General features: G+C 66.5%; 44 protein-coding genes and 1 tRNA gene. 27 read left to right on the top strand and 18 right to left on the bottom strand.

Translation table 11 applies throughout. The annotated features are described in order from the left end of the window. The coding region (rplS, locus tag H0T81_RS07080) for a 50S ribosomal protein L19 (RefSeq protein ID WP_294011323.1) at positions 1-347 on the top strand (347 nt) is incomplete at its 5' end. Then, positions 347-1,381, top strand: coding sequence for an aspartate-semialdehyde dehydrogenase (locus tag H0T81_RS07075; protein WP_294011321.1), 1,035 nt, complete (start codon positions 347-349; stop codon positions 1,379-1,381). The genes rplS and H0T81_RS07075, both read left to right, overlap by 1 nt. Here the strand turns inward: H0T81_RS07075 and H0T81_RS07070 are convergent. Then, positions 1,378-2,382, bottom strand: a complete 1,005-nt coding sequence (locus tag H0T81_RS07070; RefSeq protein WP_294011319.1) for a hypothetical protein — start codon at positions 2,380-2,382, stop codon at positions 1,378-1,380. The genes H0T81_RS07075 and H0T81_RS07070 overlap by 4 nt on opposite strands. 62 nt (positions 2,383-2,444) lie before the next feature. Between H0T81_RS07070 and H0T81_RS07065 the strand changes: the two genes are divergently transcribed. From H0T81_RS07065 to H0T81_RS07045, 5 genes are all read left to right on the top strand, one after another. Next, positions 2,445-2,891, top strand: coding sequence for a GFA family protein (locus H0T81_RS07065; protein WP_294011317.1), 447 nt, complete (start codon positions 2,445-2,447; stop codon positions 2,889-2,891). A 56-nt stretch (positions 2,892-2,947) separates the two neighbouring features. Further along, on the top strand, positions 2,948-3,220 hold the full coding sequence (locus H0T81_RS07060) for a DUF4242 domain-containing protein (protein ID WP_294011315.1): 273 nt from the start codon (positions 2,948-2,950) through the stop codon (positions 3,218-3,220). Positions 3,221-3,270: 50 nt separating this feature from the next. Continuing rightward, positions 3,271-5,046 (top strand): TIR domain-containing protein, encoded by a 1,776-nt coding sequence (locus tag H0T81_RS07055; RefSeq protein ID WP_294011313.1) that lies wholly within the window; start codon positions 3,271-3,273, stop codon positions 5,044-5,046. Between the two features lie 7 nt (positions 5,047-5,053). Further along, positions 5,054-5,833 (top strand): alpha/beta fold hydrolase, encoded by a 780-nt coding sequence (locus tag H0T81_RS07050; RefSeq protein ID WP_294011311.1) that lies wholly within the window; start codon positions 5,054-5,056, stop codon positions 5,831-5,833. Positions 5,834-5,903: 70 nt separating this feature from the next. Continuing rightward, positions 5,904-7,769 carry a M2 family metallopeptidase gene (locus H0T81_RS07045; RefSeq protein ID WP_294011309.1) on the top strand — a complete coding sequence of 622 codons (1,866 nt, stop codon included), beginning with the start codon at positions 5,904-5,906 and terminating at the stop codon, positions 7,767-7,769. 69 nt (positions 7,770-7,838) lie between these two features. On the opposite strand, the gene H0T81_RS07040 is transcribed toward H0T81_RS07045, so the two are convergent. Together H0T81_RS07040 and H0T81_RS07035 are read right to left on the bottom strand one after the other, a co-directional pair. Next, entirely contained in the window at positions 7,839-8,321 is a 483-nt protein-coding gene (locus H0T81_RS07040) for a hypothetical protein (protein ID WP_294011308.1), read from the bottom strand. A gap of 116 nt (positions 8,322-8,437) precedes the next feature. Next, on the bottom strand, positions 8,438-8,917 hold the full coding sequence (locus H0T81_RS07035) for a peroxiredoxin (protein WP_294011306.1): 480 nt from the start codon (positions 8,915-8,917) through the stop codon (positions 8,438-8,440). A gap of 109 nt (positions 8,918-9,026) precedes the next feature. Between H0T81_RS07035 and H0T81_RS07030 the strand changes: the two genes are divergently transcribed. From H0T81_RS07030 to addB, 8 genes are all read left to right on the top strand, one after another. Then, positions 9,027-9,599 carry a YqgE/AlgH family protein gene (locus tag H0T81_RS07030; RefSeq protein ID WP_294011304.1) on the top strand — a complete coding sequence of 191 codons (573 nt, stop codon included), beginning with the start codon at positions 9,027-9,029 and terminating at the stop codon, positions 9,597-9,599. Positions 9,600-9,724: 125 nt separating this feature from the next. Then, positions 9,725-11,149 carry an adenosylhomocysteinase gene (ahcY, locus tag H0T81_RS07025; protein WP_294011302.1) on the top strand — a complete coding sequence of 475 codons (1,425 nt, stop codon included), beginning with the start codon at positions 9,725-9,727 and terminating at the stop codon, positions 11,147-11,149. Between the two features lie 154 nt (positions 11,150-11,303). Next, positions 11,304-14,576, top strand: coding sequence for a TonB-dependent receptor (locus H0T81_RS07020; RefSeq protein WP_294011300.1), 3,273 nt, complete (start codon positions 11,304-11,306; stop codon positions 14,574-14,576). Between the two features lie 141 nt (positions 14,577-14,717). Next, a complete protein-coding gene (locus H0T81_RS07015) occupies positions 14,718-17,075 on the top strand; it encodes a PAS domain-containing sensor histidine kinase (protein ID WP_294011298.1) in 2,358 nt (785 codons plus the stop codon). Beyond that, positions 17,072-17,506 carry a tRNA (adenosine(37)-N6)-threonylcarbamoyltransferase complex ATPase subunit type 1 TsaE gene (gene tsaE / locus H0T81_RS07010; RefSeq protein ID WP_294011296.1) on the top strand — a complete coding sequence of 145 codons (435 nt, stop codon included), beginning with the start codon at positions 17,072-17,074 and terminating at the stop codon, positions 17,504-17,506. Before H0T81_RS07015 ends, tsaE begins: the two co-directional genes overlap by 4 nt. Then, complete coding sequence (locus H0T81_RS07005) at positions 17,503-18,489, top strand: phosphotransferase (RefSeq protein WP_294011327.1); 987 nt, start codon at positions 17,503-17,505, stop codon at positions 18,487-18,489. Before tsaE ends, H0T81_RS07005 begins: the two co-directional genes overlap by 4 nt. Further along, positions 18,486-19,247: a nucleotidyltransferase family protein gene (locus tag H0T81_RS07000; RefSeq protein ID WP_294011294.1), complete on the top strand. Its 762-nt coding sequence runs from the start codon at positions 18,486-18,488 to the stop codon at positions 19,245-19,247. The genes H0T81_RS07005 and H0T81_RS07000 overlap by 4 nt, the downstream gene beginning before the upstream one ends. Further along, positions 19,240-22,167: a double-strand break repair protein AddB gene (gene addB, locus H0T81_RS06995; protein WP_294011292.1), complete on the top strand. Its 2,928-nt coding sequence runs from the start codon at positions 19,240-19,242 to the stop codon at positions 22,165-22,167. The genes H0T81_RS07000 and addB overlap by 8 nt, the downstream gene beginning before the upstream one ends. A gap of 2 nt (positions 22,168-22,169) precedes the next feature. Here addB and H0T81_RS06990 read toward each other — a convergent pair whose 3' ends face one another. After that, positions 22,170-22,331: a hypothetical protein gene (locus H0T81_RS06990; RefSeq protein ID WP_294011290.1), complete on the bottom strand. Its 162-nt coding sequence runs from the start codon at positions 22,329-22,331 to the stop codon at positions 22,170-22,172. Positions 22,332-22,378: 47 nt separating this feature from the next. On the opposite strand from H0T81_RS06990, the gene addA reads away from it, so the two are divergent. Next, entirely contained in the window at positions 22,379-25,804 is a 3,426-nt protein-coding gene (addA, locus tag H0T81_RS06985; protein WP_294011288.1) for a double-strand break repair helicase AddA, read from the top strand. Between the two features lie 54 nt (positions 25,805-25,858). Continuing rightward, on the top strand, positions 25,859-26,179 hold the full coding sequence (gene trxA, locus H0T81_RS06980) for a thioredoxin (RefSeq protein WP_294011286.1): 321 nt from the start codon (positions 25,859-25,861) through the stop codon (positions 26,177-26,179). On the opposite strand, the gene H0T81_RS06975 is transcribed toward trxA, so the two are convergent. Next, a complete protein-coding gene (locus H0T81_RS06975; RefSeq protein ID WP_294011284.1) occupies positions 26,176-26,619 on the bottom strand; it encodes a GFA family protein in 444 nt (147 codons plus the stop codon). The genes trxA and H0T81_RS06975 overlap by 4 nt on opposite strands. Positions 26,620-26,749: 130 nt before the next feature. On the opposite strand from H0T81_RS06975, the gene secA reads away from it, so the two are divergent. The 3 genes from secA to H0T81_RS06960 all read left to right on the top strand — a co-directional run bounded on the left by secA (position 26,750) and on the right by H0T81_RS06960 (position 34,029). Further along, positions 26,750-29,479: a preprotein translocase subunit SecA gene (gene secA / locus H0T81_RS06970; RefSeq protein WP_294011281.1), complete on the top strand. Its 2,730-nt coding sequence runs from the start codon at positions 26,750-26,752 to the stop codon at positions 29,477-29,479. Further along, positions 29,458-32,631, top strand: a complete 3,174-nt coding sequence (gene putA / locus H0T81_RS06965) for a bifunctional proline dehydrogenase/L-glutamate gamma-semialdehyde dehydrogenase PutA (RefSeq protein WP_294011279.1) — start codon at positions 29,458-29,460, stop codon at positions 32,629-32,631. Before secA ends, putA begins: the two co-directional genes overlap by 22 nt. Positions 32,632-33,033: 402 nt before the next feature. Further along, positions 33,034-34,029: an aspartyl/asparaginyl beta-hydroxylase domain-containing protein gene (locus H0T81_RS06960; RefSeq protein ID WP_294011277.1), complete on the top strand. Its 996-nt coding sequence runs from the start codon at positions 33,034-33,036 to the stop codon at positions 34,027-34,029. 76 nt (positions 34,030-34,105) lie between these two features. On the opposite strand, the gene H0T81_RS06955 is transcribed toward H0T81_RS06960, so the two are convergent. Then, a tRNA-Asn gene (locus H0T81_RS06955) sits at positions 34,106-34,180 on the bottom strand. Between the two features lie 93 nt (positions 34,181-34,273). Beyond that, on the bottom strand, positions 34,274-35,074 hold the full coding sequence (locus tag H0T81_RS06950; protein ID WP_294011325.1) for an NAD kinase: 801 nt from the start codon (positions 35,072-35,074) through the stop codon (positions 34,274-34,276). A 213-nt stretch (positions 35,075-35,287) separates the two neighbouring features. Between H0T81_RS06950 and H0T81_RS06945 the strand changes: the two genes are divergently transcribed. Continuing rightward, positions 35,288-36,055, top strand: a complete 768-nt coding sequence (locus H0T81_RS06945) for an EAL domain-containing protein (protein ID WP_294011275.1) — start codon at positions 35,288-35,290, stop codon at positions 36,053-36,055. On the opposite strand, the gene mfd is transcribed toward H0T81_RS06945, so the two are convergent. Further along, complete coding sequence (gene mfd / locus H0T81_RS06940) at positions 36,052-39,546, bottom strand: transcription-repair coupling factor (protein ID WP_294011273.1); 3,495 nt, start codon at positions 39,544-39,546, stop codon at positions 36,052-36,054. The genes H0T81_RS06945 and mfd overlap by 4 nt on opposite strands. After that, entirely contained in the window at positions 39,543-39,809 is a 267-nt protein-coding gene (locus tag H0T81_RS06935) for a succinate dehydrogenase assembly factor 2 (protein WP_294011271.1), read from the bottom strand. Before H0T81_RS06935 ends, mfd begins: the two co-directional genes overlap by 4 nt. A 145-nt stretch (positions 39,810-39,954) precedes the next feature. On the opposite strand from H0T81_RS06935, the gene H0T81_RS06930 reads away from it, so the two are divergent. Genes H0T81_RS06930 through recG form a run of 3 tightly spaced genes read left to right on the top strand, consistent with a single transcriptional unit; the run spans position 39,955 to position 42,967 of the window. Next, positions 39,955-40,494, top strand: coding sequence for a sigma-70 family RNA polymerase sigma factor (locus H0T81_RS06930; RefSeq protein ID WP_294011269.1), 540 nt, complete (start codon positions 39,955-39,957; stop codon positions 40,492-40,494). Next, a complete protein-coding gene (locus H0T81_RS06925; RefSeq protein WP_294011267.1) occupies positions 40,494-40,856 on the top strand; it encodes a DUF6768 family protein in 363 nt (120 codons plus the stop codon). Before H0T81_RS06930 ends, H0T81_RS06925 begins: the two co-directional genes overlap by 1 nt. 56 nt (positions 40,857-40,912) lie before the next feature. Beyond that, the gene (gene recG, locus H0T81_RS06920; RefSeq protein ID WP_294011265.1) at positions 40,913-42,967 is read left to right on the top strand and encodes an ATP-dependent DNA helicase RecG; all 2,055 of its coding nucleotides are present in this window, start codon (positions 40,913-40,915) and stop codon (positions 42,965-42,967) included. Positions 42,968-43,038: 71 nt separating this feature from the next. On the opposite strand, the gene tyrS is transcribed toward recG, so the two are convergent. Next, the gene (gene tyrS / locus H0T81_RS06915; RefSeq protein ID WP_294011263.1) at positions 43,039-44,256 is read right to left on the bottom strand and encodes a tyrosine--tRNA ligase; all 1,218 of its coding nucleotides are present in this window, start codon (positions 44,254-44,256) and stop codon (positions 43,039-43,041) included. Between the two features lie 46 nt (positions 44,257-44,302). On the opposite strand from tyrS, the gene H0T81_RS06910 reads away from it, so the two are divergent. From H0T81_RS06910 to H0T81_RS06900, 3 genes are all read left to right on the top strand, one after another. Then, positions 44,303-44,839, top strand: a complete 537-nt coding sequence (locus tag H0T81_RS06910; protein ID WP_294011261.1) for a DOMON-like domain-containing protein — start codon at positions 44,303-44,305, stop codon at positions 44,837-44,839. A 10-nt stretch (positions 44,840-44,849) separates the two neighbouring features. After that, the gene (locus H0T81_RS06905; RefSeq protein ID WP_294011259.1) at positions 44,850-46,046 is read left to right on the top strand and encodes a DUF1343 domain-containing protein; all 1,197 of its coding nucleotides are present in this window, start codon (positions 44,850-44,852) and stop codon (positions 46,044-46,046) included. A 76-nt stretch (positions 46,047-46,122) separates the two neighbouring features. Next, complete coding sequence (locus H0T81_RS06900) at positions 46,123-47,520, top strand: methyl-accepting chemotaxis protein (protein ID WP_294011258.1); 1,398 nt, start codon at positions 46,123-46,125, stop codon at positions 47,518-47,520. 466 nt (positions 47,521-47,986) lie between these two features. Here H0T81_RS06900 and H0T81_RS06895 read toward each other — a convergent pair whose 3' ends face one another. The 8 genes from H0T81_RS06895 to H0T81_RS06860 form a co-directional block, all read right to left on the bottom strand. Further along, positions 47,987-48,568 (bottom strand): hypothetical protein, encoded by a 582-nt coding sequence (locus tag H0T81_RS06895; protein ID WP_294011256.1) that lies wholly within the window; start codon positions 48,566-48,568, stop codon positions 47,987-47,989. A gap of 189 nt (positions 48,569-48,757) precedes the next feature. Next, positions 48,758-49,270: a hypothetical protein gene (locus tag H0T81_RS06890; protein ID WP_294011254.1), complete on the bottom strand. Its 513-nt coding sequence runs from the start codon at positions 49,268-49,270 to the stop codon at positions 48,758-48,760. Beyond that, complete coding sequence (locus H0T81_RS06885) at positions 49,267-50,598, bottom strand: S41 family peptidase (RefSeq protein WP_294011252.1); 1,332 nt, start codon at positions 50,596-50,598, stop codon at positions 49,267-49,269. The genes H0T81_RS06890 and H0T81_RS06885 overlap by 4 nt, the downstream gene beginning before the upstream one ends. After that, entirely contained in the window at positions 50,595-51,092 is a 498-nt protein-coding gene (locus H0T81_RS06880) for a MarR family transcriptional regulator (RefSeq protein ID WP_294011249.1), read from the bottom strand. The genes H0T81_RS06885 and H0T81_RS06880 overlap by 4 nt, the downstream gene beginning before the upstream one ends. 432 nt (positions 51,093-51,524) lie before the next feature. Continuing rightward, complete coding sequence (locus tag H0T81_RS06875) at positions 51,525-52,196, bottom strand: hypothetical protein (protein WP_294011247.1); 672 nt, start codon at positions 52,194-52,196, stop codon at positions 51,525-51,527. A gap of 77 nt (positions 52,197-52,273) precedes the next feature. After that, positions 52,274-52,522: a hypothetical protein gene (locus tag H0T81_RS06870; protein WP_294011245.1), complete on the bottom strand. Its 249-nt coding sequence runs from the start codon at positions 52,520-52,522 to the stop codon at positions 52,274-52,276. A 58-nt stretch (positions 52,523-52,580) separates the two neighbouring features. Further along, a complete protein-coding gene (locus tag H0T81_RS06865) occupies positions 52,581-52,787 on the bottom strand; it encodes a cold-shock protein (protein WP_294011243.1) in 207 nt (68 codons plus the stop codon). Next, positions 52,769-52,952, bottom strand: a 184-nt coding sequence (locus H0T81_RS06860) for a hypothetical protein (RefSeq protein ID WP_294011241.1), incomplete at its 5' end; no start/stop codon positions are given. The genes H0T81_RS06860 and H0T81_RS06865, both read right to left, overlap by 19 nt.

Below are 52,952 nucleotides of genomic sequence, written 5' to 3'. Positions count from 1 at the left end.
AAGTGGTCGAGGGCGACCGCTCGCGGGTGCAGAATTTCGAGGGTGTGTGCATCGCCCGCTCGAACAAGGGCGTCGGCTCCAGCTTCACCGTCCGCAAGATCAGCTTCGGCGAGGGCGTCGAGCGCGTCTTCCCGCTCTACTCGCCGGCGATCGATTCGATCGAGGTCGTGCGCCGCGGCGCGGTCCGCCGGGCCAAGCTCTATTATCTGCGCGGACGGACCGGCAAGTCGGCCCGCATCGCCGAGCGGCGCGACATGCGCCGTGACATCCCCGGCGGCAAGGGCGCCGAGACGGAGAAGGGCGCCGCGTCGGAGAAGGGCGCTACGTCGGAGAAGGCGAAGGGCTGATGGCGTCGGGCTATCGCGTCGCGGTTGTCGGTGCGACCGGCAATGTCGGCCGCGAGATCCTCAATATCCTCGCCGAGCGGCAGTTTCCGCTGGCCGAGATCGCCGCGGTCGCTTCGGCCCGCTCGACCGGCGACGTCGTCGACTTCGGCGAGTCCGGGGAGACTCTCAGGGTCAAGAACCTCGACCATTTCGACTTCGCCGGCTGGGACATGGCGCTGTTCGCGGCCGGCTCCGAGACCAGCAGGCTGCATGTGCCGCGGGCCGCGGCCGCCGGCTGCACGGTGATCGACAACAGCTCGCTGTTCCGGATGGACCCCGACGTCCCGCTGATCGTGCCCGAAGTGAACGCCGCGGCGATCGCCGGCTATTCGAAAAAGAACATCATCGCCAACCCGAATTGCTCGACCGCACAGCTGGTGGTGGCCTTAAAGCCGCTGCACGACGCGGCGACGATCAGGCGGGTCGTCGTCGCGACTTACCAATCGGTTTCGGGCGCCGGAAAGGCCGGCATGGACGAACTGTTCGAGCAGTCGCGCAACATCTTCGTCGGCGAAGCGAGCGAACCCTCGCACTTCACCAAGCAGATCGCCTTCAACGTCATCCCGCACATCGATGAGTTCCTCGACGACGGCTCGACCAAGGAAGAATGGAAGATGGTCGTCGAGACAAAGAAAATCCTCGATCCGGCAATCAAGGTCACCGCGACCTGCGTCCGGGTGCCGGTGTTCGTCGGCCATTCCGAGGCGGTCAACATCGAATTCGAGAACGAGATCTCCGCCGCCCAGGCGCGCTCGATCCTTCGCGAGGCGCCCGGAATCATGCTGGTCGATAAGCAGGAGGACGGCGGCTATGTGACTCCGGTCGAGTGCGTTGGTGACTATGCGACCTTCGTCAGCCGGGTGCGTGAGGATTCGACCGTCGAGAACGGGCTGTCGCTGTGGGTAGTCAGCGACAATTTGCGCAAGGGGGCGGCGCTGAACGCGGTCCAGATCGCCGAGCTCCTCGGCCGCAAGCATCTGCAGAAAGCCGCCTAGCTCCTCGCAAGCGTGCTCGCCAGCAGCGGCGAATCCTTCGCCACCTGCGCGAGCATCGCCACCGCCTCGTCGATCGCGCGCCCCTGCAGCCGGATCTCCTGTTCGATCAGCTCGCGGCGAAGCGACGGGCTGTATTCATATTCCAGGGCCTTGGAATAGCGCCCCATCAGCGGCCCGCGAGCGATCTCCCGGACCCGCTCGTCGGAAGCCTCGAACCCGAAGAATTGCGCGAGCCCGGCAAGCGCCCCTTCGATGTCGCCGAGCAGCGCATCGAAGTCGGCCCATCGCACGTGCCGGTCGGCCATCGCCTCGGCGGCGGCTTCGAGCGCGGTCATTTCGCACGCCCAGGCGGCTGCCGCGAGATGCGCGGGGCCGTGGCCGGACAGGCCGCGGACTCGCTCCGCCATCCGCCGCGACCGGCTGTCGGCAAGCGCCGCCAATTCCCGAACGCTGTTCTCGCCGGCGAGGATCGAGGCGATGTAATGGCGCGGCTTTGCGTACAGGAACAGAGCCCGCTCGCCGGACACGACCAGCTCGGCGGCGATCTCGCTGACGAAGCTGGTTGCCTTGACCAGCGCGATCTCGCCGGGAGCGAAGGTGCGCGACAGCAGCTTGCGAACCGCAGGCACGTACTGGTCTCGGCGGCCCGAAGCCGCGACGTCGCGCAGGATGCGGGGCTCGCGCACCGCGAGCACCCCGTGGAGCTCGCCCAGCAACCGCGCGAGCAGGGTCGAGCCGACATGGCCGATGTGGAAAATCCACCGCGCATCGCCGCGCGCGTCGGCGGGAATGGCCGCGGCGATTTCGGCGAACGGGCGAGTCACCGAATGAACCGGCGCCTGCAGCATCCGGTCGTCGAGGAAGCTTGCCGCCCGGTACCCGTCCGGAGTCATCTCGATCAGCCGGACGACGCCGGCATTCGGGTCGAGCGCCTGCGCCAGCCAGCGCGCGTCGCGGACGATTTCCCGGGCTGGAGGGGCGGCCGACGGAGCGCTGGACATGCCGCCCCTTAGCCGCGCAAAGGGCCGCGTGCATCCTCATTCCAGGCGGGAGAAAAGCGCACATGGCGGACGAGGTGATGGAAGGCGGCTGCGCGTGCGGCCGGGTCCGCTTCAGGGCCCGTATCGAAGATGACGAAGCCTATCTGTGCCATTGCCGAATGTGCCAGCGGGCGACCGGCTCGGTCTCGATCGCGTTCAAGAACCTCGCGCAAGCCGATGTCGAGTGGGCGAGCGGCCCGGACTGGTTCGAGAGCTCGCCGATCGCGCGGCGCCCTTATTGCCGCGATTGCGGCACTTCGCTGGGATTTCAGTTCCGCGAGGGCAAGAACATGGACCTGACGGTCGCTGCGTTCGACGACCCGTCGCGGTTCCGGCCGACCAGCCACTTCGGTTCCGAATCCCTCCACCGCGCCTGGCTGAACACCGAAGGGCTGCCCGAGCATCTGACCACCGACAACCCGGCCTTGGTGGATCGCTGGATCGCCGCCACGGGCAAGATGCCCGACTAGTCTGGACTCGCGTCGCGGCTCGGCGCACAAAGTCGATCTCGGCGGGAGGAACAGACATGCCGCATTATGTGATTGAACGCGAAATGCCGGGTGTTGGAAAACTCGGACCGACCGACCTCAAGTCCGCTTCGCAAACCTCCTGCTCGGTCATCCGCGACCTTGGCCAGGATATCCAGTGGGTCCACAGCTACGTTACCGACAACAAGATCTATTGCATTTATCGTGCGCCCGACGAGGACATCATCCGCGAGCATGCGCAGCGCGGTGGGTTTCCGGCCAACAAGATCTCGCTCGTCCGGAACATGATCGACCCGACGACCGCCGAATAGAGGCTCAAGACTCACCGCCAGAGTCCTGATATCGATGGGCCAGGGGGTGTATGGCGGACGTGTTCGTTTCCTATGCGCGGCCGGACGAGCCGCATGCTGCACGCGTTGCGGAAGCGCTCCGCCGCGAAGGCTATCAGGTGTGGCGCGACGATGAGCTGCCCGCGCACCGCGCCTACGGAGACGTCATCGAGGAACGGCTGAAGGCTGCAAAAGCGGTCGTCGTGTTATGGTCGGCGGAGGCGGCGAGGTCGCAATGGGTGCGCGCCGAGGCCGACATCGCTCGCTCTGCGGGCACGCTGGTCCAGGGTGTGCTCGATGCGACCGTCCCGCCGCTTCCGTTCAACCAGATCCAATGCGCCGACTTGCGAGATTGGGACGGGAACGGGGAATCCCCGGGTTGGACCAAGGTGGTCGCCAGCGTTCGAGCGCTCGCTCCGGCGGGAAAAAACGAGCCCAAGCAGCCCGCCCGGCGGTCCCGGCGGGAAGTGTCCGTCTGTGTCCTTCCGTTCGCCAACATGAGCGGCGACGCCGAACAGGAATATTTCAGCGACGGAATCAGCGAGGACATCACCACCGATTTGTCGCAGATCTCGGCGCTCGGAGTGACTGCCCGCAACACTGCCTCCACTTTCAAGGGACGTTCGGTCGATGTCTGCGACGTCGCCGAAAAGCTCGGGGTCACCCATGTGCTCGAAGGCAGCGTCCGCAAGGCCGGCAGCCGCGTGCGGATCACCGCCCAGCTGATCGACGGCGCGACCGGGGACCACGTCTGGGCCGACCGCTATGACCGCGACCTCAACGACATTTTCGCGATCCAGGACGAGATTTCCAAGGCGATCGTCGGCGCTCTCAAGCTCAAGCTGCTTCCCGAGGAAAAGAAGGCGATCGAGCAGCGCGGCACGACCAGCGCCGAAGCCTACAACCTCTATTTGATGGCCCGAAAGTACTGGATCACCGGCAATCACGGGGACGTCCGCCGGGAGCAACGGGTGATGCGCATCTGCGGTCGAGCCGTTGAGATCGACCCTTATTACGCCCGTGCCTGGGCTCTTCTGGCTCTCGCCCAGTCGAGCATGCGTTACAGTTTCGGCTGCGAGGTCGACGACGGGTTTGCCGCCGCCCATACGGCCTTGTCGATCGATCCGAGCATCGCCGAGGCCTATTGCGCGATGGCCCTGCGGCTCGAGCACAACCAGCGACTGGACGATGCCGAGGCGGAAATCGCCAAGGCTCTCCAGCTCGACCCGGATTGCTGGGAGGTCAACAAGGAAGCCGCGCGGCTGTGCATGCTTCGCCGCAACATCCCCGAAGCAACTCGCCATTACGAGAAAACTGTCGAGGTGATGGAGAATGACTACCACGCCTGGGCGATACTGGTCAGCTGCTACCAGGCCGCGGACAATCGTGAGGGCGTGCTCCGCGGGGCCCGGATGATGGTCGCGCAGGCCGAAAAAGCGGTTGCCGAGGACCCCAGCAACGGCTCGGCGATCGGGGTCGGCGCCGGTGGCCTGGCGTTGCTCGGAGAGACCGACCGCGCGAAAGAGTGGATCGAGCGGGCGATGCTGGTCGATCCCGACAACCTCAACATGCGCTACAATTTCGCCTGCATCCTCGCCGCTTACCTCGATGACAATGAGGGTGCGTTGAAGCTGCTCGCGCGGACCCTGGCGGAAACCTCGGGGCCGCGAGCGGTAAGGTCCGCCCAGACCGACCCCGACCTCGATCCCCTGCGCGAAGACCCGCGCTTCCAGAAGATGATGGCGGACGCGGAAAGGCGGCTCGGCATCGACAACAAGACGGCGCCTACCTCCGCTGTGTCGAGTTAGCCGGGCAATGCCGCCTCGTTCCCCGGCCGCGCCCACCGCGCCCGCCGTCCATCGCTGGACCGCGTCCGACGGCACCGAGCTCGCCTGGCACGAAGTCGGCGAGGGGCGGGCCGTGATCCTGCTCCACGGACTGTTCTCGGACGCGGCGATGAACTGGATCAACTTCGGCCATGCCGACCGCATCGCCGCCACCGGCCGGCGGGTGATCATGCCCGACCTTCGCGCCCACGGGCTCAGTGGCAAGCCGCATTCGCCCGACGCCTATCCGCACGCGATTCTGGTCCGCGATTTGAATGAGCTGATCGCTCACCTCGAGCTCGCCGACTTCGACCTCGGCGGTTTCTCGCTGGGCGCCCGGACGGTCGTCCAGGCGGTCGGCGAGGGCCTGCGCCCGGGCAAGGCGGTGCTCGCCGGGATGGGGCTTCGCGGATTGCAGAACTGGGGCAAGCGCCAGGCCTTCTTCCGCGACGCGATCGCCCATTTCGACACCAGCGCGCGGGGCGACCCGCACTGGCTGGCGATCCAGTTCATGAAAACCATGAAGGTCGACCGGGTCGCCGTCGGCCACGTCCTGTCGAGCTTCAGCGACATGGCGCCGCAATGGCTCGAGGCCTTCTCGATGCCGACGCTGGTCGTGTGCGGCAGCGAGGACGAGGACAACGGCTCGGCCAAGGAGCTCGCCGAGGCGCTTCCCGACGCCCGGTTCGCCGAAGTGCCCGGAACGCACATGAGCTCGGTCACCAAACCGGAACTCGGGGAAGAAATTGCCGCTTTCCTGAAGGGTTGACGATTTTCGCGCCAGGTTTCACTCGTTCCCCACGCGAACAGCCAAAGACTCGAGGACGAGGACGCCCGCCATGAAATTTGCCGCCTCCGTATCGCTTGCCGCAATCGCGCTTGCCGCTTGTGCCACCAACCCGCCGGTCGCGGCGCCGCTCGTTGTCGCCGACGCCGACGCCGCCCCCGGTCGAGCCGTCGCTGCGGCTCCGACCGCCGCCGCGGCCGACGCCTTCGTCGCCCGTGCCGAAAAGGAGCTCGACGAGCTCAGCCTCTATGTGAACAAGTCGGCCTGGGTGAACGCAACCTACATCACCGAAGACACCGACTGGCTCGCTTCGAAGGCCGGCGCGGAACTGACCGAGGCGCAGGTCCGTCTGGCGACCGAGGCCGCGCGGTTCGACGCCGTCCAGGGACTCTCGTTCGACACGAGGAGAAAGCTCGACATCCTCAAGCAGGGAATCGTCGCACCGGCCGAGAATGTGCCCGGAGCGGCGGACGAGCTGGCGACCCTGCTGACCGGCCTGCAAAGCCGATATGGCAAGGGCCGGGGGCTCTACAAAGGCAAGCCGACACCGGGCGTCGATCTTGAAGAGCTGATGGGCACCGAGCGCAATCCCGAGCTTCTCAAGGAGATGTGGGTCAGCTGGCACAACAATGTCGGCCGCCCGATGCGAACCGATTATTCCCGCTTCGTGGAGCTGTCGAACGCCGGCGCTCGCGGACTCGGCTACGCCAACACGGGAGCGATGTGGCGGTCCGGCTACGACATGGCGCCCGACGAGTTCGCGGCGCTGACCGACAAGCTGTGGAACGAGGTGAAGCCGCTGTACGACCAGCTGCATTGCTACACCCGAGCAAAGCTCAACCAGAAATACGGCAATTCGGTCCAGCCGGCGACCGGTCCGATCCGCGCCGACCTGCTCGGCAACATGTGGGCGCAGGAATGGGGAGGGATCTACGACATCGTCGCCCCGCGGGGTGCCGGCGACATCGGCTACGACCTCACGGACCTGCTGGTGGCCAAGAAGTACACGCCCGAGAAGATCGTCAAGACCGGTGAGAATTTCTTCTCGTCGCTGGGCTTCGCTCCGCTTCCCCAGACTTTCTGGGAGCGCTCGATGATCACCAAGCCGGGCGACCGCGAAGTGGTCTGCCACGCGTCCGCCTGGGACATCGACAACCGCGACGACATCCGCATCAAGATGTGCACCAAGGTCAACGCCGACGACTTCGTCACCGTCCACCACGAGCTCGGCCACAATTACTACCAGCGCGCCTACAAGGACCAGCCGATCCTCTACAAGGACAGCGCCAACGACGGCTTCCACGAAGCGATCGGCGACATGATCGCATTGTCGGTGACGCCCGAATATCTGACGCAGGTCGACCTGCTTGCCGAAAATCGCGTCCCGCCCGCTTCCAAGGACATCGGCCTGCTGCTCCGCCAGGCGATGGACAAGGTGGCGTTCCTGCCGTTCGGGCTGATGGTCGACCGCTGGCGCTGGGGGGTCTTTTCGGGGGAGACGACGCCCGCCACCTACAACCAGGCGTGGACGGACCTGCGCCTGCGCTACCAGGGCATCACTCCGCCGGTGACGCGCGCCGCCACGGATTTCGATCCGGGCGCCAAATTCCACATCCCCGGCAACACGCCGTACACGCGCTATTTCCTCGCCCGGATCCTGCAGTTCCAGTTCTTCGAGGCGGCGTGCCGCCAGGCCGGCTGGACCGGGCCGCTGCACCGCTGCTCCTTCTACAACAACAAGGAAGTCGGCCGCGGCCTCAACGCGATGCTCGAGATGGGCAAGTCACGGCCGTGGCCCGACGCGCTCGAGGCGTTCGCCGGCACACGCGAAATGTCGGGCCGGCCGCTGCTCGCTTACTTCGCCCCGCTGCAAGGCTGGCTCCAGGAGCAGAACCGCGGCAAGCAATGCGGCTGGTGAGCTAAGCACAGGCTAAACAAAAAGGGGCGCCGCGAGGCGCCCCTTCGTTTGCGAGCTAGTGCTCGGCGCTTACTCGCGGCCGCGTCCGCTGGGGCCGGTGTCGATCGAGCCGCCGCTCATCGTTCCGCTGCCGGTCGACGAACCGCTGGTCGCGCTGCGGCGCTTGCTGGCGGTCCGGCTGGGCGCCGATCCGATGCGGTTGGAGCTGCCGGTTGCCGGGGTGCCGAAATCGCCGGAAGCTCCGCCGCCGGTCGAGGCGCTGAAGCGATTCTCGCCCCCGGCCATCTCGAACTCCCGCTCGGAACTCATGTTCTCGGTCCACTCACCGATCTGATCGCTCAGCTGGCTCAGCTGGTCGCTGATCTGGCCGCGCTTCGACCACAGGAACACGCCGGCTCCGACGGCCGCCGCCGCAGCCGCGGCAGCCGCCACCGGACGTTCGCGGGCCGTGTCCATCCAGCCGTTGCTATATTGATTATGCCCTTCCGGATTGTTGTTCTTGGAACGACGGCTCCGGTTGCCGCCTCGATTATTGCTGCTGTTCCGGGGCATGAAATACTCTCCTCATGTTTGGGGTTGTCGCGCAATGATAAACGCCCGGAAGCGCAGCGCGTTTCCCCGATAGGGCGAAGAGAGGCGAGGACGCGACGGCTGCTCGGGAAAGCCCCTCAAACCTGTTCGAGAAGATGTTCGGCGCTCGATGCTTCATAGGCGCCCGGAGCCTCGACATTGAGCTGCTCGACGACCCCGTCGTTGACGATCATCGAGTAGCGCTGGCTGCGCTTGCCCATTCCGAACTTGCTGCCGTCCATGGCCAGCCCGACCGCGTCGGCAAAGGTGCCGTTGCCGTCCGCCAGCATGGTGATGTCGGCCGATCCCTCGCTCTGGTTCCACGCGGTCAGGACGAACGGGTCGTTGACCGCGACGCAGGCGATCTCGTCGACCCCTCTGGATTTGAGCTCGCCGGCCTTGTCGACGAAGGACGGCAGGTGGCGGACCGAGCAGGTCGGGGTGAACGCCCCCGGGACCGCGAACAGGGCGACCTTCTTGCCGCGGAAATATTCGCCGCTGGTGGTCGGCTGCGGTCCGTCCGGAGCCGCGATCGCCAGCGGCACGTCGGGAATTTTGTCGCCGACAGAAATGGTCATGGGAGATTCTCCTGGAGGGACGAGTGTTGGGACAAGGCGGCAGATAGGCCCGGCGACAGCCCGCCTCAAGGGTTGCCCGACGCCGGGTGCGAGGCCATGCTCGACGGCGATGGACAAGCCGCCCTTCCTGTCGGGCAAGCTGCTTCTGGCGATGCCGGGGATGGCCGACCCGCGCTTCGATCGGGCGGTGATCGCGCTCTGCGTCCACGACGAGAATGGAGCGGTCGGGATCGGCATCGGCCATACCCGCGCGGGGCTTCGCTTTCGCGGCCTTTTGAACCAGCTCGGGATCGATCCCGGCGAGGCTCCCGACAGTGCTGTCCACCACGGCGGTCCGGTCGAGCCGGGGCGCGGTTTCATTCTCCACTCGACCGACTGGGGCGGCCAGGACACGCTGCACGTGGTCGGCGAGCGGGGCGAGCTGTGCGCGATGACCGGAACCATCGACGTTCTGAAAGCGATCGCCGAGGGGCGGGGACCGTCGCGCTGGGTGGCGGCGCTGGGTTACGCCGGCTGGGAGGAATCCCAGCTCGAGGAAGAGATGACCCGTCACGGCTGGTTCGCGGCCGAGGGCGATCCGGCGATCCTGTTCGACACCCCGACCGAGGAGCGCTGGGCGGCGGCGTTCAAGTCCCAGGGCGTCGATCCGCGGCTGCTGTCGAGCGAAACCGGGGTCGCCTGAGGCTTCCGGCTTCAACATATAAAGAATTCTTTATATTTGCTTTGGAGACGCGGCGCGGCTAGGGCTCGCGGCGACCGAGGCGGCCGTTTGGCCAGTCTCTCAACCCTCTTGATCCGGAGCATCTCGTGGCGACCCAGGCTGAAACCCGTTTCAACGATTATGTCGTCAAGGATGTCGGCCTCGCCGATTTCGGCCGCAAGGAAATCGAGATCGCCGAAACCGAAATGCCGGGGCTGATGGCGTTGCGCGAGGAGTATGGGTCCTCCAGGCCCCTGAAGGGCGCGCGGGTCACCGGGTCGCTGCACATGACGATCCAGACCGCGGTTCTGATCGAGACGCTCACCGCCCTGGGCGCGGAAGTCCGCTGGGCGTCGTGCAACATCTTCTCGACCCAGGACCATGCGGCCGCGGCGATCGCCGCCAGCGGAGTCCCGGTGTTCGCGATCAAGGGTGAGACCCTCGAGGATTATTGGGAATATGCGGCGCGGATCTTCGACTGGGCGACGCCAGGCCAGCCCGACCGCACCGCCAATCTGATCCTCGACGACGGCGGCGATGCGACCATGTTCGCGCTGTGGGGCGCGCGCGCCGAGGCGGGCGAGGAGCTGTTCGAGCCGTCCAACGAGGAAGAGGAGATCTTCGTCGCGACCCTCAAGCGGTTCCTCAAGGAGCGCCCGGGCTACCTCACCAAGACGGTCGAGAACATCAAGGGCGTGTCCGAAGAAACCACCACTGGGGTTCACCGGCTTTACGACCTCGCCAGGCAGGGCAAGCTCCCGTTCCCGGCGATCAACGTCAACGACAGCGTCACCAAGTCGAAGTTCGACAATCTCTACGGCTGCCGCGAGAGCCTGGTCGACGCGATCCGCCGGGCGACCGACGTGATGCTCGCCGGCAAGATCGCCTGCGTCGCCGGCTTCGGCGACGTCGGCAAGGGCTCCGCGCAAAGCCTTCGAAACGGCGGAGCGCGGGTCATCGTCACCGAGGTCGACCCGATCTGCGCGCTGCAGGCGGCGATGGAAGGCTATGAAGTGGTGACCATGGAAGAGGCGGCGACGCGCGCCGACATCTTCGTCACCGCGACCGGCAACATGGACGTGATCACCCTCGATCACATGCGGGCGATGAAGAACATGGCGATCGTCTGCAACATCGGCCACTTCGACAGCGAGATCCAGATCGGCGCGCTGGCCAACATGAAATGGACCGAGATCAAGCCCCAGGTCGACGAGGTCGAATTCCCCGACGGCAAGAAGCTCATCGTCCTGTCTAAGGGGCGGCTGGTGAACCTCGGCAACGCGACCGGCCATCCGAGCTTCGTCATGTCGTCGAGCTTTTCCAACCAGGTGCTCGCCCAGATCGAGCTGTGGACCGGCGCCGACAAATATAAGAACGACGTCTATGTGCTTCCCAAGCACCTCGACGAGAAGGTCGCCGCGCTCCATCTCGACAAATTGGGGGTCAAGCTGACCAAGCTCAGCGACAAGCAGGCCGCCTACATCGGAGTCTCACCCGAAGGCCCGTTCAAGCCCGAGCATTATCGCTACTGAGCAGGCGCAAGGCCTCTCCGACGTTGAACGTTGCATTAATGTGACACTGAGCGGGAAGTTAAGTCTCTGCGCTGCCAAACCATTTCCTTTTGCGTCGGGGATGGACAAGGCTTCCGTCATGAGCCCGTTCCACGTTCGTTTCGGAGACTGATCGATGCGTCTTGCCAAGACCTTCACCCTATCCTCGTCCGCGATTGCCCTGTCGATTGCGGCGGCGAATCCGGCTTTTGCCCAGACCCAGGGGACTCCGACTCCGCCGAGCGACCCGCCGGCCTCGAGCGGCGCCGCGGGCGACGCGCCCGACCCGGCATGCTTGAACCTGCCTGAAGGCAGTGCGCGCGACCGCTGCATCTCGGGTGAGGTCGAACTCGAATCGGGTCAGGCTGTCGGCGATGACGAACAGGACATCGTCGTGACCGGATCGCGTATCCGCAATCCGAACGCGTCTTCGCCGGTGCCGATCACCTCGGTCAGCGCCGAGGAACTGACGGACCAGGGTGACGTCAACGTTGGCGATGCGCTGAACGATTTGCCGTCCCTGCGTTCGACCTTCAGTCAGGCGAACTCGACCCGGTTCATCGGCACCGCGGGCGTCAACCTCCTCGACCTGCGCGGGCTCGGCACCGAGCGGACGCTCGTGCTGGTCAACGGCCGCAGGCACGTCACGTACAACCCGGGCACGTTCCAGGTCGACGTCAACACGATCCCGACCGATCTGATCGAGCGCGTGGACATCGTCACCGGCGGCAGTTCGGCGGTGTATGGCTCGGACGCCGTTGCCGGTGTCGTCAACTTCGTCCTGAAGCGCGACTTCGACGGCATTCGCGTGCGTGGCCAGGGCGGCGTGTCGTCGCGCGGCGATCGTGGCATTCAGTTCATCACTCTGACCGCCGGCGAGAATTTCTTCGGCGATCGTGCGAACGTCGCGATCAACCTGGAATATGTGAACGCGGAGCCGCTCTATTTCCATCAGCGGCCAGGCCTGACCGGCTCGCAGGACGGCCGCTGCCAGTTCAACCTGGCCGAGCCCACTATCGGGGAGCCACCCGAGGGTGACAATGTGCCGGACAACCAGTTCTTCTGCGGTGTCCGCAACCTGACGATCTCAACCGGCGGTACCGCTGGTGCGCGTGGCGTCGGTGTGTTCGCTCCCACGAGTCCAAACTTCCCGTTCTCCTGTACGAACCCCAATGCCTCGGCGACGGTCCTTAGTCGCTGCCTTAACCCGGGGACTCCGCAGGGCCAGCCGCGCATCGTGGCCTTCAATCCAGACGGCACTGCGTGCCAGGTCATCCCGGCGCTCGACTTCCGCCCGTTCGGTGGAGGGAATTTCATCCAGCGCCCGAACGATCCGTGTCGGGGGGGGACGACCCTGCGCGAAACCGGACAGCTGGCGCCGGGCCTCGACCGGTACACGGCGAACTTGCTGGCCCATTATGAGGTCAGTGACGCGTTGCGTCCGTTCATCGAGGCGAAATTCGCTCGCGTTGACGCGCTCCAGGAAGGCCAGCCGAGCTTCTTCCAGGGCAGCTTCGCCGGGTTCTTCGGCAGCGGCCGCGGCATTACCTGCGACAACCCGTTCCTCACTCAGCAGAATATCCAGACCCTCCAGTCGATTGGCCGCTGCCTCGGCGGACCGACCTCGCAGGAAACCATTTTCCTGTCGCGGTTCAACGTTGATTTCGGAGGCCGCCAGCAGGAAATCCGGCGTGACACCTACCGGGTCGTGGGCGGGGTTACCGGCAACTTCAACACCGACTGGAATTACGAAGTCTCGTTGAACTACGGGCGTTCGAGCTCGGACACGAAGGCTCGGAACAATCTCGTCATCAACGACATCGGCCCAGACGGGGAACTCCTCGAGGGGCCGTTCCTGAGGGCCGTGGACGCGGTTCGCCTCCCGAACGGTAACATCGTCTGCCGGGTCAATGCCGATGCCGACCCGACGAACGACGATCCGAACTGCGTGCCGGTCAACCTGTTTGGTGCTGGAAGGCCCAGCCAGGCTGCGCTCGACTACTTCAACACGACCTCCTTGCTCGAAGGCAAGGCCTCGCAGTTCGATGCGCTTGCCTTCGTCAGCGGCGACACATCGCAGCTGTTCGAGTTCCAGGGTGGAGCTCCCCGTTTCGTGGTCGGCGGCGAATATCGCACCGAATCCGCCCATGAGGAGGCCGATCCGCTCTCGGCCGCCGGCGCGACCTTCTTCAACGCCTTCCCCGAGTTCGACCCGCCGAAGCTGAAGGTTCGTGAATTCTTCGGAGAAATTCAGCTACCGATCTTCCGCGACCTGCCGTTTGCCCGTGAGCTGACCCTCACCGGCGCGGCGCGTCATTCGGACTATAACACGGCCGCGGATACGACCTTCGCCTGGAATGCAAATGCGACCTGGTCTCCGCTTCGCGGCCTCCGGTTCCGCGGCAACTACTCGAAGTCGGTTCGCGTCCCGACGCTTGGCGACCTGTTCCAGCCGGCGACCCAGAACTTCGCGTTCGTGAGCGATCCGTGCGACGTGCTGTTCATTGGCACCGGTAGCTCCAACCGGGCGGCGAACTGCGCGGCGCTCGGAGTTCCAGTGGGCTTCGTCAACACGGTTGCCCGCACTCAGACGATTGAGATCGTGTCGGGCGGCAACGAGAACCTCCAGGAGGAGACCGGCAAGGGGTTCACGCTGGGCGGCGTTTTCACGCCTTCGTTCGTGCCGGGCCTCAGCCTCAGCGTCGATTATTACAAGATCAAGGTCGAGAACATCATTGCGACGCTGAGCGCACAAACGATCCTCAATCAGTGCGTCGACCTCCCGAGCACCAACAACCAGTTCTGTGCCCTGATCTTCCCGCGGCAGCCGGACGGCTTGTTCGCTCAGCCGGCCCTGCTGTCGTCGGGCGTCAACTTTGCGAGGCAGGACGCAAGCGGCATCGACTTCGATGTCGCCTACCGTCGCAATTTCTCGAACGGACATCGGCTCAACCTTCGCGGAATCGCGACCCGCGTTCTCAAGCGGAACAACTTCATCAGCCCGACCGACCCGGACTTCGCGGACCGGCAGCTGAGCGAGCTTGGTGACCCCAAGTGGGCAGCCAACGCAACGATTGCCTACGGGTTCGGCAATTTCGACATGCGCTACAACCTGAACTACATCGGCAAGCAGACGATCGGCGCATATGAGAACTACTTCTCGGTCCAGGGCCGGCCGCCTCAAAATGAGGACTTCACCGAGGAGGTGTATTACCCGGACGTGATGTACCACGCGCTCCGCCTCAGCATGAAGGTGCCGCAGGGCGGCCGCGACCGGATGACCTTCTACATCGGCGCCGACAACATCTTCGACACCAAGCCGCCACTCGGACTGCTGGGTATCGCGGGTGGAGATCCGTACGACTCAATCGGCCGCTACTTCTACGCGGGTGCCACGGTCGACTTCTAAGCGACGCTAACACTCTTCCAGGGCCGCTCCTTCGGGAGCGGCCTTTCTTTGTCTTGGCGGGGCGCGCAGCTACAACGGTTTTCGCTTTAACGCCGCCGACCTTGCATCCTATGACTTGATCATGACCGGGCGGCGGGGACGATGAGCGAGCTGACAGGCGCTAGCCTGATCGCAATCGCGCTCGCTGCAGTTTGGATCCTCGTCGCGGTGGCTGTTTCGGTGCTGGCCGCGCGGCGCCTCGCCAGCGCCGGCTCCGTGCTCGATTCCGCCCGCTCGATGGCGAGCTTGCTCGAGGTCGCGCCCGCCCGGCCGCTGCTGGTCCGCCCCGACGGCCGCATCGAGGCCGACCCGCGCCTGCTGCGCGAGCTCGGAATCGACCAGGCGCCGGCCAGGCTCGCCGATCTCGCCGGCGGTCATGTCGGCATCGAGAAGGAGGATCTCGACGCGCTGGTTGCCGACGTCGAGGCGGCCGCCATTGCCTGCGAGCGGGTCGAGCGCAAGGTGCGGGCGGCGGGATCGCGCCGGGTGTTCGATGTCCGCGGCGGGCCGGCGCCGCCGTCCGAGCCTCCCGGCACCCTGCTCTTGTGGCTGTTCGACACCAGCGCCAGCGAGGAGGAGCGCTCGAAGCTGTCGCTGCGGCTTCGCCAGACGGAAGGAGCGCTGGATTCGCTGACCCATCTGATCGAGTCGGCGCCGTTCCCGATGTGGTACCGCGGACCCGACCTCAAGCTCGGCCTGGTCAACAGCGCCTTTGTCGACGCCGTCGAGGCGAGCGACGCGGCCGAAGTCATTGCCAATGGCATCGAGCTGATCGACGAGCCGGGCGAAAACGGGGCGCGCGCAGCGGCCCTCAAGGCACTCGAGGTCGGCAAGATCCAGTCGCGCCACCAGGCGGCGATCTTGCGCGGCGAGCGGCGCATGCTGCGGATCGTCAACGTGCCGCTGCCGACGGGCGCTGTCGCCGGCTTCGCGATCGACATCCAGGAACTGGAGGACGCCCGCTTCGAGCTCGCTCGCCACGTCGAATCGCAGCGCGAGCTGGCCGACCGGATGACCGCCGGCGCGGCGCAGTTCGATGGCGACCGCTGCCTGAGCTTCTTCAACCAGCCGTTCGCGGTGATGGCGCAGCTCGACCCCGACTGGCTGGCCGAGCGCCCCGAATTCGACCGCGTGCTCGAACGCATGCGCGACAACCACCGATTGCCCGAAACGCGCGACTTCCCGGCCTGGAAGGAAGAGCGCCGGGGCTGGTTCAGCAGCCCCGAAGAAGTGATCGAGGAAGAATGGATGCTCGCCAATGGCGACCATTTGCGGGTCGTCGCCCAGCCGCTTCCGGACAGCGGGCTGCGCCTGTTCCTCGAGGACCGCACCGAGCAAGTGCGACTGGCGTCGGCCCGCGACACGCTGCTCCGGGTGCGAGCGGCTACGTTCGACAATTTGTTCGAGGCGATCAGCGTTTTCGCCAGCGACGGCCGGCTCTATCTTTGGAACCGCCGCTTCTGCCAGGTCTGGGACCTCGACGAGGAATGGCTGAGCGAGCACCCGCGAGTCGACGAGCTGGTGCCGGCGATGGCGCGCAAGCTGGTCAATCCGACCGCCGCGGCCCAGATCCGCGAGCAGGTCCGCCAGACGACCAGCAAACGGGAGTCGGCGGGCGGTCGGATCTCGATGACCGACGGGCGCCATTTCGAGTTTGCCGCGGTTCCGCTGCCGGACGGCAATGCGCTTTTCACGATGGTCGACGTGACCGACTCGACGCGGATCGAGGCGGCCTTGCGCGAACGCGCCACCGCGCTCGAGGCGGCGGACCGGGTCAAGACTGACTTCGTCGCCAACATGAGCTACGAGCTGCGCACTCCGCTGACTTCGATCGGCGGCTTTGCTGAAATGCTCTCGGAAGGCTACGCCGGGAAGCTGTCGCCGGCGGCCAAGGACTATGTGAGCGCGATCGTCGAGTCTTCGGGGCGGCTCGCCAAGCTGGTCGACGACGTGCTCGACCTGACCACCGGCGATACCCGCGGAATCAATCTCGAGCGCGAGCGGATCGACCTTGCCGGGCTGTGCCGGGCGGCGGTCGAAACCGCCCAGCCGAGGGCGGCCGAGAAAGCGCAGAAGCTGACCAGCGAGATTGACGCCTCGACCGGTTTCGTCATCGGCGATGCGCGGCGGCTGCGCGAATCGATCGAGCATGTGCTGCACAACGCGATCGCCTACACCGACCGCAGGGGCCGGATCGCGCTCAGGGCCGAAGGCGACGGCGAGCGCGCGGTGATCGAGATCAGCGACAATGGCTCGGGCATCGCAGAAGAAGACCTGCCGCGCGTGTTCAACCGCTTCGACCGGGTCGAGGAGGCGGGAGTCCGCGGCGAGGCGGCGCTGGGCCTCGGGCTTCCGCTCACTCGCCAGTTCATCGAGGCGCACGGCGGCACGGTCGAACTGGTGTCGAAGAAATCGAAGGGAACCACGGTCACTCTGACGGTGCCGCGCGGTGCGCCGTGATCCTGGCAAGCGAGGAGGAGACGGTGGCCCTCGGCGGGCAGCTCGCCGCCCGCGCCCGGCGCGGTGACATCGTCGCGCTTTCAGGGCCGCTCGGGGTCGGCAAGACCACGCTGGTCCGCGGCTTCCTGGCCGGGCTCGGCCATTCGGACGAGGTGCCGAGCCCGAGTTTTGCCATCGTCCAGCCTTACGAGGCGCTCGAGCCGCCGGCGTGGCACGTCGACCTTTACCGGCTCGAGGACCGCTCGGAACTGGAGGAGCTTGGCCTCGACTCCGCCGGCGATGCCATCCTGCTGGTCGAGTGGCCCGAGCGCGCCGGCGGGCACAGCTGGCCCAATGCGCTCCGACTGTCGCTCGACTTCGCCGAGGCCGGCGCACGGCGCTTGACAGCCCAAGTGCCCCCGGCATGGGAGGGGCGATGGCCCCCGCGATGATTCCGCCCGCCGATGCGCCGCGCTTCCTGGAAGCTTGCGGCTGGGGCGGGGCGCGGATCGAGCCGCTGGCCGGCGACGCCTCGTTCCGCCGCTATTTCCGAGTGATCGGCGAGGGCCGCTCGGCGGTTCTGATGGACGCGCCGCCGCCGCACGAGGACCCGCGGCCGTTCGCCGCGGTGGCCGAATGGCTGTGCTCGACCGGCCTGAGCGCTCCGGAGATCATCGCCCGCGACCTCGACAAGGGTCTGCTGCTGCTCGCCGACTTCGGCGATGCCCGGCTTCGCGATACGCTGGATCAAGACCCTGAGCGGGAGCGCGAGCTCTACGAGCTTGCAACCGACGTCCTCATTCATCTTCACCGCCACCCGCCGATGCCGGGGCTGCCCACGCACGGGCTCGACCAGTGGCTCGAGGAACTCAAGCTGTTCACCGACTGGTACTGCCCCGCGCTCGGGCTGGCGGTCGACGTCGAAGGTTACCGGTCCGCCTGGATCGAAGCGTTGCAGCCCGTCGCGTCCGATGGCCTCGGCCCGGTGACCATCCTTCGCGACTACCACGCCGAGAACATCATGCTGGTCGGCGGTCGCGAAGGGGTCGCGCACGTCGGCCTGCTCGATTTCCAGGACGCCCATTGCGGGCATCCGGCCTACGACCTCGCCTCGGTGCTCGAGGACGCTCGCCGCGACGTGCCGCCGCAGCTCGAGCGCGCGATGATGGACCGTTACGTGGCGGTGACGGGGCAGGGGAAAACCTTCGAGCGCGCTTACTGGTCGCTCGCCGCGCAGCGCAACACACGCATCATTGGCGTCTTCACGCGTCTGTGGAAGCGCGACGGCAGGCCGCATTACACCCAGTTCCAGCCGCGGATGTGGGGCCTTCTCGAACGCGACCTCGCAACCCCCCATCTGGCGCCGGTGCGCGCCTGGTTCGATTCGAACGTTGGCCCCGAGCACCGCGCCGCGCCGTGGAGCGAGGCGGCGTGAGCGCAAGCCGGCGAACGCTGCGGCTGCGGGCCGAGGTCGCGGCGGAGGTCCCGGATACCGCGATGGTCATGGCCGCGGGCCTCGGCAAGCGCATGCGGCCCTTGACCGCGACCAAGCCCAAGCCGCTGATCGAGGTCGCCGGAAAGGCGCTGCTCGACCATGTGCTCGACCGGCTTCGAGCAGCGGGAGTCAAGAAGGTCGTGGTCAACGTCCACTACCTCGCCGACGTTCTGGAGGCGCACTTGGTCCGAAGCGCGGACGAGCTCGAGGTGACGATCTCGGATGAACGCCCGCTGTTGCTCGAAACCGGCGGCGGCCTGGTGCGCGCTCAGTCGATGATCGAGTGCGATCCGTTCCTCGCGATCAACAGCGATAATCTGTGGGTCGACGGCCCCGCCGACACGCTCAAGCTGCTGGCCTCGCACTGGGACGGCAGCAAGATGGACGCTCTGCTCCTGCTGGTCCCGCACGCGCGGGCGATGAATCACAAGGGCTTGGGCGACTTTCACCTGGACCGGGCAGGGCGGCTGCGCCGCCGCGGCCGCTCGCGCGTCGCACCGTTCGTCTACACCGGCCTGCAGATCATATCGAAAAGGCTGCTCAGGGACGCGCCGGAAGGGCCGTTTTCGACGAACCTATTCTGGGACCGCGCAATCGCCGAGGGGCGCTGCTACGGAGCGGTTCACCAGGGCCTGTGGTTCGACGTCGGCAACCCCGAAGCGATCCGGGCCACCGAGCAGGTGCTCGCCAATGCCTGAACTGGCCGCCGAGCGGCCGCGGGCCCCGGCGGTGTTCACCATCCCGGCCCATCGTTCGTTCGCCGATTCTCTCGTCGCGGGCCTGAGGGCGCGGTTCGGCGACGGGCCGCTCGACCTCGCTCGGGGGCGGATCCTGCTTCCCAACAATCGCGCCGTTCGGACGGTCACCGAAGCGTTCGTCCGAGCCAGCGGCTCGGGGCTCGTGCTGCCGCGCCTGGTGCCGATCGGCGATCCCGAGCTCGAGGAGCGGATCGGCGGTGCGCTCGACCCGGCCGATACATCCGATCCGGTGCCGCCAGCGGTCGACCCGCTCGAGCGGCTGCTGGCCCTGACCCGGTTGGTCGCCGTCGACGGGACCGGAACGGCGGAAGCCGCGCGCCTGGCGGCCGATCTGGCGCGAACGCTCGACGCGCTGCTGATCGAGGAGGTGCTTCCGGCAAGGCTTGCCGAAGCGGCCGCCGATGCCCCCGAGCTCGCGCGCCATTGGCAGCTGTCGCTCGACCGCTTGCGCGCGATCCTCGACCGCTGGCCGGAGCAGCTCGCCGCAACCGGCAAGATCGACCTTGCCGAACGGCGCAACCGGCTGCTTCGGGCGATGGCGGACCGCTGGCGACGAAATCCGCCGGACGGCTTCACGATTGCCGCGGGAATCACCACCGCCGCGCCGGCGGTCGCAGCCTTGTTGCGGCGCGTCGCGGACCTGCCGGAAGGGTTGGTCGTTCTGCCGGGCCTCAGCCTCGCGTCGGTCATGCCCGACGAGGAATGGGAGGCGCTTGACTCGGACGAGGAGACGAGGGGCGAGGAAAGCCATCCGCAGTTCCACCTGAAGCTGCTTCTTCAGCGGATGGGCATTGCCCGCGATGAAGTGCGGCTGTGGCGCTCTTCGGGCCGTTCGGCGGCGCGGGCGATCCGCGGCCGCGCCGTCGCCAACGCGATGACCGCCGCCGACTTCAGCGACAAGTGGAACGGCCTCAAGCCCGCCGAACGGCGGCTGACTGGAATTCGCTCGGCCGAGCTGCCCGATCCGGCGGCCGAAGCCCAGGCGATCGCGCTCGCGCTGCGCGAGGCGGTCGAGACTCTCGGGCGAACGGCGGCGCTGGTGACGCCCGACCGGACGCTGGCCGCGCGCGTGTCGGCGTTGCTCGAGCGCTGGGGAATTCACGCCGACGACAGCGCCGGCAAACCGCTGTCGCAGGTCGCAGCGGGCACGTTGCTGCTCGGGATTGTCACCGCCGCGGCGGAGGATCTGGCGCCGGTGCCGCTGCTGTCGCTGCTCAAGCATCCGCTGGTCGGCGGTGAGGGGAACGCACGGCTCGAATGGCTGGACGATGTCCGCTCGCTCGATCTCGCGCTGCGCGGGCCGCGTCCGGCCGCCGCCCTGCACGGGCTCGACGAGCATTTTGCCGCACAGGACGAACAGCGGCAGTTCCGAGGCTGCCTTCGCGCCTGGAGGCGCGTTCGGAGCCTGGTCGCGCCGCTCGACGGGATGGTCGGAGCCCCGGTCGCGCTCAGCGCCTTCGCGGAGCGCCTGGCGCGGTCGGCAAACGCGCTTGCCGCCGACGCGGCCTGGCGAGGGCAGGAGGGGCGCATGGCCGCCGAGCTGCTCGCTGAGCTTGCGGGGTCAGCGGAGGCCGCCGGCCTCGCCCTGAGCGCCGAGGATTCGGTGCCGATGCTCCGCCAGTTGCTCGACGAGCGGCGGGTGCGGCCGCCGTTCGGCGGTCATCCGCGCGTGTTCATCTGGGGCCTGCTCGAGGCGCGCTTGCAACAGGCCGACCTGATGGTGCTCGGCGGGCTCAACGAGGGCGGGTGGCCGGCGCTTCCGGCGCCCGACCCGTGGCTGGCGCCGAAGATCCGCGCCAACCTTGGAATGCCCGGGCTCGATTTTCGGACCGGCCTCGCCGCGCACGACTTCGCCAGCGCGCTCGGTGCGCCAAGCGTCCTCGTCACCCGGGCGCGGCGCGACAGCCGTTCGCCGACGGTTGCCTCGCGCTTCTGGCTTCGGCTTCGGGCGATGACCGGCGGCCTCGCCCGCGACACTCGCCTCGAGAGGCTGGCCGCCACGCTGGACGATCCGGGCGTGCTTGAGCCGGCCAGCCGGCCGCGCCCGTCACCGGCGAAAAACAAGCGCCCCGACAGGATTTCCGTGACCGCAGTCGACCGCCTGAAGGCGGACCCGTTCGCCTTTTATGCCCAGGCGATACTCGGCCTGCGCAGCCTGGACTCGGTCGACGCCGATCACAGCGCCGCGTGGAAAGGCAGCGCGGTGCACGAGGTGCTCGAGCAGTGGCTGGCCGAGGACGAATGCGATCCCGGCAAGTTGCTGCCGCGTGCCCGGGCGCTGCTCGAAAGCGAGTCCATCCACCCGATGCTGCGCGCCTTGTGGCAGCCGCGGTTGATCGAGGCGATCCGCTGGGTCGAGCAGCAGGAGCGGGACAACCGCGCCGCTGGCAGGCGGCCCCTGAAGGCGGAAATCTGGGGGGAAACCGCAATCGACGGAGTGACCGTCTACGGAAAGGTTGATCGGATCGACCATTTCGATTCCGGCGGTCTGGCGATCGTCGACTACAAGACCGGCAAGGCCCCCGCCCAGAAGGCCGTCGACGCCGGTTTCGCGCTGCAGCTCGGCCTGCTCGGGCTGATCGCCCGCGCCGGCGGGTTCGACGGGGCCGACGGCGCGCCGCTCGCCCACGAATATTGGTCGCTGACCAAATATGGCGACGGTTTCGGCAAGCGCGTCTGCCCGGACAGGAAAATGGGCGCGGCCGACTTCCTGGCGCACGCCGAGGGCCATTTCATCGGCGCCGCGCGCCGCTGGCTGACGGGCGAGGAGCCGTTCACGGCCAAGCTCAACCCGGCCTACGCGCCGTACGGCGACTATGACCAGCTGATGCGGCTGGAGGAATGGTACGGCCGCGAATGAGGCTATTTGCCAGCCTTGTCGGGGGTCTTCTTGACCTTGGACGCGTACAGCAGCGCCGCGACGATCGCCGCCGAGCCGATCCCGACGGCAACCCCCGCCTTGACCAGCTTGGCCCGGCGCTCTTCGCTCGCCTCGTCGGCGGGCTTCTTGTCATCATCGCTCATGGCCGGCTTTCTATGGCCTCGCCCGCCGCTTGGGAAGCGGTTCGCTGATGCGCCGTCAGCTGAAGCCTTTTCCGGAGCTGCAGGGCGACCAGGCGCTGGCGGCCGATCCCGGCGTCCACGCGGCGTTGTCGGCGTCTGCCGGCACCGGCAAGACCCAGGTGCTGAGCGCGCGAGTCCTTCGGCTGCTGCTGTCGGGCGTCCGGCCCGAGCATATCCTGTGCCTGACGTTCACCAAGGCCGGTGCGGCGGAGATGGCCAACCGAATCAATGTCCGGCTCGCCAGCTGGGTCCGGATGCGCGATCAGGACTTGAGAACCGATCTCATCAACCTCGGCGAAGTCAATGATCCGCTTACCATGCAGCGGGCGCGGCGTCTGTTCGCGAAGATTCTCGACGCGCCTGGAGGATTGCGCATCCAGACCATTCACGGCTTCGCGCAAGCGTTGCTCGCCGCGTTCCCGGCCGAGGCGGGGATCACTCCCGGTTTTCAGCCGATCGAGGGCCGCGCGGAGCAGGAGCTGGCTCGAACGACGCTGGCCAATTTGCTCGCCGATGCCGAGGGCGCGGGCGACGAGGCGCTGATCGCCGACGTCCAGTGCCTCAGCCTGCGCCTCGGCGAGAAGGACGCGATCGCCTATCTGATGCAGTGCGCCCGGGCGAGCGAGGCGCTGGCCCAATTGGGGCCACCCGAAACCATCGAAGGCAAGCTCCGGACGGCGATGCAGCTGCCCGAGGGCGCGCTCGACGATTATCTGGCCTTGCATTGCGCCGACGACCGCTTCGACTGCGACCTGCTCCAGGCGATCGCCGCGGCCAACCGGAAATGGGGCAGCGCCACCGGCACCGGCGTTGCCGACAGCGTCGAGCGATGGCTGGCTCTCGATCCTGCGGCCCGCGCGGCCGCGCTTCCCGACCTTGCGCTGCTGGTGTTCACCGGAACCGGCGACTTGCGCAAGGTGCAGGCCGGACAGCGCAACGCCGATCCGGCCTACGACACCCACGCCGAGCGGCTGGCCGCCGCGGTGTCGGAGCTGCTCCGAATCCAGAACGGCGCCCGCCTCGCTTGCGACATGGCGGCGGGGTTGCGCGCCGGCCAGGCGTTCGCCGCTGCCTACAGCCGGGCCAAGCGAAGCGCCGGAGTCGCCGACTTCGACGATCTGATCCGCTGGACCAGGCGGCTGCTCGAGACACCGGGAATGGGCGAATGGGTGCGCTACAAGCTCGACCGTCGCACCGACCACATCCTCGTCGATGAGTCCCAGGATACCAACCGCGACCAGTGGGAGATCATCAAGCCGCTCGCAGCCGAATATTTCAGCGGGTCGAGCGAGGCCGAAGGCCGGATCCGGACGATCTTCATGGTCGGCGACTTCAAGCAGGCGATTTTCGGCTTTCAGGGCACCGACCCCAACGAGTTCCAGCGGGCGCGCGAGTGGGTCGAGGAGAATTCGAGCGCGCTGCGTCGCGCCGAGGACGAAGCGGACGACTCACAACGCCTCGCGCTCGAATTCCGCGACCTGTCGATCGACGCCAGCTTCCGCTCGGCGCCGGCGGTCCTCGAGGTGGTCGACGCGGTAATCGACGAGGTCGGCTTTCGCGACATGGGGCTGCCCGAGCCGCCCAACCGGCACCGGGCCTTCTTCGATCGGCGGCCGGGCCTGGTCGAGCTGTGGAAGCCGTTCTCGGTCGAAACCGACGATGAGTCGGAAGAAGGCGAGGAGAGCTGGCTCGACGAGCGCGACCGCAAATATGCGACCGCGCTGGCCGACCAGATCAAGCGCTGGCTCGACTCCGCACCGATCCTCGCCTCGACCAAGCGGCCGCTCGGCCCCGGTGACATTCTGGTGCTGGTCCGCAGCCGAGGCGAGCTCGCCTCGCTGATCGTCGCCCGGCTGTTCGCGGCCAAGGTGCCGGTCGCCGGCATCGACCGGCTGCATTTGTCGAAGCCGTTCGCGGTCCGCGACCTGCTCGCCGCGGTCGCGTTCGCGGTGCAGCCGCTCGACGACCTCAACCTGGCCAACCTGCTGGTTTCGCCGCTGATCGGCTGGAGCCAAGACCAGTTGTTCGACCTCGCCTACGGGAGAGAAAAGGCTCCGCTGTGGCGGGTGCTTCGCGACCGGTCCGGCGAGCAGCCGCATCTGACCCAAGCGCACGAGGCGCTGGGAGCGCTTCTCGCGATGGCCGATTTCACGACTCCGGCCCGGTTCCTCGAGACCATCCTGTCCGGCCCACTGGAAGGCCGCCGCAAGCTCTACCGCCGCCTCGGCCTGGCATCGCGCGACCCGATCGATGAGCTGCTGTCGAGCGCCATGGAATTCGAGCGCAGCGAAACACCGTCGCTCGACCGCTTTCTCGCCTGGTTCGGCCGCGGCGACGTCGAAATCCAGCGCGACCCCTCGGCACCGGCCCAGGCGGTGCGGGTGATGACCGTCCACGGCGCCAAGGGACTCGAGGCCCCGTTCGTGATCCTGGCCGACGCGACGGCCGATCCCACCAAGCTCGGCGGCACTGCGCGGTCTTTCAATTTCCCGCTCGATGCGGAGCAAACGGTGAAGGTGCCGCTAATCCGTCCGCGTAAGGCCGAGCGGATATCTCCATTTGCTGAAGTGATGGCGAAAAAGGAGCAGTCCGACCTGCAGGAGCATATGCGCTTGCTCTACGTCGGCCTGACCCGGGCGATCGAGCGGCTGGTGGTCGCCGGGGTCGAGCCGAGAGGCGAGCGGGCCGAGAACTGCTGGCACACACGGGTCGAACGGGCGCTGATTTCGCGAGGTGCGCAGCCGGAGCCGGACGACCATTGGGGCGAGACGATCCAGTATCGCGGCAGTGTCGCAGCCGTTGCGCCGCGGCCGAAGCCGCCGAGGATCGAGATCGAACCCCCGCCGGTGCCCGACTGGGCCCGCAGCCCCGCACCGCCCGAAAGCCGGCCGCCGCGGCCGCTGGCTCCATCGGCACTGGTCGATGACAAGGAGGCCGCGCCGGCACCCAGCGCCGAGCAGCGCGCCGCCGCACGCCGGGGAACGCTGATCCATCAGTTGTTCGAGCGCCTGCCGGGGGTCGAGGCGGAGCAGCGCCCGTCGGCCGCGATGCGCTGGCTCGAGCGCTCGGCTGGGCTCACCGACGCCGCGGAGCGCCAGGCGCTCGCCGACCTCGTCTGCGCGATCCTCGAGGATCCGCGCTTCTCACCCCTGTTCGGTCGCGAATCGCTGGCCGAGGCGCCGATCGCGGCGACGCTTGCCGACGGCCGCGTCGTTGCCGGGACGGTTGACCGCCTGCGGGTCGAGGACGACCGGGTCTCGGTGATCGACTTCAAGACGGGCAGGGTACCCGAGAGCGAAGAGCAGATCCCGGCGCCCCATCGAGCCCAGATGAGCGCCTATGCCGAGGCGCTTGCGGTGATCTTCCCGGGCCGGGCCATCCGCTCGGCGCTGCTCTATACCGCCGAGCCGCGCCTGTTCGAGCTCGGCGGTTGAGAGACACGCCCGGAATCGCCATATGGCCGCCATCGCAGAGGAGATTCCCCCGCCATGGCCACCAAATCCGTCACCGATCAGAGCTTCGCAACCGACGTGCTGGGAGCCCCGGGCCCGGTGCTTGTCGATTTCTGGGCCGAGTGGTGCGGGCCGTGCCGGATGATCGCGCCCGCGCTCGAGGAGATCTCGACCGAGCTCGGCGACAAGGTCACCATCGCCAAGCTCAACATCGACGAGAACCCCGACGTCCCGGGCCGCTACGGGGTGCGCGGGATCCCGACCATGCTGCTGTTCAAGGGGGGCCAGCCGGTCGCCCAGAAGGTCGGCGCAGCGCCGCGCAGCCAGATCCAGCAGTGGCTCGAGGCCCAGCTCTAGCCATCAGGCGGTTCGGTTCCCTCTAGCCCGACCGTATTTGGCCGAAACCGGTCATATTTCGGCAGCTCGTCGCCGGGATCGAACCACGCCACCCGGCTCGACCAGAAAATGTGGAAGCCCGGGCGAACGAGAGCCGGATCGTCGAGGGTGAGGACACTGAAATCGAAGGTCTCGGGCTGGATGTCGTAGTCGATCGCCAGTGGAGTCCCGCAGCATCCGCAGAACAGCCGCTCGGCGAAGCTGCTCGAGCGCATCCGGCGGACCTGCTCCTCGCCCTGGGTGACGATCCACTGGCCGGCCCTGACGCTGGCGAAGGCCATCGCCGGCGCTCCGCTGCTCAGCTGGCAGGTCCGGCAGTGGCACCAGCCGCAGTCGAACGGATCGCCCTCGAGCCGGTAGCGAACCGCTGCGCAAAGGCACCGTCCCTCGTGCTCGGCCATCGGGGCTCCTTCGTTGACTAAAACCGGGGTGCTGCCTACATCGCGCCCCACAGTTGCCCGCGCGCGGGCGAGGCGGATCGCCCGTTAGCGGATCGCCCGTGGCGCGCGTCCCGGCATTTAAGGGATTTTCATGTTCGCCGCACTGGCAAAGTCTATATTCGGTTCGGCCAACGACCGTTATGTGCGGAGCCTCGGTAGGTATGTCGACGCGATCAACGCGCTCGAGCCGACCATTTCGGCGCTGGGCGACGATCAGCTGCGCGACCAGACCCGCCTGTTCCGCGAACGCCTCGCCAAGGACGAGACGATCGACCAGCTGCTCCCCGAAGCGTTCGCGACGGTCCGCGAAGCGGCGGTGCGCACGCTCGGCCAGCGCCATTACGACGTCCAGCTGATCGGCGGCATCGCGCTCCACCGCGGCGAGATCGCCGAGATGAAGACGGGCGAGGGCAAGACGCTGGTCGCGACGTTGGCGGTCTATTTGAACGCGCTGCCCGAAAAGGGCGTCCATGTGGTGACGGTCAACGACTATCTCGCCCGCCGCGACGCCGACTGGATGGGGCAGATCTACCGCTTCCTCGGGCTTTCGGTCGGAGTCATCGTCCCCAACCTCACCGACGAGCAGCGCCGCGCCGCCTACAACAGCGACATCACCTACGCGACCAACAACGAGCTCGGCTTCGATTACCTGCGCGACAACATGAAATATTCGCGCGAGCAGATGGTCCAGCGGCCGTTCAATTTCGCGATTGTCGACGAGGTGGACTCGATCCTGATCGACGAGGCCCGCACCCCGCTGATCATTTCCGGGCCGACCGACGACAAGTCCGAGCTGTACATCTCGGTCGACGGCCTGGTGAAGACGCTGACGGCCGAGGACTATGAGCTCGACGAGAAGCAGAAGAGCGTCGTGCTGACCGAGGACGGCACCGAGAAAGCCGAGCGGATGCTCGAGGACGCCGGGCTGATCGAGGGCCGCAACCTTTACGCGATCGCCAACACCCAGGTGGTCCACCATCTGAACCAGGCGCTCAAGGCCAACGTCATGTTCAAGAAGGACATCGACTACATCGTCAAGGACGGGAAAATCATCATCATCGATGAGTTCACCGGCCGGATGATGGAAGGGCGGCGCTGGTCGGACGGGCTCCACCAGGCGGTCGAGGCCAAGGAAGGGGTGCAGATCGAGCCCGAGAACCAGACGCTCGCCTCGATCACCTTCCAGAACTATTTCCGGATGTACCCCAAGCTTTCGGGAATGACCGGCACCGCGCTGACCGAGGCGCCCGAGTTCTTCGACATCTACCGAATGAACGTGGTGTCGATCCCGACCAACGTGGCGGTCCAGCGGATCGACGAGGACGACGAGTTCTACAAGAACATCACCGACAAGTTCGCCGCCATCGCCAAGGAGATCAAGGGGCGGCAGGAGAAGGGCCAGCCGGTGCTGGTCGGCACCGTGTCGATCGAGAAATCCGAGATGCTGTCGGAATATCTCACCGCCGAGGGCATCCGCCACGAAGTCCTCAATGCCCGCTTCCACGAAAAGGAGGCGCACATCGTTGCCCAGGCGGGAGCGGTCGGAGCGGTGACCATCGCCACCAACATGGCCGGCCGCGGGACCGACATCCAGCTCGGCGGCAATGTCGATTTCCGGATCGAGGACGAACTGGGCGACCTGCCCGAGGGCAAGGAGCGCGACAAGGCGATCGCCAAGATCAAGGCCGAGGTCGCCACTCAAAAGCAGCTCGTGGTCGAGGCCGGCGGACTGTTCGTGCTCGGCACCGAGCGCCACGAAAGCCGGCGCATCGACAACCAGCTGCGTGGCCGCTCCGGCCGTCAGGGCGACCCCGGCCTATCGCGCTTCTACCTGAGCCTCGACGATGACCTGCTGCGAATCTTCGGGCCGCAGACGATGTTCTCGCGGCTGATGAACAAGAACCTCGAGGACGGCGAGGCGATCGTCAGCCCGTGGATCTCCAAGGCCATCGAGACCGCCCAGAAGAAGGTCGAGGCGCGCAACTACGACATTCGCAAGCAGGTCGTCGAATATGACGACGTCATGAACGACCAGCGCAAGGTGATCTACGAGCAGCGCGCCGACATCATGGACGCCGAGAGCGTCAGCGACGTCATCGCCGAAATGCGCGCCGAAACCGCCGACTCGATCGTCACCGCGCACTGCCCGCCGGGCACCTATCCCGAGCAGTGGGACGTCGACGGGCTGAAGGAGAGCGTCGACGCGATCTTCGGCCTCCACCCGCCGATCGACGACTGGCTCCAGGAGGAGGCGGTCGAGCAGGAGATGATCACCGAGCGGATCCAGAAGCTGGCCGACGAGGCGATGGAGGAAAAGACCCGCGAGGTCGACCTGCAGCGCTGGGCCGAGGCCGAGAAGAACATCCTGCTGCAGACGCTCGACCATTTCTGGAAGGAGCATCTGGCGACCCTCGATGCCCTCCGCGCGGTGATCCACTTGCGCAGCTATGCCCAGAAGAAACCGATCGACGAATACAAGCAGGAGGCGTTCCTGCTGTTCGAGCGGCTGCTGATCGCGATCCGCGAGGACGTGACTCGGGTGCTGATGCGCGCCCAGGTGCAGCTCGAGGCGCCGCCGCCGCCGATGTTGCCGGAGTTCATCACCCAGCACCTCGATCCGTTTTCGGGCGACGACAACACCGCCGACATCGATTTCGCGACGGGCGCAATCCTGTCCAACCTTCCGCCGCTCAATATTCCGCGGCCGGATATGCCGGCGGCGGCCGGTGGCGAGCCTGCCCATGCGCCGGTCAGCCGCAACGCGCCGTGCCCGTGCGGCTCCGGCCGGAAGTTCAAGCATTGCCACGGCCAGCTGGCCTGACGACAGCTTCGCCGCCGGCGCTGAAACCGGTCGACCGCACCCAGCTTCGCCGCGCCTATCGCCCCGATGAGGAGCAGGTCGCTCTCGAGCGGATCGTCGAGGCGAAGCTCGACCCGTCGGTGATGAGCGTAGCGGCGGCGACGGCGCGCGCCCTGGTCAACGGCGTTCGAGCGCACAAGCCCTCCGGCCTCGACGCATTCCTTCACGCCTATGAGCTCGGCAGCGAGGAGGGCATCGCCCTGATGTGCCTGGCGGAAGCGCTGCTTCGAATCCCCGACGCGCATACCGCCGATGAACTGATTGCCGACAAGCTCGCCGGTCCCGATTGGGCAGAGAAGCTCGGCCAGTCGAACTCGGCGTTCGTCAACGCCGCGACCTTCTCGCTCCTGCTGACCGGCAAGGTGCTCGAAGGCGCGGACGACCGAGGCGACAATTGGCGCGCGGTGCTCGGACGCACGGTCGGGCGCCTCGGCGAGCCGGTGGTCCGGACCGCGGTCACCCAGGCGATGCGCATCCTGGGTCGCCAGTTCGTGTTCGGCCGAACCATCGAAGAAGCCCTGCGCCGCGCCGCGCCCGACCGTGAAGCCGGGCTCACCCACAGCTTCGACATGCTCGGCGAGGCCGCCCGCACCCACCAGGACGCGGCGCGCTATGCGGCAGCCTATGCTGGTGCGCTCGAACGGATCGCCCAGGAGGCCAAAGACGGTATCGCGCGCTCGCCGGGGATTTCGGTCAAGCTGTCGGCGCTTCATCCGCGCTACGAGTTCACGCATTCCGAAGAGGCCAAGGCGGCGATTCTGCCGGTGCTTCGCGCGCTTGCGATGCAGGCGAGCGCGGCCGACGTCCATTTCACCATCGACGCCGAGGAAGCCGACCGGCTCGAGCTGTCCCTCGACCTGTTCGAGGCGCTGATCGCCGACGATGAGTTGTTTGGGAATGGATGGTCGGGATTCGGTCTGGCGATTCAAGCCTATCAGAAGCGCGCCGCGCCGCTGTGCGATTGGGTCGTGCAAACCGCTCGCGCGCATGGCCGCAAGCTGATGGTCCGCCTGGTCAAAGGCGCCTACTGGGACACCGAAATCAAGGCCGCGCAGGTGGCGGGCCTTGCCGACTATCCGGTGTTCACGCGCAAGGTCGCGACCGACGTGTCGTTCCTCGCCTGCGCGAAAAAGCTGCTCGCCGCGGATGACGTCATCTATCCCGCCTTCGCCACCCACAACGCCAACAGCATCGGAGCGATCAAGGCCCTTGCGGGATCGGCTCCCGCGGGCAAGGCGCCGTTCGAGTTCCAGCGCCTGCACGGCATGGGCGAGGCGCTCTATGAGGAGCTGGCGAAGCTCGAGGCGGCAATCGGCGACCCGCCGACCCCGGTCCGGATCTACGCGCCCGTCGGCACTCACAAGGACCTGCTCGCCTACCTGGTTCGACGCCTGCTCGAGAACGGCGCCAATTCGTCGTTCGTCAATCGGATCGCCGACGAGCATGTGTCGCTCGACGAACTGGTTCGCGACCCCGTCGCCGAGCTCGCCGCGCTCGAGTGCAAACGCAACCCCGCGATCCCGCTGCCGCGGCTGATCTTCGGCGAGTCTCGCCGCAACAGTGCCGGAGTCGACCTCTCCGACCCGCTGGTCCGCGAGCCGCTTCTGGAGCGGCTGAACGCCCTGGAATCGCGCAGCTGGGACGCAGCTCCGAGCGGTTCGAAAGCCGGCAAGGGGAGGGCGGTGACCTCGCCGCACGATCGCCGGATCATGGTCGGAACGGTGGTCGAGGCGAGCGCGCAAGACGTCGACAAGATGGTCCGCGCCGGCGCGGCCGCGCAGGCCGAATGGGACGCGCTGGGCGGGCAAGCCCGCGCCAGGCTCCTCGACCGCGCCGCCGACCTGTTCGAGGAGCATCGCGAAGAGCTGTTCTCGCTGTGCATCCGCGAGGGCGGCAAGACGCTTCCGGATGCGGTGCTCGAGGTTCGCGAGGCGGTCGATTTCCTGCGCTATTACGCGTCCGAGGCGCGCGCCAAGTTCAGCCGGCCGCTGCCGCTCCCCGGGCCGACCGGAGAGCAGAACGAGCTGCGCCTCCACGGCCGCGGCGTGTTCGCGTGCATATCCCCGTGGAATTTTCCGCTGGCCATCTTCATCGGCCCGGTCGGGGCGGCGCTCGCCGCCGGCAATGCGGCGATCGCCAAGCCGGCCGAGCAAACGCCGCTGATCGGAGCGTTCGCCGTCGAGTTGATGCACGAGGCGGGTGTGCCGCGCGAGGTGGTCCAGCTCGCTCCTGGCGACGGCCGAGTCGGTGCGGCGTTGACGTCGCATCCCTTGCTTGCCGGGGTCGCGTTCACCGGATCGACCGAGACCGCCCGGCTGATCAACCGCACGCTGGCCGAGCGCGAGGGGCCGATCATCCCGTTGATCGCCGAGACCGGCGGCCAGAACGCGATGATCGTCGACAGCTCGGCGCTGCCCGAACAAGTCGCGCGCGACGTCATGTCGTCGGCTTTCCAGAGCGCCGGCCAGCGCTGCTCGGCACTGCGCGTGCTGTTCCTCCAGGACGACATCGCCGACGAGATGATCGAGATGATCGCCGGCGCCATGCAAGCGCTCAGGGTCGGCGACCCGCGCGACCTTTCGACCGACGTCGGCCCGGTGATCGACGAGGAAGCGAAGAAAGCCCTCGAGGAGCACCTTGACTGGCTGGGGGCCAATGCCCGGCGCATCGGACGGCTGGAGCTCCCCAACGAAACCGCGCACGGCAGCTTCGTTGCTCCCGCCATGTATGAGATCAAGTCTCTAAGTGACTTGAATCGCGAAAACTTTGGCCCGATCCTGCACGTCGTCCGGTTTGCTGCCGAGGACCTCGGCCACGTCGTCGACGCCATCAACGCGACCGGATACGGGCTGACGCTTGGCCTGCAGAGCCGCATCGACACGGTCCGGGACTTCGTCGAGCAGCGCGCTCGGGTCGGCAACTTCTACGTCAACCGCAACCAGATCGGCGCGGTGGTCGAAAGCCAGCCGTTCGGGGGCGAGGGGCTGTCCGGTACCGGGCCCAAGGCCGGCGGCCCGCATTATGTCGCCCGCTTCGCGACCGAGCGGGTGACCTGCATCGACACCACCGCGGCCGGCGGCAACGCGACCCTGATGGCGGCGCTCGAAGGCTAGGGCGCAAGCTGTCCCGCCACGGGACGGGCTGGAGCGGCGCCACCAATCAGTCGTTGATGCGATTGCGGGGTGGTCTTTAGCGAGACACGAACGCACCTCGCCGAAGCGGTCGGGCCCCTGGTCTGGCCGCTTCGTGATTCATGCGAGGGCGGACGAAGATGGCTCCCCGGGCCTGATTCGAACAGGCGGCACGGGCTGCTTCAAGTAGACTCTCCTACGCCTCAAATGCTCGCCGTGAAGCGCGAAGGAAGCTAGAGGATTCCTCCAGCCGCTTCCGGGACGCTGACGGTGGGAGACCAAGATGCAGGGTGGCGAACGGGCGAAAGTCGCGCTGTGCGAAACGGAACGCCGTGATGAGCACGACTTGGTCGGGATCGGTTCGATCCCTCGCGGCGACAGCCGATGACCGAGGAGTTGGAAATCGACGCCTTGCTCGAGCGCGAGCCTCGCAACATCGAGTCGCTGGTTCGCAAGGGCGAACTTCGGGAGGCTGTGGGTGACGATCGCGCCGCGCATGCATTTTTCAAGGCCGCGCTGGGGGCGGCCGCTGCCGCCCAACCGCTGCCGATATCGATGCGATCGGCGATCGAACGGGCACAGGCCGGGATCGGCCGGGGCAGGGCCTACTTCGAACGGCACCTGGAATCATCTCTTTCGGAGGCCGGTTTTCCGCCGGAAAAGCGACCCCCGCGCTTCCAGGAATCGCTCGACCTGATGCTCGGCCGCAAACAGACGACGCTCGAGTTGCAGCAGCCGACTTCGTACTATTTCCCGGGCCTCCCGCAACGCCGCTACTACGAACGGTCGGAGCTTGCGTGGGCCGGTGAGATCGAGGCGGCGGCGGATGCGATTCGTGAGGAGCTTCTAGCTTACCTCGCTCGCGCAGGAGATCATTTTTCGCCGTACATTGTGAGTGATCCGTCACGACCGAGGACGGATGTCCATGGGCTCCTCGACAATCCCGACTGGAGCACGCTGTACATCTGGGAAAAGGGTGGCCGGGTGGCAGCTTTGGCCGAAGATTTTTCGCGCACTCTCAATGCGGTCGAGCAGCTCGACCTCCCGCACATCAGCGTGCGCGCTCCCTCGATCCTCTTCTCCCGCCTCGCGGCGGGCGCCAGGATCCCGCCGCACCATGGGGTGATGAACGCCCGGCTGATCTGTCATCTGCCACTGATCGTTCCGCCCGGTTGCGGCTTCCGCGTCGCTGGCGCGACACGTCAGTGGCGTGAAGGCGAACTGCTGGTGTTCGACGATACGGTCCAGCATGAGGCGTGGAATGATGGCTCGAGCAACCGCATCATCCTGATCTTCGACGTCTGGCGGCCGGAAATCGAAGCCGAGGAGCGCCGCGCGATCACTGCACTGTTCCAGGCCGTGGACAATTATTCGCGCTGACCTATGTCCCTCTCTCCCCGAAGTCGAGGTCGGGGAAGAGCGCACATCGTCGCAATGATCGGACAGGCGGCGAAGATGGCTCCCCGGGCCTGATTCGAACAGGCGACCATTCGATTAACAGTCGAACGCTCTACCGCTGAGCTACCGGGGAACACCTCTCGCCAAGGCGAGGCGGCTAAATAGCGGAGGTTGGCTCAAAGACAAGCATAAGCGATCCGCTGGCTTCGGATCGCGACCCAAGAAATCACGTCGTGAACTGCTCCATGGCGATGCGGTCGTCGAGCGCATGCTCGGGGTCGAACAGCAGGGTCAGCGACCGCTCGCGGTCGAGCGTCACGTCGACCTTGGCGACGTCGCGCACTTCGAACTGGTCGGCGACCGCCGAAACCGGCCGGTTCTCCGGCTCCAGCACCCGGAAGCACATTGCGGTATCGTCGGGCAGGATGGCGCCCGACCAGCGCCGCGGCCGGAACGGGCTGATCGGGGTCAGCGCCAGCATTTTCGCCTGCAAGGGCAGGATCGGCCCGCGCGCGGAGAGGTTGTAGGCCGTCGAGCCCGCCGGAGTCGCCACCAGCACCCCGTCGCAGGCCAGCTCCGGCATCGCCACCCGACCGTTGACCAGCACCTCGATCTTCGCCGTCTGGCGGGTTTCGCGAAGCAGCGACACTTCGTTGATCGCGGCGTGAACGAAGGTCTCGCCGCTGACCGTCGTCGCGACCATCTCCAATGGGGCGACGCGGATCGCCTTGGCGGTCGCGATGCGCTCGGCGAGCTGGTCGAGCCGCCATTCGTTCATCAGGAAGCCGACGGTTCCGCGGTTCATCCCGAACACCGGGCGCGAGCGGCCGCCTTCGAGCATCTGGTGCAGCGTCTGGAGCATGAAGCCGTCGCCGCCCAGGGCGACCAGGATGTCGGCGTCGTCGACTGCGCTCCACTGATAGCGGCGGCGGAGCATGTCCTCGGCCGCCTTGGCGACCGGGGTGGGCGACGACAATAGGCCGATACGCGAGCTCGTCAGGTCCTGCCGGACGCCTTCTCCGGCCATGTTGGGCGCATCTGCCGTCAACGCGTGCTCCTCATGACCGGAGCATAGGGATTTTGGCGCAAGGCGTCACTGTCCCGTTGTGGGGCGGCCGCTCCCGGCCGCTTCCGGTCCGGCCGGCGGGGCGTTAGCAGGCAGCTCATGTTCAAATGGTTCAGCCGGTTCAGCGGGTTCAGCGGGGGGCAGCGGGCGTCGGATCGGCAAGGTCCGGCGCCCGTGATCCCGAAGCGCGACCATGTCCTCGAAGCGGTCATCGCGCACCAGCATGTTGCGCTGCTGTTCCAGCCGCAGATCGACCCGGCCAACGGCGATATCATCGGCGTTGAAGCGCTGGCCCGCTGGGACGGCGCGGACACGCCCGAGGAGCTGTTCCAGCGCGCCGCGGCGAGCGGCCTTGCCGAGCGGCTGTCGCGGCTGGTCCAGCGCAAGGCGTTGCGCCTCGCGGCGATCTGGGAAGGGCCGTTGAAGTCGCTCGACCTGTCGATCAATCTGCTGCCCCAGGATCTCGCCCGGGCCGGTTACGACCAGTGGCTGCTCGATGAGATCGACATCGCCGGAATCGACCCCAGGCGGATCACGGTCGAAATCACCGAGAGCGCCCTGCTTTCGGACAGCGATTCGATCGCCGAGCGGCTCGGCCGGCTGCGCGCCGCCGGGATTCGAGTCGCGGTCGACGATTTCGGCACCGGCTATGCCAGCCTCGCCTATCTCACCAGCCTGCCGCTCGACATCTTGAAGATCGACCGCGGGCTGGTCGCCGACATCGTCGGCGGCACCCGCGACCGGATCGTCGTCAAGGCGATGATCGCGCTGGCCAGGGAACTGGACCTCCAGGTCGTGGTCGAGGGCGTCGAGAGCACCGCCCAGCTGGCTCTGCTCGCCGACTGGGGCTGCGACCTCTACCAGGGTTTCCTAGGCGCCGGACCACTCGACGAGATCGAGCTCGCCCGCTTCGTCGCCGCGTCGATGGCGCAAGCGGCCTAGGCCGGCTCCAGCTCCTTTTCCTTTTTCTCCCCCGCCGCGGCCACGCGGGCCAGCCCCCGCGACAGCTGCAGCGCTCCGGCCAGCCGAGCCTCGGCGGTCGGCCAGTCGCGAGCGACGGACAGCTTGCTGTCGGGTCGAAGCTTGGCCGAACCCTTGAGCCGCTCGATGTAGGCGAGCAGTCCGCCGAGGTCGGGAAAGCCGCCTTCGGCGAAGGTGACGACCGCGCCGCGGGCGCCGATGTCGAGCTTGGCGATGCACGCCTGGCGGCAGTTGATCTTGGTCTCGACGATCTTGAGCAGGTTCTGGGTTTCCTCGGGCAGGTCCCCGAAGCGGTCGATCAGCTCGGCCGCGAACTCATCGACCGCGCGGCGGTCTTCGAGCTCGCCCAGGCGCCGGTAGAGCCCCATGCGCAAGTCGAGGTCGGGGGCATAGGTCTCGGGGATCAGGATCGGAGCATCGATGCTGATCTGCGGCGAGAATTCCTCGCGCTGCGGCACTCCGCCGGCCTTTTGCTCGAGGATCGCCTCCTCGAGCATCGACTGGTAAAGCTCGAAGCCGACTTCCTTGATGTGCCCCGACTGCTCGTCGCCCAGCAGATTGCCGGCGCCCCGGAAGTCGAGATCGTGGCTCGCCAGCTGGAAGCCGGCGCCGAGGCTGTCGAGATTGGCCAGCACCTGCAGCCTCTTGTCGGCCGCCTCGGTGATCGACCGGTCGCCGGGTGTCGTCAGATAGGCGTAGGCGCGGGTCTTGGCCCGCCCGACGCGGCCGCGAAGCTGGTAGAGCTGGGCAAGGCCGAAGCGGTCGGCGCGGTGGACGATCAGAGTGTTGGCGGTCGGGATGTCGAGCCCGCTCTCGACGATGGTGGTCGACAGGAGCACGTCATATCTGCGGTCGTAAAAGGCGCTCATCCGCTCCTCGACCGCGGTCGCGCTCATCTGCCCATGGGCGGTCACCGCCTTGACCTCGGGGACCTCGGCGGCGACCCATTCCTCCATCTGCGGCAGGTCGGCGATCCGCGGCACGACGAAGAAGCTCTGGCCGCCGCGATAATGCTCGCGCAACAGCGCCTCGCGGACCACGACCGGGTCCCAGGGGCTGACGTAGGTGCGGATCGCCAGTCGGTCGACGGGCGGGGTCTGGATGACGCTGAGGTCGCGCAGTCCTGACATTGCCATCTGCAGCGTCCGCGGGATCGGAGTCGCGGTCAGGGTCAGCACGTGGACGTCGGCCTTGAGCGCCTTCAGCCGCTCCTTGTGGGCCACTCCGAAATGCTGCTCCTCGTCGACGATCACCAGCCCGAGGCGCTTGAACTTCAGCCCTTTGGCAAGCAGCGCGTGGGTGCCGATGACGATATCGACCTGGCCGCTGGCGAGGCCCTCCCTGGTCTTCTTCATTTCGGCCGCCGGCACCAGCCGCGACAGCCGGCCGAGCTGGATCGGGAAGCCCTGCAGCCGCTCGGCGAACTGCGAATAATGCTGGCGCGCCAACAGCGTGGTCGGGCAGATCAGCGCCACCTGCAGGCCCGACATGGCAACCACGAACGCGGCCCTAAGAGCGACCTCGGTCTTGCCGAAACCGACGTCCCCGCACACCAGCCGGTCCATCGGCTTGCCCGACTCGAGGTCGGCGAGCACTTCCTCGATCGCCCGGTCCTGATCGTCGGTCTCTTCGTAGGGGAAGCGGTCGACGAATTGCGGGAACGCCGAGTCGGGTTGGGCGACCGTGCCCGGACGAGTCGCGCGCAACGCCGCGGTCTTGATCAGCTCGCCGGCGATTTCGCGGATGCGCTGCTTCATCCGCGACTTGCGCCGCTGCCACGCCTCGCCGCCCAGCCGATCGAGGCTGACGCCCTCGGATTCGCTTCCGTAGCGAGTCAGGAGCTCGATATTCTCGACGGGGACATAGAGCTTGTTGCCGCCGGCATATTCGAGGGCGACGCAATCGTGTGGGCTGTTGCCGACCTTGATCGAGGTGAGGCCTTCGTAGCGTCCGACGCCGTGGTCCGCGTGGACGACGAGATCGCCCGGGGACAGAGTCGCCAGCTCCTCGAGGAAGGCGGCGGCGGCTTTGCGCTTGCGGCGTCGCCGAACGAGGCGGTCGCCGAGCATGTCCTGTTCGGTCAGCACCGCGACCTCGGTGGCGGTGAAGCCGTGGTCGAGCGGCAACACCATCAGCGCCGCCGAACCCTTCGCGCCGAGCGCGTCCTGCCAACTGTCCGCGAGCTTCAGCGATTTGAGGCCATGGTCCTCGAGCAGTCCGTGGAGCCGCTCGCGCGCACCCCGGGTGTAGCTGGCCAGCACAACCTTGCGGCCGTCCTTTTTCAGCGCCCGCACATGGGCAGCGACCGCCTCGTAGACATTGGCCTGCTGAGCGCGCTCGGGAGCGAAGTCGCGGGCCGGTTCGACTTCGAAAGCAATCGTGAGCGCGCTCTCGGGCTCCGGAAATGGCGAGGCGAGGTGGATCGGACGCCCGGCGACCGTCGAGCCCCATTCCTCCCTGGGCACATAGAGCGAGCCCGGTTCGAGCGGCCGGTAGCTGCCGGGCTCCGCGGCCATCGCCCGAGTCCGGTTGGAATAATAATCGGCAATCGCGTCGCGCCGGGCGGCAAGCGCCGCTTCCGCCCCGCTGTCGCGGACGATCAGGTCGTGCTCGCCGAGATGGTCGAACAGCGTCGACAGACTTTCTTCGAGCAGCGGCAGCCAATGCTCCATGCCGCTCATCCGCCGGCCCTCGGACAAAGCCTGGTAGAGCGGGTCGCCGGTCGCGGTGGCCCCGAACGTCTCGCGGTAGCGCGAGCGGAACCGGCGGATGCTGACTTCGTCGAGCAGCGCTTCGGATGCCGGCAGAAGCGTGAAGCCCTTGGCCTTGTCGATGGAGCGCTGATCGGCGGGATCGAAGCGGCGGATGCTCTCGACCTCGTCGCCGAAGAAATCGAGCCGAAGCGCCGACTCCTCTCCCGCCGGGAACAGGTCGATCAGCGACCCGCGGACGGCATATTCGCCGGCTTCGGCGACCGAATCGGCGCGCTGGTAGCCCAGTCCGTTCAACTGCTCGATCAGCGCCCCGCGGTCGATCCGCTCCCCGACCGCGATCCGGCGCGTCAGCTGGCGGACCCGGAACGGGGTCAGCAGCCGCTGCGTGGCCGCACTGGCGGTCGCGACCAGCAATTGCGGCCGCTTTTGGCTTGCCTGCAGCGCGTTGAGGGTCGCCAGGCGCTCGGCCATCACTCGCAAGGCGGGCGAAGCGCGGTCGTAGGGCAGGCAATCCCACGAGGGCAGGGTCAGGACTTCGACCTCGGGAGCGAAGATCGGCACCGTCTCGGCGAGTGCCCGCATGGCCGCTTCGTCGGCCGCGATGACGACCGCGCGGACGCCCTTGCCGTGCGCGGCGCGCGCAAGATCGGCTGCGAGCAGCGGCAGGAAACCGCTTGGGACGCCGGCCAGGGTCAGCGGCTCGGCCGCATCGAGAACGCGCTTGAGCGGTTCGCTCATCGCTTGACCCGGATGTAGTCGAGCCGCTTCAGCGCTTCGATCATCGGACCTTCGAACCGCGGCGGCGGCTCGGCGGTTCCGATCGCCCAGGCCATGATGTCGACATCCTGCTCGTCGAGCATCTCGTCGAACATCGCGCGCTCGGCCCCGCTCCAGCTCGCGCAGTGGGCGTCGAAAAACCCGCCGATCAGCAGGTCCGCCTCGCGCGTCCCGCGGTGGTGGGCTCGCCACTTCAGCGCCTTCAGTTCATCGCCGGGAGACATTGCTGGAGGGATGTAGGACAGGCGATGGCCGTATCCAATCCGACGGCAGATCGCCAGCGGCGCCGCTTTTTTCGTCGGCGGATTGAACCGAAACAGCGCAGCGAGTCACCTATGTTCGTAAAACGGGAGGGGTGAGGATGTGCCGGTGAATGCGTCCCGAGTACTGGACGAATATCTGCTTGCCTCGATCCATGCAGGCGACCGCAAGGCGTTCGAGCTGTTTGCGCGGCGCTGGCAGAAGAAGCTGCTCGGCCACGCCTGGCGCCTGCTTGGCGGCGATGTCGAGGCGGCGCGCGACGCGGTCCAGGAGGGGTGGATCGAGATCGTCAACGGTCTGTCGCGGCTTCGCGACGACCGCGCCTTTCCCGCCTGGGCATTCCGGATCGTCTCGCGGCGCTGCGCCAGGCAGATCGGCGCCGCCGTCCGCGAGCGACAGCTCGCCGCCGAGTCCACAATCGCTCCGGGCGATCAGTCGTCGCCGGAAACTGCCAGCGATGACGAGCGTCTGCGCGCGGCGGTGCGGGCGCTTCCGAAGGACCAGCGGGCGGCGATCGCTCTGTTCCATTTCGAAGACATGAGCATCGCGGAGGTGGCGGTCGCTCTCGACGTTCCGGCGGGCACGGTGAAGACCCGCCTGATGCATGCGCGGCGCAAGTTGCGCGACGCGCTTGGAGGAGATGAGTGATGCAGGACATCGACCGGAAAATTGACCTGGCACTAGACGCCGAGGAGCGTGACTTGCTGCGCAGCATGGAACAGGAAGGCGTGATCGAGCGCACACTGGGAATGTTTGGCCGGCGGCTAGTCTGGGTCGCAGTCTTGATGATGGCCGTGCAGAGCGTTGTTTTCATCGTCGGTGTCGTGGCGGCGTGGAAATTTTTCGAAGCCGGCGACCCCGTTACTCAGCTGCGATGGGGACTGCCGGCCGCGGTTCTGCTGTTGATGTCGTTGATGATCAAGCTGGCAGTGGCGCCGGCGCTCCACGCCAATCGGTTGATGCGCGAGCTCAAGCGGATCGAGCTCCAGCTCGCGCGGACCGCGCGCTAGCGCAGGCGATCGGGGAGGATTGTTGGGCGGCGATCCTCCCCTTACCAAGATTGTCGATGCGCCCGGAGATCCTCAACCCGTTGTTCGCCGAGGCCGAGGTTGTGAAAGGCGTCGGCCCGGGCCTCTCCAAGGCGCTGAAACGGCTCGGCCTGACGCGGGTGATCGACCTGCTCTACCATCTGCCGACCGGAGCCATCGAGCGGGTGCGGGCTCGCGCCATCGGCCACGAGCTGGTCGGGCGGATCGTCATCGTCGAGGTGACTCCGTTCGAAACCCGCGCCGCGCAGGGCCGGGCGCCGTTCCGGGTGTTCGCGTCCGACGCCGACGGCAACACTCTGACGCTGGTCTATTTCAACAATCCCGGCTGGGCGAAGAAGAGCCTGCCGCTGGGCGGCAAGCGCCTGGTCTCGGGCAAGCTCGAAGCCTACGGGCAAGAGCTGCAGATCATCCACCCCGAGGTCGCCGCGCCGGGCAAGGATGCCGACCTGCCGCTGCGCGAGCCGGTCTACGGCCTGACCGAGGGCGTGACCAACCGCCGAATGCGCGAGCTCGCCGCGGCGGCCCTGGAGCGCGCTCCCGAGCTGCCCGAGTGGATCGAGCCGAGCCTGGCCGCGCGCGAAGGCTGGCGGGCATGGCGACCGGCGCTTGCCGAAGCCCATGCCGAGCCGCAGTCGAGCCAAAGCCGCCGCCGGCTCGCCTACGACGAGGTTTTCGCCAACCAGCTGGCGCTGATGCTCCTGCGCCAGTCGGCGCGGCGCAAGCGCGGAGTGCCGCTCGTCGGCGACGGCCGGCTGACGGGCAAGCATGCGCTGCCCTACACTCTGACCGGAGCGCAGCGGCGGGTGATCGAGGAGATCCGCGGCGACATGGCGCAGCCGGTGCCGATGCTGCGCCTGCTCCAGGGCGACGTCGGCTCGGGCAAGACCCTGGTCGCCTTGATGGCGATGCTGTCGGCGGTCGAGGCGGGCGCTCAGGCGGCGCTGCTCGCGCCGACCGAAATCCTCGCTCGCCAGCACCACGCGACGCTGCTCGCCCAGCTCGATTCCATCGGAGTTCGGGTCGCGATCCTGACCGGCCGCGAAAAAGGGCGCGCGCGCGATTCGGTCTACATGGGCCTGGGCGATGGCTCGATCGACATCCTCGTCGGCACCCACGCGATCTTCCAGGAGAAGGTGGGCTACAAGAACCTCGGCCTGGCGGTGATCGACGAGCAGCATCGCTTCGGCGTGTCGCAGCGGTTGCTGCTCTCCGCGAAAGCCGAGCGTCCGCCGCACCTGCTGGTGATGACCGCGACGCCGATCCCGCGCACCCTGACGCTGACTCAGTATGGCGAGATGGACGTCAGCCGAATCGATGAAATGCCTCCGGGCCGAACGCCGGTCGAGACCCGGGTGATCAGCGACGAGCGACTGGCCGAGGTGATCGACGGCCTGGGCCGGCACCTGGCGGGCGGCGGCCAGGCCTATTGGGTGTGCCCGCTGGTCGAGGAGAGCGACAAGATCGACAGCGCCGCCGCCGAGCAGCGCGCCGAGATGCTCCGGCTGCGCTTCGGCGAGCGCATCGGCCTGGTGCACGGCCGAATGAAAGGGCCGGACAAGGATTCGGTGATGGCGGCCTTTGCTAGCGGCGAGCTGGCGGTGCTGGTCGCGACGACGGTGGTCGAGGTTGGAGTCGACGTCCCCAACGCGACCTTGATGGTGGTCGAGGGCGCCGAGCGCTTCGGCCTCGCCCAGCTTCACCAGTTGCGCGGCCGGGTCGGGCGCGGGGCAGGGGTCAGCACCTGCCTGCTGGTGCGCGGGCAAAACCTCAGCGAGACCGCCCGCGCCAGGCTTGCTCTGATGCGCGAGACCAACGACGGTTTCCGGATCGCCGAGGAGGATTTGCGGCTGCGCGGTCCCGGGGAAATCCTCGGCACGAAACAGTCCGGCGAAGCGGGCTTCCGGGTCGCCTCGGCCGAGGAGGTCGCCGAGCTGGCGCCGATCGCGCAAAGCGACGCGCAGCTGCTGCTCGATCGCGACGGCGGGCTTGCCGGGACCCGCGGTCAGGCGGCGCGCATTTGCCTCTATCTGTTCGAGCGCGACCAGGCGGTCGGGCTGATCCGCTCCGGTTAGGAAGGACCCTCACCCTCCGTCGCTGCGCTCCTCCTCCCTCTCCCGCGCGCGGGAGAGGGTTGGGGTGAGGGTTACTTCACAAGCAGCGCGTGCTTCTTGCGCCCGAGGCTGAGCTTCATCGGCTCGGTTGCAGCGACGACCAGGCCCGGGTCGCTGACGACCTCGTCGTTCAACCGCACCGCGCCTTCGGCGATCTTGCGCTTGGCTTCCTTGTTCGACGGAGTGAAGCCGAGCTGGGTCAGAGCGTGAGCGATGTTGACTCCATCGCCGACGCTCAAGGTCGGCAGATCCTCGCCGGCGCCGCCTTCGAAGGTCGCCTTGGCGGTTTCCTGGGCGGTGCGTGCGGCCTCGTCGCCGTGAAGCATCGCGGTCGCGGCGGTGGCCAAAGCGATTTTCGCCGTATTGAGCTCGGCGCCCTGCAGATTCTCCAGCATGGCGATGTCGGCAAGCGGCAGGTCGGTGAACCGGCGCAGGAACTTGCCGACATCGGCATCATCGGTGTTCCGCCAGAACTGCCAGTAATCGTACGCGCTCAGCAGATCTTCGTTGAGCCACACGGCCCCTTGCTCGGTCTTGCCCATCTTGGCGCCGTCGGCGGTGGTGATCAGCGGAGTCGTCAGGCCGAAGACTTCCACGCCATCCGCTCGCCGGCACAGCTCAACGCCGTTGACGATGTTGCCCCACTGGTCCGACCCGCCCATCTGCAAGCGACAACCGAGGCGCCGTTCGAGCTCGAGGAAATCATAGGCCTGGGTGATCATGTAGTTGAATTCGAGGAAGCTGAGCGACTGCTCGCGCTCCAGCCGCAGCTGGACGCTGTCGAACGTCAGCATTCGGTTGACCGAGAAATGCCGACCGATGTCGCGCAGGAACGGAATGTACTGAAGCTCGTCCAGCCATTCGGCGTTGTCGAGCAGGATCGCATCGCCCGGGCCGTCGCCGAACGTCAGGAAGCGATCGAACACGCGCCGGATCGAAGCGATGTTGGCGGTGATCATCGCGTCGTCGAGCAGCTTTCGCTCCTCGGCCTTGAAGCTCGGGTCGCCGATCTTGCTGGTTCCGCCGCCCATCAGAACCACCGGCCGGTGGCCAGCCTGCTGCAGCCGCCGAAGCAGCATGATCTGAACCAGGCTGCCGACATGCAGGCTCGGAGCGGTCGCGTCGAATCCGATGTAGGCGGTGACGGTCTCTTTCTCGGCCAGCGCATCCAGCGCCGCGGCGTCGGTCACCTGGTGGATGTAGCCGCGCTCGTCGAGCAGCCTCAGCAGCGAGGAACGATAGGTGGTCATGAGACGCCGCTTAGCGTCATGCTTTCCACGCTGCTACTGCGATGCGATGCAGTTCACGCTTGAGCCCCACCCGTCGGCGCCGCCAGGAGGCCCGTCCTTCAGGGTCTGGGCGACGGTCGACCATATTGCCTCCCTCGGTCCAGTCGCGACCACCAACATCTGGTTCGGGGTCGGCGCGCCGGCCAACCGCTTCGTCATTCCCAAGCTGAGGGAGCCCTGGCGGGCGGACGAGCTGTGGCAGACGACGTGCTTTGAAGCGTTCCTCCGGCCGGCCGGAGCGGAATCCTACCGCGAGTGGAACTTCGCGCCGTCGGGCAACTGGGGAGCCTATGATTTCTCGAGCTATCGGGAAGACATGGCGCGGGCCGATGTCGGCTCGCCGCCCTACATCCGAATGGAGGACAATTTCACCTGGTGGACGCTGGGCGCGACCATCGCCGTCGATGCCGGCCAGCCCTGGGAGCTCGGCCTGTCGGCGGTGCTTGAAGAGAAGGACGGCACCAAGTCGTTCTGGGCGCTGGCCCACCCGGCCGAGACGCCCGATTTCCACCATCCCGATTGCTTCGCCGCGCAGCTTCCGTAAGCACTTGGCCATGACTTTGTTCGGAATCGACCGGCTGCTCGCCGAGCCGGAACTGCGCAAACCGCTGGAGGGCAAGCGCGTCGCTCTGCTCGCCCATCCGGCGTCGGTGACGAGCGATCTCACCCACAGCCTCGACGCGCTGGCCGGCGCCGGGTTGAGGCTGTCGGCGGCGTTCGGGCCGCAGCACGGGCTTCGCGGCGACAAGCAGGACAATATGGTCGAATCGGAGGACTTCACCGACCCGGTCCACGGCATCCCGGTGTTCAGTCTTTATGGCGAGGTGCGCCGCCCGACCGGCCAGTCGCTGGGCACCTTCGACACCATCCTGATCGACATGCAGGACCTCGGCTGCCGTATCTACACCTTCATCACCACGCTGCTTTACGTGCTCGAAGCGGCAGCGGAACATGGCAAGTCCGTATGGGTGCTCGACCGGCCCAATCCCGCCGGCCGGCCGGTCGAAGGGCTGACGCTGCGCCCGGGCTGGGAGAGCTTCGTGGGCGCCGGGCCGATCCCAATGCGCCACGGGCTGACGCTCGGCGAACTCGGCAAATGGTTCGTCGATCACTTCAAGCTTGATGTCGATTACCGGGTGATCGCGATGCAAGGGTGGCAGCCCGACGGCCCCGGCTTCGGCTGGCCCGTGGACCGTCTGTGGATCAACCCTAGCCCCAACGCCGCCAACCTCAATATGGCGCGATGCTATGCGGGGTCGGTGATGCTTGAGGGCGCGACGCTAAGCGAGGGCAGGGGGACGACGCGGCCGCTCGAACTGTTCGGCGCGCCCGACATCGACGCACGGCTGGTGATCGCGGAAATGCAGCGCCTGGCGCCGCAATGGCTCGACGGCTGCGCGCTTCGCGAGATCAGCTTCGAGCCGACCTTCCACAAGCATGTTGGCAAGCTGTGCAGCGGCGTCCACATCCACGCCGAGGGGCGCTTCTACGATCACGCCGCATTCAAGCCGTGGCGACTGCAGGCGCTGGCGTTCAAGGCGATCCGCCGGCTCTATCCGGAGTATGAGCTGTGGCGCGATTTCCCTTACGAATATGAGTTCGGCAAGCTCGCCATCGACGTCATCAACGGCTCGCCGCTGCTTCGCGGATGGGTCGACGACCTGGAAGCCGCGCCGGGCGATCTCGACACCCTGACCACGCCGGATGAGCGCGCTTGGGAAGAGCAGCGAGCACCGTATCTTCTCTACTGAGCAGCCCGCGTGGTTAACCAAGAAGTAGGAGCTTGCCCGTAAGCCGAGCCCAGGACCAAGCGGGAGCGGAGCGGGAATGGCCACACAGGGCATCGAGCAGGTTACGGAGGAAGCGATCCGGGCGGTGGCGCGCGATTGCGGGTCGCTGTCGATGGAGTGCAGCGACGTTGCCGGTTACGTGAAGGGCGTTTCTGACCGCATCAGTGAGCATTTGAAGATGCTCGACAGCCTCGAGGACGTGACGACGCGGCTGCTCGGTGATCAAGAACGCGTCTCGGATTCTACCGACGAAGCGCGGCTGCTGTCGGAACAGGCCAAGGCCAAGCTCGACGCCGGCCGCGAAGCCATCGAAGGCACCATCGACGGCTTCAAGGGCCTGACCGAGCTCGTCGTCCAATTGGGCGAGCGCATGGCCGGTTTCGCTTCGGCGATGAACCAGGTGCAGACCGTCTCCTCGACTATCGAGGCGATCGCCCGCAAGACCAATATGCTGGCGTTGAACGCAACCATCGAGGCGGCGCGCGCCGGCGATGCCGGCCGCAGCTTCGCGGTCGTTGCCGCGGAAGTGAAGAAGCTTGCCCACGACACCCGCGCCGCGACCAGCCAGATCGCCTCGACCATCGGCGAGCTGACTCGCGAGGCCGGCGCCGTCACCACCGAGATCAAAACTGGCGTCGAGCGCAGCCGCGCCGCGCAGTCGGGCTTTGGCCAGATCAGCGACACGGTCCGCGAGGTTTCCGAGATCGTCGGCAGGGTCGACCGCCAGACCGAAGGCATCGCCCATTCAACCAGCATGATCCAGACCAGCGTCGACCGGGTCAAGGCCGGCCTCACCGACTTTGCCGCCGACGCCCGCGACAACGGGCAGGAGCTGCTCAGCGCTGAGAAACGCCTCGCTCACCTCGAGCTATTGTCGAACACCATGCTCGACACGCTCGCCAATTCCGGCGCCGAGATCGACGACACGCCGTTCATTCTCAAGGCGCAGGAGACGGCGCGGAACATCATGATCGCCGTCGAGCGCGCGATCGACGCTGGCGAGGTCAGCGTCGAGGACGTATTCGACCGCGACTACAAGCTGGTCGAAGGCAGCAACCCGATCCAATATGACGTCCGCTTCAACGCGGCCGCCGACAGACACGTGCGCCCGATCCTCGACCGCACCAAGGGCCAAGACAACCGCATCATCGGCTCGGCGATCGGCGACATGAACGGCTATCTGCCGACCCACCTGAGCGAACGCAGCCACCCGCAGGGCCCGGACCCGGTGTGGAACGACGAGCATTGCCGCAACCGCCGGATCCTGATCGACGACACCACCCGAAACGCCCTCGCCAGCGACAAGCCGGCGACGCTCGCCACCTACCGAATGGAGCTGGGCGACCGCTTCATCCCGGTGAAGAATGTATTCGTGCCGCTCTACTTCAGGGGCCGCCGCTGGGGCAATTTCGAGCTCGCTTATAGAGACGAGTGATTGCGTCGCTCGGCGTGAGCTGAATGTCCGCAATGGGTGGAAAGCGGACATTAGCTCCTTTAGACTTTTGCGATGCTCTCGAAGTCACATGCCCCAGTGCGCTGGGTGGCGGTCAACGCTGTCGGCATCGCATGTTTCGTAATAGTGGGATCTCTACTCTGGGTTGACCGCAGGGTCACTGATGTGCCGCTTGAGGACCTTCGCAAGTATCTCGCGTGGGAGTTTGGCAGCGTCCTGCTTTTACTGTGCGTGCTGATAGCCAACGTCGCGTGGCTAGTGCGGAAAGTCCGCACGTCCGAAGGACCATCCCGCGCAACAAGCATTTTAGTAGCGATGGGTCTTATCGCGTGCTGGTATGCCGCGTTTGCATTCGATGCGGGGCGACGGGTCATCGACTGACGCGTCGCTCGCCGCTCCTATGTCCGCAATTGGAAAGCGGACATTACTTGCGTTGGATAAGCGTCGTCTACGTTCGAGTTGCCTCGCCGGCTAGCCGCATGAACCACCAGTCCTTCATCAGCCACAATAAGGTCGCCACGATAACAACGCCGCTGACCCAGCGAAGGCGGACGAAAATAAGGGCGATGAAAATTGGAATATTGAGGAGATCGAACCAGCGCAGCGCGAGTGCATCAGCAGCGGTAGCTCCAGAAGAAAAGTCATCCACTAGGCGCAAGGTAATCCAGCTAGCGACATAGGCAGAGTAGGTTGACCAAAAATAAGGCCGTGTGTCGTCGAAGTAGCGACCCAAGTCGATGCCGTCCGCTGGGATTGCGTCCGGCAGGGTGGCACACGCCGTGAGGAAGAGAAGGATCAACACTCCAAAGTAGGGCACGACCTGCCCCAGCGTGTTTCCGGTAAAGCCGTGCCATTTCCACCAGAGGTTGAACAGCTCCGCGAGGATCAGCAGCGCAGCAGCCAGAGATACCCAGTCCCACTGCACGTCCTTCCGCGCGCGAAGGAGACGATGGAGGCTGGTTACCATGTCTGCAATCGCCAAGCCGATTACGATCGACACCAGCACGGTGATGTATTCAAAAGTGTTCAAGCACCCCTCCGCTGCCGGGGTGTCGCACCCTGATCGAATGTCCGCAATGGGTGGAAAGCGGACAGGCAGGTTTTGAATTAGGCTAAGTAAAAAGCCGATATTCGCTGGTATCAAAACCGTTCGGTTGTGACACTGGCTGGGATATAAGAGCTATCGCCTGCTCTCGATCCTTTCATTGATCAGGCGGCCTCACGCGTTGGGAGGCTCCTTCGGCGGATGCAGGCAACTCTGCGTAACGGAGAGCCTCTCGTGCCGGACACCTGCGCCGGCGCGACGGCTCTCAGCGGCCATCGCCAACGCCGCCTCATCAAGCCGCTGCTGCACCGCCTTGGCATCCGATCCGAGCTGCCTCGACGCGTCGAACGCGGCCCATCGATAGCCGTAGACGGACTCGTATACCGCATATCCGCCGTTCGATCGCTTGATCTCGGGCGCATTCTGATAGGCCTGGACAAGGCCGTAGCACTTGACGGAGTTGCGCAGCACCTCCTCGAACTTGTGTTGGTGATACCAGGTTCCGGCCAGCACCGGCGGCACCGTGATCAATGCGGCGATGATCAGCAGCGCGGGTTCGCCCTTCCGGAGCCGACGCCCCAAACTCACGGGTTCGCCGCGATATCCCGAAGCCTTTCCAAGGAAGGCGAACTGCCCGCTCTTCAGCGCTACATACACGGCAAGGAGGATGAGTGCGGTCCACATCATGGCGCGGGGAGCGGCATCGGCGTGGAGATCGCGGCGACCTTGCCCTGGGGGCCGAGCACCAGCGCCATCATTAAGGTCCCATGCGCGAAGTGCAGCCGGTATTCATCGCCGCCGAGCGGATCGGGTCCGTTGAAGGTCACCGACTGGAGCGCACCCAGCGCGGCGAATTGCGAGTGCAGCGCGGGCAGCGCGTCGCGCACCTGCGCCGCCGCGTCGGCCGCCATCATGGCGTAATCGGGCGCGCCGCTGGCATAACCCGCCACGATCCGGCGCAATGCGTTCTCCGAGCCAGGAAACGGTGCCGACCGCGGCGTGAAGACGCGCTCGACCGATGCCGCGGCGATGTCGGCAGCCGGTTTCCCGCCCGCCTTCGTCAACGCCGTCCGCAGCGCATCGGCGGCGGGAACCACGATGTCGGGCTTCACCCCGCGTCCTTCCCAGTTGGTGCCGGTCACCGGGTTCTCGGCGCGACCGAACGGGATCATGGCCGCCATGCCGTGCCCCAGTTCGACCATGTCGACCGGATTGGCCCCGCCGCCGGTGACCTCGCCGATCAGCGTCCCGCGCTTGAGAGCCTGGACGTCGTAGGCGAACTCCTCGCCGCCCGAGAACGTGTCCTTGCTGGTCAGGACGTAGATTGGCACGCCCGCGAAGCTGGTCGGCGTCGGCTCGCTTGCGAAGCTCTCCCTGGTGGAGTCGTTGGTCTTCTCGGTGCGCGACACGATCGTGTTGATCGGTCGGCCGGGCGCGACCAAGTAGCTGACGAGGTAGGAGACCGATCGTGGCGAGCCGCCGCCATTGCGCCGCATGTCGATGACGAGCGCGCGGCTGCCGGCGAGCGCGGCCATCGCCCGGTCGAGCGTCCGCTTGAAGATCATCGGCGGTGGAAAGCCGAGCACCTCTATGTAGCCGATCCCGCCCGCGATCCGATCGGCGCGAAAGACGCCGCCCTCGCCACGCGCCATCGGCCGCATCGGCCCGGGCGGGGGCGCAGTCAGCGATATGACCTTCATGTGCTTGTCGTGCGCGACGCCGGCGAGATCGGCAGTCAGCCGCGCGGCGAACGCGTTCGGATCGGCGAGCGCCGCATAGTCGCCGGCAGCGTGGGCCGCCTGCACCCTCGCGGCGGCCTTCTCCGCGACGTCGAGGAAGACATAGCGGTCGCGCAGCGCGCCGACCAGCTTGGCGACGATTGCCTGCCTGTCGGCGACGGTCAGCGCGGCCGTCTGCGGCATGACCATACCGACCGGAGCGGGCCGAGCCTGGCCGGACGCAGTCACGGGCAAGCAGACGAGAACAGGCAACAACAGGGTTGTGAGGCGCTTCATTCGTCGGCTCCTTGGAGATCGGCAAGCGCGGCCATCCGCGCGGCGATGGGGGTGGCGTCGAGCGCCGCGTCCAACCTGTCGAGCACCGTCACGAGCGGGCTGTCGATCTCGGCGAAGAGCGCGTTGAACATGGCGGCGAGGCGCGTGTTGAAGGCGCGGATCGCCGCCGCCTCCCGCCGCCCCTTTCCAGTCGGAACTAGCCGGCGGCGGCGCGCGTCGCCGGGATCGACCTCGATCTCGACTAGGCCGAGCTGCTCGAACCGCTGCGCCATCCGTACGATCAGCGGATGCGAGAGGCGCAGCCGCTGCGCGACCTCGACGACGCCGATCGCATCCCGTTCGTCGATCATCAGCAGCATCGACGCCCCGCGCGGCGGCACATCAAGACCCTCTGCGGCCAGCATCTCTCCGACTTGGTCGACGATGCGATCGGAGGCGCGGCGCAGCCGGTGCGCCACGAAGACGTTGCCCTGCGTCTCAATAAAATCGGCCACGCGGCATAAATATCGGTAACTAGGTACGTGTCAAGTCACCGATATGCCACGAAAGCCGCGTACCCTTCTCATCTCGCGCCAAGCATAGGTTTTAAAAAGCTTTCTCATTCCCGAAATTCGATCCCATTCGGGAAAGCAGGGAGAGTAAAGGGACGGCGCTATTCGCCGTGAGCTTGGTGTCACAACCGGTCCGTTTTGACACCGGTATCTGCTTCATTGGTTGCGGCGGATTCGCGGGTGTCAGAAGCCCGCTTCAAATTTCCGCTTACGGAGATTGGTACGCTGCCTATTCGACGACCGCCTCGGGTCGTCAGCGGTATTTGCGTATTATCCTGAATGAACGTCCGCTTCTGGTGAGTTCGCGCCCAGCCCAGAATGTCCGACATGGGTCGAAAGCAGACGTTCGTCCGCCGGGCTTGCCCGCAGTATCGCTTACCAGTCGCCTCTTACGGCAGCCCTCGCCTGAAGCAAGTCGAGGAATGCGCGGTGCTGTAGCAGGAGCTGCTCCCCGCCGAACGCCAGGGCCCGCTCGCTTGAAGGGCTGCCGCAGGCGTGGTTGATGACTTCCAACATTGACAGTTCGTCGGGAAGTGACGACGCGGGGCATTCGAGCCCGACCCGAGCGGCGGCACGGTCGAGCAGGCGGCGGATCGGCCACCAGTCGCTGACCAGCGCAGTTGCAGCGCCAAGCGCGCACCCGTTGCGTTCCGATTTGGCAAGGACCTCGAGGGCGTGCCGCTGGGCGACCAGTGCCGCCTCCGTCTCGGCGGCGCCAGGCGTGCTTGGAAGCGGCCCGACGGCGGCGGTGAGGCGGACCAGATACAGCCGCTCGCGTTCGAACGCGTCGGCGGCTCGGCCAAGCCAGCCATGTACCGATCCTTTCGGCGCCATCGAGAATGCCAGAGCCATGATCGCCGGGTGGCGGCCGTGAACGCTGCACAGCAAGTGCACCGCGTCGGCGATATCGCGAGCCGCATTCGGACCAGCCGATTCCACCAGGGCGCTAAAATAAGCGTGCCGCGCGCTGCCGGCTTCGGCAACGCGCGCAAGATGATATTCGGCAACGCTAACCGTAGGCCGGTCGACGAACCGATTGATCGCCATTCGCAAATTCCCCTGCCGCCCTACCGCTGGGACGGGTCTATGGGACGGGTTCTAACCCAAGGGCGTAAAGACGAGGTTTATGCTGGATTAGGGTTTTGGTCAGCCGGCTGTGGCTGGGGTTCCGCCAGGCTGGAAGTGGCATTGATCGACGCCTTTTCGGCATCGCGGGCGGCGCGCATCTTCTCGGTACGTTCGGCGCGTGCGGCCATTTCGCTCCACGCGGCTTCCGATCTCAGGCAGCGATCGCGCACATTGTCGAGCATCGCTTCGTCCGCATCCTTTCGAGCTTCGGCGGCCCGAGAAAGGAAGGTTTCGCGATCGGTCATTCATTTACCTTTGGAAAAGAAAGGGGCGCCACCTGGTGAAGGCGGCGCCCCGTTTCGATTATTCAGCCTGCAGGTTGACCGCCTGCTGCTTGCCGCGGCCGTCGTCCTCAACGTCGAACGTGACCTTCTGGTCCTGGTTCAGCGTGCGCATACCCGCGCGCTCGACGGCGCTGATGTGGACGAACGCGTCCTTGCCGCCGTCGTCAGGCTGGATGAAGCCATAGCCCTTGGCGGCGTTGAAAAATTTTACGGTGCCTGTTGGCATAGTCGTTTTCCTTCTGAATCGGCCGGATATTCGGCCTTTGCTAGGAGCAGCGATAGAAGGAATGAGGAGCCGCAAAGCGCCTTGAGACCGTCCGTTTGCGACTGATAGCCGCTTTCATATAGCAGGAATGTCGCAAATTGTAAGGCGTCAAGACGAAATGTTAAT

Source organism: Sphingomonas sp. (assembly GCF_013812825.1).
Classification (GTDB): Bacteria; Pseudomonadota; Alphaproteobacteria; order Sphingomonadales; family Sphingomonadaceae; genus Sphingomicrobium.
Note: the sequence above shows the minus strand (reverse complement) of the source record. Positions and strands in the feature narration are given on the sequence as shown.

What these genes read in the sequence shown, in the direction of transcription:
- H0T81_RS06875 (WP_294011247.1), bottom strand. Translation starts at nt 52,196, where the DNA reads ATGGCGATCAATCGGTTCGTCGACCGGCCTACGGTTAGCGTTGCCGAA.
- H0T81_RS07065 (WP_294011317.1), top strand. Translation starts at nt 2,445, where the DNA reads ATGGCGGACGAGGTGATGGAAGGCGGCTGCGCGTGCGGCCGGGTCCGC.
- H0T81_RS07060 (WP_294011315.1), top strand. Translation starts at nt 2,948, where the DNA reads ATGCCGCATTATGTGATTGAACGCGAAATGCCGGGTGTTGGAAAACTC.
- H0T81_RS07020 (WP_294011300.1), top strand. Translation starts at nt 11,304, where the DNA reads ATGCGTCTTGCCAAGACCTTCACCCTATCCTCGTCCGCGATTGCCCTG.
- H0T81_RS06900 (WP_294011258.1), top strand. Translation starts at nt 46,123, where the DNA reads ATGGCCACACAGGGCATCGAGCAGGTTACGGAGGAAGCGATCCGGGCG.
- H0T81_RS06975 (WP_294011284.1), bottom strand. Translation starts at nt 26,619, where the DNA reads ATGGCCGAGCACGAGGGACGGTGCCTTTGCGCAGCGGTTCGCTACCGG.
- trxA (WP_294011286.1), top strand. Translation starts at nt 25,859, where the DNA reads ATGGCCACCAAATCCGTCACCGATCAGAGCTTCGCAACCGACGTGCTG.
- tyrS (WP_294011263.1), bottom strand. Translation starts at nt 44,256, where the DNA reads ATGACCACCTATCGTTCCTCGCTGCTGAGGCTGCTCGACGAGCGCGGC.
- H0T81_RS07035 (WP_294011306.1), bottom strand. Translation starts at nt 8,917, where the DNA reads ATGACCATTTCTGTCGGCGACAAAATTCCCGACGTGCCGCTGGCGATC.
- H0T81_RS06865 (WP_294011243.1), bottom strand. Translation starts at nt 52,787, where the DNA reads ATGCCAACAGGCACCGTAAAATTTTTCAACGCCGCCAAGGGCTATGGC.
- H0T81_RS07055 (WP_294011313.1), top strand. Translation starts at nt 3,271, where the DNA reads ATGGCGGACGTGTTCGTTTCCTATGCGCGGCCGGACGAGCCGCATGCT.
- H0T81_RS06910 (WP_294011261.1), top strand. Translation starts at nt 44,303, where the DNA reads ATGCAGTTCACGCTTGAGCCCCACCCGTCGGCGCCGCCAGGAGGCCCG.
- H0T81_RS06960 (WP_294011277.1), top strand. Translation starts at nt 33,034, where the DNA reads ATGACCGAGGAGTTGGAAATCGACGCCTTGCTCGAGCGCGAGCCTCGC.
- H0T81_RS07050 (WP_294011311.1), top strand. Translation starts at nt 5,054, where the DNA reads ATGCCGCCTCGTTCCCCGGCCGCGCCCACCGCGCCCGCCGTCCATCGC.
- H0T81_RS07045 (WP_294011309.1), top strand. Translation starts at nt 5,904, where the DNA reads ATGAAATTTGCCGCCTCCGTATCGCTTGCCGCAATCGCGCTTGCCGCT.
- H0T81_RS07070 (WP_294011319.1), bottom strand. Translation starts at nt 2,382, where the DNA reads ATGTCCAGCGCTCCGTCGGCCGCCCCTCCAGCCCGGGAAATCGTCCGC.
- mfd (WP_294011273.1), bottom strand. Translation starts at nt 39,546, where the DNA reads ATGAGCGAACCGCTCAAGCGCGTTCTCGATGCGGCCGAGCCGCTGACC.
- H0T81_RS06950 (WP_294011325.1), bottom strand. Translation starts at nt 35,074, where the DNA reads ATGGCCGGAGAAGGCGTCCGGCAGGACCTGACGAGCTCGCGTATCGGC.
- H0T81_RS06925 (WP_294011267.1), top strand. Translation starts at nt 40,494, where the DNA reads ATGCAGGACATCGACCGGAAAATTGACCTGGCACTAGACGCCGAGGAG.
- H0T81_RS06885 (WP_294011252.1), bottom strand. Translation starts at nt 50,598, where the DNA reads ATGAAGCGCCTCACAACCCTGTTGTTGCCTGTTCTCGTCTGCTTGCCC.
- addA (WP_294011288.1), top strand. Translation starts at nt 22,379, where the DNA reads ATGCGCCGTCAGCTGAAGCCTTTTCCGGAGCTGCAGGGCGACCAGGCG.
- H0T81_RS07015 (WP_294011298.1), top strand. Translation starts at nt 14,718, where the DNA reads ATGAGCGAGCTGACAGGCGCTAGCCTGATCGCAATCGCGCTCGCTGCA.
- H0T81_RS06890 (WP_294011254.1), bottom strand. Translation starts at nt 49,270, where the DNA reads ATGATGTGGACCGCACTCATCCTCCTTGCCGTGTATGTAGCGCTGAAG.
- H0T81_RS07040 (WP_294011308.1), bottom strand. Translation starts at nt 8,321, where the DNA reads ATGCCCCGGAACAGCAGCAATAATCGAGGCGGCAACCGGAGCCGTCGT.
- secA (WP_294011281.1), top strand. Translation starts at nt 26,750, where the DNA reads ATGTTCGCCGCACTGGCAAAGTCTATATTCGGTTCGGCCAACGACCGT.
- H0T81_RS06990 (WP_294011290.1), bottom strand. Translation starts at nt 22,331, where the DNA reads ATGAGCGATGATGACAAGAAGCCCGCCGACGAGGCGAGCGAAGAGCGC.
- addB (WP_294011292.1), top strand. Translation starts at nt 19,240, where the DNA reads ATGCCTGAACTGGCCGCCGAGCGGCCGCGGGCCCCGGCGGTGTTCACC.
- H0T81_RS07075 (WP_294011321.1), top strand. Translation starts at nt 347, where the DNA reads ATGGCGTCGGGCTATCGCGTCGCGGTTGTCGGTGCGACCGGCAATGTC.
- H0T81_RS06935 (WP_294011271.1), bottom strand. Translation starts at nt 39,809, where the DNA reads ATGTCTCCCGGCGATGAACTGAAGGCGCTGAAGTGGCGAGCCCACCAC.
- H0T81_RS06870 (WP_294011245.1), bottom strand. Translation starts at nt 52,522, where the DNA reads ATGACCGATCGCGAAACCTTCCTTTCTCGGGCCGCCGAAGCTCGAAAG.
- H0T81_RS07005 (WP_294011327.1), top strand. Translation starts at nt 17,503, where the DNA reads ATGATTCCGCCCGCCGATGCGCCGCGCTTCCTGGAAGCTTGCGGCTGG.
- H0T81_RS07030 (WP_294011304.1), top strand. Translation starts at nt 9,027, where the DNA reads ATGGACAAGCCGCCCTTCCTGTCGGGCAAGCTGCTTCTGGCGATGCCG.
- recG (WP_294011265.1), top strand. Translation starts at nt 40,913, where the DNA reads ATGCGCCCGGAGATCCTCAACCCGTTGTTCGCCGAGGCCGAGGTTGTG.
- H0T81_RS06905 (WP_294011259.1), top strand. Translation starts at nt 44,850, where the DNA reads ATGACTTTGTTCGGAATCGACCGGCTGCTCGCCGAGCCGGAACTGCGC.